Genomic DNA, 54,594 nt, shown 5'->3' with positions numbered 1-54,594 from the left:
CCGACAGCCCAGGCGAACAAGGTATGCCAACCGGACTCGGGGACCTCGAAGAACCTCCGTCCATCGCCCGTTCCGCCATCGGCCGGCGGTTCCGCGACGATCGGGACCGCCGACCATGAACGCTCGTGCATCAGAGCACTCTCCTCGACCTCGCAGCGGTCTGCCGTCTTCTGCCTGGGGGAACGGGCAGGAATCGCCCCCGCCATGATCGGAGGGCAGTGGAAAACGCGTTTCCAACGAACGTATGTCCGTGGAACCATAGGCCCCGGGCCATGCATATTCCTTCACGGTGCATCGTACTGGAGAGCGTCTTCCATGCGGTCGCCGATGATCTTCCGGTATCCCGGAACTGCGCATCATGGAAATGTTTCCTACCGAGGGCGGATGAAGTGGACAGCGAGCCGGACCGGATCGATCTCCTCCTGGGGTCTCAGTGATCGAGAAGACACCGAACATGAAGAGCCTCATGCTCTCGATCCGGGTGGCGTCCTGGAGCGGAGAACGCCAACTGGACTGGATCAGGCGCACGGGGTGCGCTGAGGACGAGATCGTGCTGCAGCTGGAAGACTTCTACATCGCTGTGAAAAGTCACGTCACGTATGACGAGGAGGAAGAGTTCCCCGACTTCCTTGATGAAGGGATCCGGGAGGTCCTCGACCTCTTCACGAGACTGATCGACGTCGATCCGGAACTGTGGAGCCCCGAGTCCATGGTTTCCGCCAGGCAGTGGGACGTGGTGAGAGAGAGGGCTCGGCGCCTCCTGGTGGAAATAAGGGGTTCTTCGTGGTCGTCTTTCCTGGATGAGTGATCTCGTCTCAGACCGGGGTCGGCGAGCTGGAAAGAAGTGATCGTCCTCGCGTCCGAGGGAGTGGTGATGGCCGAGCAGGCTGTTCGCTTGTCAGATGTGTGCGAGGTGTGCGGTCGCGCTCGTGAAGTCTGGGTGGTTCAACTGGTCAGAAGCGGCAGGCTCCGCTGGGAGGTCGAGCGAGAGTGTGCCGGCTGCCAGGTCTCCCATCAGTGGGTGTGGGGGCCGGCCCCTGCCCATGTGCGCGACCTGTTGATCGATCGGCATGGCGTGGAGCACGTGAAAACCGTGGGCGAGGTGCGGAAAAGGGGTGTGCTGCTCAAGGTCTTCAGGGAGGTCTTCGGCGCATCCATTGCCGAGGCCCGAGAATTCGGTCGCGAGGCGACGGGCACCGGATATGAGGGAACACGTGTGGAGGTGCATCTTCTGTCCCGGCTCCTGCGCGAGAGAGGTGTGGAAGTCGAGGTGCGCCCTGGTTCGTGTGGGTGATCCTCGAGCACGGGGAGATACGCGACGACATCCACCACGCGTTCGCCACCCTCGGGTGCGCCGTCATCTGCCGGCGACGACTGCGCACCGCACTTCGTCGGGAGTAAGGGCAGGCGATGCGACCCGGGGGACGGCCTGCTCGATGCGTCAGAACGCACTCACAGCGGTCGGGCCCGCGCAGCCTCACATCCGGGATCTCAGCACGTCGACCTCACAGCCCGGCGCGAAGGGGTCGAAGCCGTGCTCGACCAGCCAGCGAACCCCCAGCAGGCTTCGCAACGACCACCACGCGCGGATCACGTCGCGGTCGGCGTCGGGGCCGTAACCGGCGATGACGTCGTCGAGGTTCTCCTCGTGTCCGAGCGTCAAGGTGGCGAGGTCGAACAGGGCATTGCCCCGGCCCGCCTCGGACCAGTCGATGATGCCGGTGACCTCGTCGCCGTCGACGAAGACGTGGTCGATCTGCAGGTCGCCGTGCGCGAACACCGGAGTCCACGGCCGGAACGCGGCCTCGGCGACCTGGCGGTTGCGGGTGACCAGGTCAGCGGGCAGGACACCGTTCGTCACGAGCAGCTCGCACTCGCGGTCGAGTTCCGCCGCCCACTCGTCGGGACCCCGGCGGCGCCGGCCGGGCCAGGGCGGCAACGGCGCCTCGTGCAACTGCCGGATGACGGCGCCCGCCGCGGCCCACGCCGCCGCCGACGCGGTCGACGGCCCACCGAGGCGGCCGAGCGCCGTCCCCGGGACGGCGGCGATCGCGAGCACGGGCGGCTTGCGCCACAGGACCTGCGGAGTCGGGACCGGCGCGAGGGACATCGCCTCGACCTCGACGTCGATGCGCGCCTGGTCGGCGTCCACCTTCAAGAACACGTCGCCGGCGCGCAGGGTCGCGCGCTCGGAATGGGCGACGACGACTTCGATCTCATCCATGGGCGACCAGTATCCCGGGGATGACCGCCGGCGTCGCCGGGTTTGTCGCGTGCGACGACGCGGCTGGCCACGTCCCGCCACCCGGCGGCCTCGTGCACGGCACCGACCTCCGACCAGGTCAAGCCCACCGCTTCTGTGAGGAGTCCTCAGTGCTGCAACAATCTGTCGTTGCAGTACTGAGGGACTTGGTTCTGGGACTGCTGTCGGGCCTGCCACGCAAAAACTGTTGGAGCATCGCCGAATGGGCCGGGGAGGCCGCTCCGGACGGCATGCAGCACCTGCTCGGAGCCCCGATGAGCCACGACCGGCGACAAGCCGCACAGCCATGGAGATCACGACCTGCGGTGGACCGTCAGCGGTCCTCCAACTCGACGAACCGGCTCGCCCATGCCCTGAACCGATCGTCGGTCTTCTTCCGCCCGGTCCAGAGCGCGTGCGGGTCCTCCGGCGGCTCAAGGCCGAAGTTCTCGTTCAGCCAGGTGAGGAACTCATGGTGGCCGTCGCTGTGCTCCTCGACGTCCTCAGGGGCGAGAAACCCGAAGTCGGCGACGGGCTCGCTGTCGATCGCCAGAAGCTGGAACAGCTCCCTCAGGTCCCGCGCGATCACATAGAGGTGCCCTTCATCGCCGACCAGGACGACGGGCAGAGCGGCGAGGTCGGTCCGATCGTCGCACCGCCACAGCGCGTAGTCGGAGCCGGAGTGGTTGGCCTGCGCGAAGGGGATGAACCGGCTCAGGAACTCCGGGTGCTCCGACCAGGTGTGGAGGCCGGAGTCTGCGCCGTATTCGCGCAGCTCGAAACCCTCCGAGTAGTAGACCGGGCCGATCCGGTCCTCGAACTCCTTGAGCAGGTTCAGCTCCGGGATCGGCGAGTACGCCTCGCTCATGTGGCCTCCTTGCCCGGCCGGGACGCCTGGCGCGGTTGCGGACGTCTTGCACCGGCCAGGTGATGCTATCCACGCCGGGGACCATCGGGCGGGTGCCGGCGGGCGGCCTCGATCGGGGGCGGGCGAGGTCAGCCGGTCAGGGGCGACGGGCGGGGCGGGTCGCGCTCCTGAAAAGCAGCCGTCAGCGGCTCCGGGCCGTGACGCGCCCTCGCGCGCCGGTGGCGTCCGCAGTCGTTGCGGTGGTCGTCCTCACAGCATGGGGGAGCAGTCGGCATCGGGGTCCCGCGTGATGGCGATCACGTCGTCGAGCCGGTCGCGCACGTCGAGCAGGTCGGTGATCCGCTGGTCGATGCGGGCGCGTTCGGACTCCAGCTGGTCCAGGAGCGCCGGGTGCGCCTCGCCCGAGTCCACGCACGGCAGCACATCGCGGACCACCCTGCTGGGCAGGCCCGCGGCGTACAGCTGTTGGATCAGCCGGACCCGGCCGACGGCGGTGTCGGGGTAGTGCCGCTGGCCTCCGGGGCTGCGGTCGGCCGGGAGCAGATCCTGTTCCTCGTAGTAGCGCAGCGCCCGGACGCTCACCCCCGCCTTGTCGGCGACCTCACCGATACGCACCGGTCCTCCTCCGCCCGGGCGGCCTGCCCGATTTGCACCTGACGTCAACGTCAGGTTCTAGCGTAGTGGGTGTCGGCACTCGCCGAACATTCGCCTCACCGATCTCACGAACGGCCGGTTCCGGCCGCGTGGAAGGGCAGAACATCATGCGGGCAGTCCGTTTTCACGAGTACGGCGGTGTGGAGACCCTCGTGGTCGAGCAGGCGCCGGACCCGCACCCCGGACCCGGTGAGATCCGCATCCGCGTCGCGGCGGCCGGCGTCAACCCCGTCGACTGGAAGGTGCGCTCCGGTGCGGTACGCGAGGTGCTTCCCGTGGACCTGCCCGCGATTCCCGGGCGTGACGCCGTGGGCGTCGTCGACGGGATCGGTGACGGGGTACAGGGGGTGGACATCGGGGACCGCGTCTTCGGCCTGGGCGGCGTCACCGGCGCGACGGCGGAGCTGGCCGTGCTCTCGGCCTGGGCCCACGCGCCCACCACATGGACGGACGAGGAGGCCGCCGGCGCCGGTCTGGCCTCCGTCACCGCGATGGGCGGACTGAAGGCGCTCGGCCCCCTGAGGGGGCGCACCCTGCTCGTCGAGGGCGCCGCCGGAGGCGTGGGCAGTGCCGCGGTCGAGATCGCGGTGGCCCGGGGCGCCACCGTGATCGGGACGGCCAGTGAGCGCAACCACACGTTCCTCACCTCCCTCGGGGCCGTTCCCACCACCTACGGCACCGGCCTCGCGGAGCGCCTGGCCTCCCTGGCCCCGGGCGGGGTCGACCTCGCGCTCGACACCGCGGCCTCCGGCTCCCTGGACGACCTCGTCGCGATCGTGGGCGACCCCTCCCGCGTTTCGACGGTCGCCGACCACGCCAATGCGCAGCGACTGGGCACGCACCTGGCCAACGCGGAGAACGACTCCGCGCTCCTCGCCGAAGCGGGCGAACTCGGCCGACAGGGCCGCTACACACCGCGCATCGAGCGGACCTACCCCCTCGAACGGCTCGCGGAAGCGCACGCCCACGCCGAGCGCGGACACACACGGGGCAAGATCGTGGTCCGCGTCTGAGTCCGTCCGACCGTCCAGGGCTTCCCGCTGCTTCGGCCGCGGGGAGCCCGCGTCCCCGGAGGGGCCGTGCCGATGTCCTTGGGGCGGGAGCGGCGCTCCGGCGCGTCCCCCGCTGTCCCGACCCGCTCGGCGACCGGTTTGCCCCGGCCGATACCCGGGGTGCCCTAGATGAGTAATTCCAAGGGGTGCGTGGTCTGAGCACGAGGCGAGGGAGCCCATGGTCGAGTTGTGACGCAAGACCTGAACTCCCTCGCCCAAGCACTCTACGACACCACCCAACGGCTCCTGAAGCACCGCCCGGACCTGGCCCCCTGGTGCCCCGCCATCGGTTTCCGACCCCGCCTGCCCGACGCCGACCTGGTCACCCTCGCGCTCATGCAGGCCATGCCCGGACACACCGACGAAACCCGATGGCTGCGCTACGCCCGCACCCACCTGTCCGAACGCTTCCCCTACCTGCCCCAACAGAGCGGGTACAACAAACGCCTGCGCAAAGCAGCCCCACTGATCCGCACCCTCATCCGCTACCTGGCCACCGACACCAGCGTGTGGACCGACAACACCTGGGTCATCGATTCCACCCCCGTGGAATGCGCCCGCTCCCGCGAGACCGTCAAACGCTCCGACCTGGCAGGATGGGCCCAGTACGGGTACTGCGCCTCCCACTCCCGCTTCTTCTGGGGGCTGCGCCTGCACCTGGTGTGCACCCTGAGCGGGCTGCCCGTGGCCTTCGCCCTGACCGGGGCCAAGGCCGACGAGCGCACCACCTTGGCCGGCATGTTCGAAGACGATCCCGGCCTGCTCGCCCAGCGGCCCGGGCAGATACTGATCGCGGACAAGAACTACTACGGGCGCGACTTCGAACGCTCCCTGGACCAGGCGGGGGTGAGCCTGCTGCGTCCGGCCCGCAAGGGCGAGCCCCCGCGGGCCGGAGCGGCGTTCTTCCGGCCGTTGCGGCAGGTGATCGAGTCGATCAACCAGACGTTCAAGGGCCAACTGGATCTGGAACGGCACGGTGGTCGCACCCCGGGCGGGGTGATCGCCCGGGTGCTCCAGCGCATCTTGGCGCTGACCGCGGCGATCTGGCACAACGACCGCACCGGCCAGCCGGTCCTACGCTCGTTGACGGCCTACGACCACTGACCCCTTGGAATTACTCATCTAGCTGCGAACCGCCTATGACCGGACCGCACAAGGGTTCAGAGCGCGGGTGTCCGGTCGCAAGGGCGCCCTGCCCCGGCCCCGTCCGGGCGGGTCCGCCCGCTGGGGAAGCCGACCCCGAGCGCGAGGTCCACGAGCCTGTCGACGTCGCCGGAGTCGGCCTTCGCGGGGCCGCCGGTTGCACAGCCAGCGGGTGGGGTCAGCCCAGATCCGCCATGACGTAGGGCTCCAGCTCGGCGGCGAACGTCTCGCTTTTGACTCCTTGCGCCATGCCCGGGGTGCCGGAGTCGATCGGGATGCGCAACGCGCTCGGGCACGATGAGTACGCATCGAGGTCGCTGTCGATGACGAAGGTGGCTACTGCCTCACCGGTCCTGGCCTCGTACACCCTGAACGAGTGCGTCGCCGGGTACACCGGGCTCTCCCCGAAATCCCATTCGCCGGTGCCCATCGATGTGAACTCCCGCTGGTGAACACCGGTCAAGCACACGACCAACTGGCCCGGTAACGGTTCGTCCTCCTGCGTTTCCTCGTCGTAGGCCCGCCATTCGTGAGGCACCGTGTAGATGTCGAAAGATCCACTCCCCAGGTCAGAGCCGGATGAGGGCAACAATTCCACGCCGACCAGCACGAGGTGCGGTCCGGGACCCGCGTAGGGAGGCGCGGCCGGGTTCGGAACGCCCCCACCGCCGAGGCAGTAGTCGACGGAATTCGAGGGCTCCGGTGAAGTGGGAGCTGCCGTCGGCACGATCGGGGTGGGTGAGGGAGTCGGTTCCGGCTCACCCGACCCGCCGCATCCTGGGGCGCTCGCCAGCAGCACAGCGATCAGGGACAGCGCACTCCGGTATGGCATGCGTTTCATGGAACCGTAAAACCGTAAAGACGTGCCGAAGGGAACTCTGGTTGTTCCATTCTCCGTTCTGGGAAGACCTCGGTTTCTGGCCTGCTCGACCGGTTCCCCGAGTTGTGCGGGGCGGAGCGTCAGTGGCACACGGTGAAGAACATTCCGGTCGCGCTCGGCCTTTGAGAAGCCCTCATGGTCGCTGCCCGCATCAGGCTGCGGCTTCCTCGTGACGTGCCGGGCGGGGCACCCGGCGGGGGCTGATCAGGATCAACGTCGTCGCCACGGCGAGGCCGGACAGGAGGGCGGATACGGTCAGGACGGCTTGAACCCCGCCGGTGACAGCTTCGCGGTCGGCGCCGCCGTAGAGGGTGTAGACGGCGCCGAGCGCTGCGGTACCGATACCGGCTCCGACGGAGGCCAGGGTGGAGACGCTTCCGGCGACCATGCCGACGCGTTCGGGTGCGGTGACGTTGACCGCCACGGCCATCACCGGCGCTCCGGCGATGCCGCCTCCGGCGCCCCAGGCCAGCAGCGGGACCAGGAGCACCCACCACGGGGTGTCGGGGGCGACCAGCAGCGCCAGCGCGAGGAGCCCGGCGCCTTTGAGGGTGTAGCCCAAGCCGATGACCAGACCGGGCGCCCAGTGGCTGAGGAGCTTGGAGCCGACCATTCCGGTGATCATCTGCGCGAGGAAGATCGGCGTCATCAACAGGCCCGCGAGGGTCGGGCCCAGCAGAAGCGCGTCGGCGAAATACAGCACCAGGTAGACAGAACCCCCGATGCTCAGAACACGGGAGAGGAACACCGCGAGCATCGCCCCGGAGAACGCCGGCTGGGTGAACAGCCGCAACTCCAGTGTCGGCTGGGGCACGCGGAACTGGAGGACGGAGAACCCCGCCAACGACGTGAGCGCAACGATCAGCAGTGCCGTGTCCTGTATGCCCCAGGTTGCCTCTGGGCGGAGCATGAGCGTGGTGGCGGCGCCGAGACCGACCATCAGCAGCACGCTGCCCAGCCAGTCCGGACGGGCAGCGGGGCCGGGCTGCGCGGTGCGTGGCAGCACACGCGCTGCGACGATGTAGGCCGCGATGCCCAGGGGGATATTGATCCCGAAGACGGCCTGCCATCCGAAGGCCTCGATCAGCAGCCCGCCCAGGGTCGGGGCGAGCAGCCCGGCCGCGGTGGCGAACGATCCCCAGGCGCCGATCGCGAGGTTGCGTTCTTCACCCGAGTACCGGTCCGAGAGCAACGGGATGCCGTTGACCATGATCACCGCAGCCCCGGCGCCCTGGACGACCCGGGCGAGGTTCAAGAACCCCAGGCTCGGCGCCAGCATCGCCGCCAGCGAGGCCAGGGTGAACACCGCGATCCCGGTCAGGAACAACGGCCGCCGCCCCCACCGGTCGGAGAGGCTTCCCACCACCTGCGTGAGGGCGCCCATGGCGACCGTGTAGGTCACCACCACCGACTCCACGGAACCTCCATCGGCGACGTCGGCGCTGATCAGCGGTAACCCGAGCGCGACGATCGTGATGTCGACGACCACCAGCCCGGTGGAGGCCATCACCAGCACCAGCACCCCGCTCAACGGCGGCAGACGACGGGACTTCTCGGCGGCCATACGATCCTCGGCTTTCGACGCGTCAAGGGTTACCTGAGCCAGAGTGCGGCACCAACGACCTAAAAGTCAATGTGTGTGAAGTTTAAGTGTGCGGCCCTAGGATGGGGCCATGCCCAGCTCGCAACGCCGCCGACCGACGACCCGCAAGGGCCGCCCCGTGCTCACCCGCGAAATCATCGCGACCAAAGCCTTGGAGATGGCCGGCGCACAGGGGTTCCGCGCGATCACGATGCACGCCCTGGCCGCCGAACTCGGGGTGACCGTGCGGGCGTTGTACAACTACGTCGAGAACCGCCGCCAGGTCATCGACCTCACCGTCGACCTCATGCTCGACGCCTGGAACCCGCCCCCGCTCGACCCCGGGACCTGGGAGGACTCGGTAGCCGCCCACGCCCGATCACTGCGAGCGCTGTACCGGCGCTGGCCCCGCGCCCTGCTCGTCGCCGTCGACGAGGACACCCCGCCGACCTCGGTCCACCCCAACCGGCTGACCAACCTCGACCGGTTCCTGACACTGCTGCGCGACATCGGCCTCGACACCACCGCCGCGCTCGACGTCCACCGGCACCTGTCCCTGCTCGTGTTCTCCTTCGCCCTGATGGTCGACCACCCCGCCGACCGCGCCACCACCGCGAACCGACCACTCATCCCCGCCCCCTGGCTGGAGGAACACACCGACCTCGACATCCCCACCCTCCGCGAAGCCGCCGCCCTCCCCACGCCGAGCCCGGACGAACAGTTCCAGGCCCTGATCGCCTTGATCACCACACAGGTCAGAAGCCACCTCCACAGTCGGTAACCGGGTTGCTGCAAGGAACGCACCGCGTACGAGGGATGGCACGGTCTCGTCACAGGCCGGGGCGTTAGAGGGCCTGGACCGGTGGCTGGACGCCGGGAACGAATCCGGCGGGGGCCGCACCGTCTCCACGGCGGCCCCGGCCGCCGGCGAACGGCCCCGTGTACGGTCTGCGGCATGACAGCAGAGGAAGCGAAGGCCCCCAGGCCCCGGGTGCAGCTGGTCATCGGCATCGTCCGCCAGGGCCACGAGGTCCTGCTCGTGCGGGAGAGCCTCGGCAGCGGCGGCGAGATGCGCTGGTCACTGCCCGGCGGCGGGGTCGAGGACGGCGAGCTCATGCACGAAGCCCTGCGCCGCGAGCTGCGGGAGGAGACCGGGCTGTTGGTGGGCGACCCGGTGAGGACCGCGTTCCTCATGCACATCGACTCCGAGGAGCACCCCTCCGCAGTGGCCGCAGCCTTCGAGATCGACGAGTGGTCGGGGGACATCGCCCCGCAGGACGACGACATCGAACACGCCGCCTTCTTCCCCCTGCCCGACGCCCTGAAGCTGCTCGGCGAACTGGACAGCCCGACACAGCGGGAGCCCATCCTCGGCTACCTGACCGGGGCCGTCGCGTCGGGGGCCACCTGGCTGTACCGCAACCGGGGCACGCAGGAGAGGCTTGTCGCCCGCTGGTGACGCCAGACCGCATCCACTGTCGTCTTCGCGGCTGCCAACGGTCGCGCGGCCTCGCGCACGGCACCCCGTGAACCGGCGTCGCGTTCCGGGACCGCACCCGGTGCCACGACGGCGGCGGACCCGGCCGCTCCGCCGGTCACCGCGACCGCGCATGACATCTGTCATCCCGGGCCCGTGCGGAGCGCAGAGGTATCCCGTGACCGGTGGCACTCGGTTGCGGGCGCACCCCGAAATACGTTCGTGGCATGTACCGCAACGATGACTTCTCCGCCCCTCCTCCACCCTCGCGACCGGCCGCCGAGCCGTTCCTCACGGCGTGGGACGGCGGTGCGGGGCAGGCCCCGCCGCCCCCGCTGTCCGGGGAGCCGGCCCGTCCCGCGCCGGCCCCTGGGCGCCGCGGTCCGCGGGCGGTCCCGCCGGGCGTGGAGTACCACCGCGTGCTCGCCGGGGACAAGCGCCGCATCGGTCGGGGAGTCCTCGCGATCGTGCTCCTGGTGGCGGGGCTGTTCGTCTTCGGCCTTGCCTTCGTCCAGGCCGCTACCTTCCTGGACACGCGGATGGGCAACACCAACCCGGCGGCGGGCGGCACCGACTACACACCGCTCTACCACGCCGCGGGCATGCTCTCCCTCGCCCTGCTCATCCCATGGAGCATGCTCATCCAGCGGTGGCTCTACGGGGTGAGGGGCGCCTCGCTGCACTCGGTGGTCTCGGGTTTCCGGTTCGACGTGTTCGGCCGGGCCCTGCTGTTCATCGGCCCCGTCTGGCTGGTCGCCGTGTTCGTCATGAACGTCTCGATGCCCGTCGAGCAGACCTACTGGCCGGTCGCCGACCTGGTCGGCGTGCTGGTCGGCACCCTCCTGCTGACGCCCCTGCAGTCGGCCGGCGAGGAGTACGGCCTCCGCGGTCTCGTCCTCCGGGTCACCGGGAGCTGGAGCCGCGGGCCGCGCACCGGGCTGGTCCTCGGCGTCCTCGTCTCCAGCCTGCTGTTCACGACCGTCCACGGCGCGGACGACCCGTGGATCAACCTCTGGTACTTCACCCTCGCCGTCAGCCTGGCCGTCATCACCTGGCGCACCGGCGGCATCGAGATCGCCGTCGTCGTCCACGCCCTGCTCAACACGCTCACCTTCATCATCGTCACGGCCCTGCACTCCGACATCGGCAGTGCTGTCACGGACCGGTCGGTGGGCACAGGGTCGGCCGTCCTTCTCGTGCCGAGCGTCACCGTCGCCGCGATCGCGGCAGTGGTGTGGCTGCGCACGCGCAGGTCGGGACCGGCGCTCACCCCTTCCGACCCGCACCCCGTGCGGGTCTGACGGGGCGACGGCGGCCATGGGCGCACGGCCGCCGGCCGGCGTCGGCGGGGCCCGTCGACGTCTCCCTCTCCCGAACGCCGATGACCTTCTGTCCGGGGCCCGGTCTACAAAGACGGCTACAGACGGATCGACGGGAGCAACTCATGGGACAACTGGTCGTGGTCGAGTTCGTGTCGCTGGACGGCGTCATGCAGTCGGTCCTCTCCGCGGACGAGGACCGGGAGGGCGGGTTCGACGGGGGCGGCTGGGTGCTGCCCTACGTCGACGACGTCGTGGAGCGGGTCATGAGCGAGGCCACGGCCGGAGCCGGCGCTCTGCTCCTCGGCCGCAGGACGTACGAGATCTTCGCCGGAACCTGGCCGTACGCGGACATGGACGATCCCGCCGTTGCGGCGATGAACGCGATGCCCAAGTACGTCGCCTCACGCACCCTCGAGGAGCTCGGGTGGAACAACTCCGTCCTCCTCGGCGCAGACCTGGTGGCGGAGGTCGGCCGGATCAAAGCCGAGACGGAGGCGGAGACCGTGGTGCTGGGCAGCGGTGACCTGCTCCGGACGCTGGTCGGGCACGACCTCGTCGACGAGTACCGCCTGCTGGTCTTCCCGCTCGTCCTGGGCAGGGGCAAGCGGCTCTTCGCCGAGGGCACGGCCCCGCGCCGCCTGGCTCTGGCCGCCACACGGTCGACACCGTCCGGAGTCCTGATCAACACGTACCGCCGCGTAGGGGAGAGCGGCCCCACCGCCTAGGCCCGCCGGCTTCGGCTCGTGCGGAGAGGGGCTTCCACCCTGATGGGAGCCCCTCGCCGGACATGCGGGCGCGCGGCCGTCGTCGCGTCCCCTCACGGAACGGCACGGACGTGGTTGGATTGGCGGCGCACCTTCGCGCCGGAACGTCCTGGTTCGTCGGGCGCTCGCTGCGCTGCCGCCCCTCGATCGTCTGCCGACGGGCCGGCCGGAGCGCCCTGGAGAAAGGCCGTCCCGGCCCGCTGCCCGACGGCACACCCCCGTGAGGAACCACGCGATGAGCACCCCGCCCGCCTTCCCCCTGAAGCCCGTTCCGATCCACGTCGGCGACGAGGTCCTCGACGACCTGCGCGCCCGCCTCGCATCGACCCGCCCGCCGCTGGACGAGGGGAACGGGGACTGGTCCTACGGCGTCCCCGACAGCTATCTCCGTGACCTGGTCGCCTACTGGCGGGACGGCTACGACTGGCGAAAGGCCGAGGCCGCCATCAACGTCCACGAGCACTACCGGGTGGACGTCGCCGGTGTCCCGGTGCACTTCATGCGCAAGCCCGGCCGCGGCCCCCGGCCGATCCCGTTGATCCTCACGCACGGCTGGCCGTGGACGTTCTGGCACTGGTCGAAGGTGATCGGCCCGCTCGCCGACCCGGCCGCGTTCGGCGGTGACCCCGAGGACGCCTTCGAGGTCATCGTGCCGTCCCTGCCCGGCTTCGGCTTCCCCGGCCCGCTCACCGGCTTTCCGGACGTCAACTTCTGGAAGGTCTCCGACCTCTGGCACACCCTGATGACCCGGACCCTGGGGTACGGGAAGTACGCCGCCGGGGGCTGTGATATCGGCGGGATCGTCTCCAGCCAGCTCGGCCACAAGTACGCCGACGCGCTGTACGGCGTCCACATCGGCTCCGGGCTGCCGCTCGACTTCTTCAACGGCCCCCGGGCCTGGGACTTCGCCCGCAACCGGCCCCTCACCGACGACCAGCCGGCCGATGTCCGCGCCCGGATCGTCGAGATGGACCACCGCTCGGCGAGCCACCTCGCCGTGCACATGCTCGACGGCGCCACCCTCGCCCACGGTCTGAGCGACTCACCCGCCGGACTGCTCGCCTGGCTGTTGGAGCGGTGGAACGCCTGGAGTGACAACGGCGGCGACGTCGAATCCGTCTTCACCAGGGACGACCTGCTCACCCACGCCACGATCTACTGGGCGAACAACTCCATCGCCACGTCGATGCGCTACTACGCCAACGCCAATCGCTACCCCTGGACCCCCTCCCACGACCGCACCCCGGTCGTGCAGGCCCCGGTCGGCCTCACCCTTGTCACCTACGAGAACCCGCCCGGCGTCCACACCGCCGCCGAACGCGTCCGGGCGTTCAGGAACGGCCCGCAGGGCGACTGGTTCAACCACGTCAACGTCAACGCCCACGACCACGGCGGCCACTTCATCCCCTGGGAGAACCCCGGAGCCTGGGTGGACGACCTGCGCCGCACCTTTCACGACATCAGGCCCTGACCGGCCTGCGCGGGCTCCCGGACGGACGGCCGGGCGGACACCGCCCGGCGGGGGAGTGCGCGTAGTCCGACCGGCCCCTCCCGTTCGTCTCTCAGGCCCCCGGCTCCTGGCGGACGCGCTCCTGGTGGCGACGGGCCTTCAGGCGGTTGCCGCAGGTCTTCATCGAGCACCAGCGGGCGGTGTTGGCGCGGCTGCGGTCCAGGAGGAAGAGGCGGCACTCGTCGTTGCCGCAGGGGCGCAGCCGGCCGGGCCTGCGTGCCCGGACCTCGTACCAGGCGAGCACCAGCTCCACCGCGAGCCTCCGTTCGGGCGGCCCGTGCAGAGGCCACCGCAGCTCCTCCCGGCCGACCTCGGGGACCCGGTGGGCGCCGGCGAGGATCCGCCGCAGCTCCGTCTCGGGCAGGGGGCCGCGGGTGGCGGCCTGGACCGCGTCCCTGGCCGTCCGCAGCCAGTCGAGCGCCGGCGCCTCGTCCGGGCCGCCGTGCTCCTGCGCCCACCGCCGCAGCACGGCGTCATCGGCCCACAGGTCCCGCGGCCGGCCGTCCACCACCGGGGTGCTGTTCAGCGCCTCCAGCAGCGCCTGTTCGTCGATCACGACCGCCCACCTCCCCGCCTAACCCTCTTGGTTCACTTGACAGGTTACCTCGAATGGGGTCCACTGTGGGTGTCGATAACCACCAAAATGGATTGATAGGGTTAGTCATGGTCGAGGTCCGCCACCAGTACGCCACCGTTCGAGGGCACCGCGTCTTCTACCGGGAGGCCGGCCCCCGCGAGGCGCCGGCCCTGGTGCTCCTGCACGGTTTCCCCACCAGCTCGCGCATGTTCCGCCACCTGATCCCGCGGCTCGCCGACCGGTTCCGCGTCATCGCCCCGGACCACCTCGGGTTCGGCCACTCCGACACCCCGCCGGCCGACACGTTCAGCTACACCTTCGACGCGCTCACCGACATCACCGAGGCGCTCCTGGCCGAGATCGGCGTCGACCGCTACGCCGTCTACGTGCAGGACTACGGCGCCCCCATCGCCTGGCGGCTCGCGCTCCGCGCCCCGGAGGCGGTCACCGCGGTGGTCTCCCAGAGCGGCAACGCCTACGAGGAGGGCTTCGTCCCGCAGTTCTGGGCGCCCCTGTGGGCCTACGCCGAGGACCCGGGACCCGGCACGGAGCCGGCTGTCCGCGCCGCACTGGGGCCCGACGCCGTCCGCTGGCAGTACCTCCACGGCGTGGACCGCCCGGAACTGGTCGACCCCGACACCTGGACGGCCGACCACCGCGACATCAGCCGCCCCGGCAACGACCTCGCGCAGCTCGCCCTCTTCCGCGACTACGCCGCCAACCGGCCCCTGTACCCGCGGCTGCACACGTACTTCCGGGAGAGCCGCGTCCCGCTCCTGGCCGTATGGGGGGCCGGGGACCTCATCTTCGGCCCCGACGGTGCGCGCGCCTTCGCCCGGGACCTGCCGGACGCCGAGATCCACCTGGTGCCCGGAGGCGGCCACTTCCTGCTCGAGAGCCACCTGGACACCGTGGTCGGCCACATGCGGGACTTCCTGGGCCGCACGCTGCCGTGACCAGGGCGGGTCTGACGCCGCGGCCCCCGGCGCGGGCTGTGACGCTCCTCGGCCCCCGGGCGGCCACGGCGGCCGGCGCCGCCCGGACACCCGCCGTGCGTGCCGGCGCCCCTCGGCGCGCACGGCAGGGAACGCCCGTCCCAGGGCCCCGCCCAAGCCGGGACAGTGGCGCGCCCCCGCCGGTGAGGCGGGAATCGGAGTTCTCCTGCGCCCGCCGGCCTCCCCGGTGAGGATGGGGCCATGACCCTCCCGCGCCCCCTCCCGCGCCCCCTCCTCGCCCCGGCCGCACTCCTCGCCCTCGCCCTCACCGCGTGCGGCGGACAGGACACGGCCCCCGACCCTGAACCCTCTCCCACCGCCGACGCCTCGACCTCCCCCTCTCCCGAGGGCCTGTCGCAGGAAGCCCTGGAGCAACAGGAGATCGACACCATCTCGGCGTGCACGCACGCGCGCATGGCCGCGGAGTCGTGGGACGTGGCCGCCGGTGTGGAGCCGGCGGAACCCGGTGTGGACGTCGACAGCACCATCACGTCCTTGACCGAGCTGGGCGACCTCTACGCCGGGACGGCTGCCGATTTCCTGACAACGGCGACCCCGGAGGCCCGGGAGGCGGTGGCCGACCAGGCTTCACCTCAAGGAATGGTGGCGGTCCTACGCGAGTGGTGCCTGGACACCGGGGTCATCGACGAGGAGGGGGAGCCGATCGACCCTCCGCCCGGGTACGAGCCCCCTTCCGAGGCGGAGTGACCCGGCCCCTCGCCCAGGAGGGACGTGGCCCGTCGTCCCAGGACGACGACCCGCTCAGGGGAAAGCCCGCCCTTCACACCTGTGGAGGGCGTGGCTTCTTCGCGTCCAACCGCACACCTGTCGTGCACGGCCGCGTCAGGTCTGGAAGGGCGGGGGGTTGGTCCCGCGCATGCGGTAGTCGGGGCGGGGCCGTTCCAACCGGATCGACTCCAGCACGGTGTAGGCGTGGTACTTGGTCTGGGTGGTGGCGCCCGCCAGGCGCTCCCACCACAGCTGCCCGTTACTGGTCCGCTTCTCCAGGACGTGCCGGGTGGTGTAGTTCGCCATGGAACTGATCCAGTTCTCCGTGCCGACGAAGACCCTGTCCTGGCCGGCGCCGGCCAGGATGCCGACCAGCACGTCGGAGCCGCTGAACCGCTCGACCGCCGCGGTGGCCCCTTCGAGCACGTCGGCGAAGTACTCCACGCACAGCTCCACCTGCTCACGGGTGCCGTAGTGCATGTGGTGCCCGCCGACGAAGAAGTCGAAGTCGTACTCGAGGATCTGGGAGTGCGCCTCGTACCAGCCGGAGATGTTCTGCGAGGCGTCGCAGTGCATGAACGTCACGGAGCCCGGGCTCAGGATGTCCACAGCGGTGAGCACCTTCTGCCGGGGGGCGTAGACGAAGATGTTCCCCGGGCAGTGGTTCTCGCCCTTGTAGGACAGGTGCAGCTCCACGCCGCCCACGTCGAGGACGTAGTCGTTCTCGAACGTGCGCGTCGGCACCGGGCGCTTGGGGTCGGGGAACCGCTCCAGGAGTTCCTTGGTGATGCGGTGGGCGACGATCTCGACGTCGGGACCGAACACGGAGGCCGCGCCGATGTGGTCGGCGTGCCAGTGGCTGTAGACCACGTGGGTCACCGGTTGGTCGGTGACCTCCTCGATCGCCGCCAGCATGTTCTCGCCCAGCGTCGGCGGTGCGTCGATGGCGACCACGCCCTCGCCGGTCACCACGAACGCGGCGTCGTAACCGGCGCTGGTGACCCAGTAGAAGCCGTCGCGCAGTTCCTCCACGTGGTAGCCGTACTTCTGGAAGCGCTCACTCCGCAGATACGGGGGGTAGTAACCCTTGGGGTCGGAGGGGTCGTCCTCCCCGACCCGGGGGAAACCGTAGTGGTCGATGCCGTAGAAGTCCGGGGCGCTGTCGGCGGTGATGGTTTTCTGGCCGCTGGGGCACATGGATGAAATACCTTTCCTTGCTCTTCGCTCTTGTGGAACATGCGGTCCTCGGCGCGGTGCACGACCGGCCGCGCTGTTCCGGTCACGTGAACCGCAGGACCGCCTTGGTGATCCGACCCGAGCCCGCGTCGTCGAACGCGGTGTTGATGTCGGTGAAGTCGTAGAAGGACAGCAGCCGGTCGATCGGGAACCGGCCCGCCCGGTAGAGTTCGGCGAGTTCGTCGACCAGCAGCGGCGAGACCGCGTCGCCCTGGATGATGCCTTGCAGCGACTGGCCCATCGTGAGCCGGCCCGCGTCGACCACCGCGCCCCCGCCCTCGTGGAAGGCCACGAAGCCGAACCGCCCCATGGGCGCCAGCGCGCCGACACCCGCGTCGAGGTTCTCCGCCCGGCCGCTCGTGTCCAGGACGTACTCCATGCCGCGCTCCTGGACCGCGCGGAGCTCGGCTGCCAGGTCCCCGACCAGCCCGGGGTCGACGGTGTGGGTCGCTCCCAGTTCGCGCGCGAGTGCGAGCCGGTCGGCGTCGACGTCGACCGCCACGATGACGGCCGCACCCGCGACGCGCGCCGCCATGACCGCAGCCAGGCCCACGGCGCCCACGCCGAACACGGCGAGGGACGCGCCCACCGGAACGGCGAGGGCCTTGAGCACGGCCCCGGCGCCCGTCTGCAGACCGCAGCCCAGCGGGGCCATGACCTCGAGGGGCAGGTCGGCGGGCACCTTGATGGTGTTGCGCTGGTGGGTGAGGGCGTAGGTGGAGAAGGAGGACTGCCCGAAGAAGTGTCCGCGGGGTTCGGGGCCGGTGTCGGGCCCACCGGCGGTGTGCAGCCCGTTCGACCCGTCCAGGCGGGCCCCCGCGAAGTTCGCCGCCCAGACGTCGTCGCAGTAGGCCGCGTGCCCGGAGACGCACGGCTTGCACCGACCGCACGAGTGGTAGGAGAGCACGACGTGGTCACCGGGTGCGACGGAGGTGACGGCGCTGCCCGTGCGTTCGACGATCCCCGCGCCCTCGTGCCCCAGCACCACGGGCAGCGGTGTCGCCATCCGCTGGGCCCGCACGTGGGCGTCGGTCGCGCATATCCCGGTCGCGACCATCCGGACCAGGACCTCGTCGGGCCGGGGTTCCTCGACCTCGACGTCGCGGAACTCGAACGGCCCGTCCTGCTTCTCGATCACGGCGGCCAGCGCGGGTGTGGTCGTACGGCGTTGCCCGCTCACAGGGCCCCGCCGACGCCGAAGCGACCGGGGACAGCATTCATCGACGACTCCTGGAATCGGTGTGGTGCGGGCCGAAAGACCCTCGAGCGGGACTGAACCTACGGCAGCCGTTCGGGTCCGCGAATCGGTCGCCGTATCGGTCACGGCCGCAGGTGCTGCCGGAGGCCGGTTCGCGCGGCCTGTTCCACCCGGGCGATCAGTCGGCTGTTGTGGACGGCGTGCGCGAATCCCGGGGTGTCGTACGTCCTGTTCCTGATGTCGCGGGCCAGAGCGGCATACACCTCTCCCACGTTGACGGAGGCGCCCGTCCAGACCTCCGCGGCGGTCGGGCCGGCGCCGGAGGCGACGGGGGCGTCGGGCGCCGTGAACTCCGCACTCGAGGTCAGCACGAGGTCGCCGACCTGAACACCCGCGGGATGGTCGCCGGTCAGCGCCAGCCGGCCGTCCGTTCCGCGGACCTCCAGGCTGAAGCGGGCGTCCGCCGCGGGTACGCCCGCCAGGACCTGCACTCCCACCGGCGCACCCGAGGCGGTCTTGACGACGGCGTCGAGGTGGTCCGGTGTCTCCCGGACCGACATCTCGCCGGTGTCGGTCAGCCGTACCCGTGGCCACAGGAGTTCGGTGCGCGCGTCGATCTCGGTGACGCGCCCGAGGACCGCCTCGACCACGTCGAGCACGTGGCCCACCGCGATGGTCAGGAAACCGGCTCCCGCCGCCGCCTTGTCGAAGTACGCGTAGGCGCTCACCGACTCCGGGCCGTTGCCGAACGTCGTCGCGGCGACCCGTGCCGAGAGCAGTCGCCCCAGCCGGCCCTCCGCCACGATCTGCCCGGCGCGGCGCACCGAGGGGTTGTGCCGCCCCTGCAGGCCGATCGCCGTGTGCAGTCGGCCCGCCGCCGCGGCCATCTCCTCGGTTTGCGCGACGGTCGCGCCCAGCGGGGACTCCGAGTACACGGCCTTGCCCGCCGCGAGTGCCGCCAGCACGAGTTCGCGGTGGGCCGGAACCTTGACGGCCACGGTGACGAGATCGACGGAGGGGTCGCCGATCAGTTCGAAGGGATCGGCGAACCAGGACTCGGCGCCGAACACCTCGGCCGCGCGGCGCGCACTCTCCTCGCGCCGGGTCGCCACGGCCGCCAACCTGAACTCCGGCTGCGCCGCCAGGGCGGGGACGTGCGACGCCCCCGCCCAACTCGCCTCGGTGTCGGCGCCGATGACGCCGACACGGATCGGGCTGTTCGACATGATGTGCGGTTCCGTTCTTGATGAGCGGCCGGCGTACGGCTGGTCCGTAGGTCCGGTCCGCTGTCGGGGCGCGGAAGTGGTGGGGCCGTCCCGGAGGCGTCGCGCCACCGCCCGGGAGCCGACCGGTTCGGTCGGCGGGCGCGCGGGGCGGTACGCGCCCCGCCGCCTTCTCAGCGGTCGACGGCGGCCATGTCGGCGGCGGCGTGGCGCTCGCCGGAGGCCGGCGCCAGTTCGTTCAACCGGGTGATCTGGGCGCCGGTGAGCCGCAGGCCGTCGGCGGCGGTGTTCTCCTCGAGACGGTCGGCGCGCCTGGTGCCCGGAATGGGAGCGATGCCTTCGCCCTGCGCGAGCAGCCACGCGAGGGCGACCTGCGCCGGCGTGGCTCCGACCTCCGCGGCGACCCCGCTCACCCCATCGACGATGCGCAGGTTGCGCGCGAGGTTGCCGCCGGTGAACCGGGGGTTGGTACGCCGCCAGTCGTTGGCGTCCAGGCCGTCCAGCGAGCGGATGCCGCCGGTGAGGAAGCCGTGCCCGAGAGGCGCATAGGGGACCAGGCCGATCCCCAGTTCCCGCAGAGCGGGCAGCACGTCGGCCTCGACGTCACGGGTCCACAGCGAGTACTCCGTCTGGACGGCGGCCACGGGGTGGACCGCGTGGGCCCGGCGGATCGTTGCCGAGGCCGCCTCCGACAGGCCGATGTGGCGCACCTTGCCCGCGGCCACCAGTTCGCCCAGCGCGCCCACCGTGTCCTCGACGGGGGTGCCGGGGTCGACGCGGTGCTGGTAGTACAGGTCGATGCGGTCGGTTCCGAGACGCCGCAGGGAGCCCTCCACCGCCGCGCGGATGTTGGCGGGGGTGCTGTCGGGGCCCGGTCGGCCGGTGTGGGAGACGAGGCCGAACTTGGTGGCGACGACGACCTGGTCGCGGCGGCCGCTGATCGCGCGGCCCAGGAGTTCCTCGTTGACGTAGGGCCCGTAGGCCTCGGCGGTGTCCAGATGGGTGGCGCCGAGGTCCACGGCCCTCTGGACGGTGCGGATCGACGCGGCGTCGTCACGGCCTGCTCCGGTGTAGAACGCGGACATTCCCATGACGCCGAGGCCGATGCGCGAGACCTGGAGGCCGCCGAGCGATGTGGTCCGCATGCGGTGGTCCTTCCTGGACGGGTCGCCGGTCCGCGGTGGCGCACCTGTGCCGGTGTGCCCCGGGCCGTGCGAACTTGACGCATCAAGTTCTACGTGACTCAACTTGATCCGTCAACAACGGCGGTTAGGATGGGGTCATGGCGAGAATCACGGCGGGGGAGCACGGGTCGGACCGGGACGCGTCCCAGGGGCCGACGACCGAGAGGGCGGAGCCCGGCGAGGATCTCCACGCGGGACGGCCCGCCCCTTCGGCTGCGCCGGCGCGGTGGCTGGAGCCCGACGAGTTGGCGGCGTGGCTGGCCAACTCCGCGCTCATGATCAGCCTGCCGGCCGCGCTGGACGCGCGGATGCAGCGCGAGTCCCGGATGACCTTCTTCGAGTACATGGTGCTCTCGGTGCTCTCCGAGCAGCCGGCGCACACCCTGCGCATGAGCGAGCTGGCCGCGCGCACGTCGGCGTCGCTGTCGCGGTTGTCGCACGTGGCGGGGCGGCTGGAGAAGCGCGGACTGCTCACACGGGCCCGGGTTCCGGGGGCCGGTCGGCGCACCGACGCGATACTGACCGAGGCCGGTCACGAGGCGGTGGTGGCGGCGGCGCCGGGGCACGTCGCGGCGGTCCGCGAGTATCTGATCGACGGCCTGGGGCCGCAGGAGCTCGCGGCGCTGCGCCGTATCGGCACCGCGGTCGAGGCCGCCATCAAGCACGGGCGATCCGAGAGCGGCTCAGCGGCACCGGCTCCCGAGGAGGGAGCGACATCCCGGGCGGACGGTCCCACACCGCCGCACGGGTAACCCCGCCGCCCGGTCCCGGACGGCCGGGGGTGGGGGCTCACCGGTCGTCGGTGACGGTCCCTCACTCCCGGTCGTTCTCGATGCTCCACTCGACGAGCGGGTGCAGGACGCGCATCAGCCCGGCCCCGCGTTCGGTGGGCCGGTACAGGATCTGCACCGGGGTGGTCGGCACGACCGTCCGGTCGATCAGCCCGTGGGCCTGCAGTTCCCGCAGGCGCTGGGACAGCAGCTGGTTCGAGATGCCGGGAACGTACGAGCGGTACTCGACGAACCTGCGGGCGCCCCGCACGGACGCCAGCAGCACCGAGGCGGTCCACTTTTTGCCCACGATCTCGACCGAGCGCTGGAAGCTGCGGCACACCTCGTCGTCGATGTACTCGAATTCGTCGGCTGCACCACCGTGTGCGGAGGGAGCCGCGGACGTGTCGGTCGGTCGGGATCTGGCCATGCGGGCAGGGTACCGGAGAGGGTCATCTTTGCTGACCGAGTCATGTCTGTTTTGTTGCTGAAGGGAGCTGTTGGGCAGTCTTGGACCATGAACACGCATCCCATCTGTCGGGAATCGCCATGAACCGGGGACACTCGCCGGGACACGGACCTCACCCGCCCGCCGGTGCCGCTCGCGAGCCCCTCACCGCCGATCGAGCGCCATGAAACCGCCGCTTTCCGACACGCACACCGCCGAAGCCGGGGTTCTCCCGGCAACGGCGGAGCCGATCGGCCGCCAGGAGGAGACCGCGGCCCTCGACGGGCTTCTCTCGGGGGCACGCGGCGGTAGGGGCGGCGCCCTCGCGCTGTGGGGCGAACCGGGCATCGGCAAGTCCACCCTGCTGCGCTACGCCCACGACCGGGCCGCGGACTTCGTCCGGCTCGGCCACCGGGCCACCCGGTCGGAGTCGGACCTGCCCTTCGCCGGGCTGCACGGGCTGCTGCGACCGGTGGCCGCGCGGACGGGGTCGCTGCCGACGGACAGGGGCGCGGTGTTGCGTACCGCACTCGAAGCGGGTACGGCGTCGGCGAACCCTCTCCCGGTGGGGGCGGCCGTGCTGTCGCTGCTCTGCGCGATCGCCGAAGAGCGGCCCGTCCTCGTCTTGCTGGACGACGCGCAGTGGCTCGACGCAGCCAGCGCGCGGTGCCTGGGAATCCTCGTCCGGCGTGTGGCGGCACATCCCGTGGTGGTGCTGGTGGCCGACCACGGAGACCCGGCCGCCCGGCCGTGGGAGGGCATCCCCGACGTGCGGGTCGAGGGCCTGGCCGAGGAGAGCGCCCGGCACCTTCACGCGACCGTGGCCCCGCGCGCCGACGAGGCCGTGGTGCGGGCGGCGGTCGAGGAAGCGGGGGGCAACCCCCTGGCGCTGCTGGAGTCGGTCGGGTCCGACTGGGTTCCCGACGAGGTCGAACCCCTCCCCGGCCGGCTGCGGCCGCCCGTCGGACCGCGGCTGTGTCGCGCCTTCCGTGCCGCGATCGAGGCCCTGAGCCCCCCGGCGCGGTTACTCACCGTACTCGTGGCGGCCGAGGACCACGGTGACCTGCTCGTGGTGCGGCGGGCCGGCCGCGCCTTCGGCATCGACGACACCGCCTGGGACGAGGCGGCGGACGCGGGCCTGCTGCGCGTGAGGGGCGACCGAGTGGGGTTTCGCCACCCCGTCGTGCGCAGAGCCGTCTACGAGTGCTGCGGTGCCGCGGCGAGGCGGCGGGCGCACCAGGCCCTGGCCGCCGCGCTGCCGGACGAGGCGGACGAGCACGCCTGGCACCTCGCCTCCGCCGCACACGACCACGACGAGGACGTCGCCGGGCTGCTCGAACGGACCGCTGCCCGCTCCCGGCTCCGCGGTGCCATGGCGGCGGAGGCACGGGCGCTGCGGCGGGCCGCCGAACTCTCCCCGGCGCCGATCGACGCCTCCCGGAGGCTCGCCGGAGCCGCACGGGCCGCCTGGGACGCCGGGTGGGCGACCACCGCGGAGCGCCTGCTCGACGACGCGGAGCGGTTGGCCCCGGGGACCCACATCGCCCGCTGCAGCCTGGGACTGCGGGGTGTCATCGAGTCGTCCCGCGGCGCCCCCGAACTGGCCCACCACTACCTGACCACCGACATGGAGCTGGTCGAGGACCCGGGTACGGCGCTGGAGCTGGGCACCACGGCCATGCGCGCCGGCTGGGCGGCCGGACGCAGCGATCTGGCGGCCGGGGCTCTGGAGGCGCTGCTGGAACTCGACGTCGAGGAGCGGGCCGGGCTGCCCGTCCTCCTGGCCTGGTGGAGCGACGACCCGGCCGCCGACACCGCGCCGGCCGACGCGACCGGTTTCGCCGACGCCCTCTCCCGGGCGCGGAGGACGCCGCTGCGGTTGCTTCCGCCTGCTCCTCTCGCTGTGGTCTGGGGCATCGACACGGCGACGGGGGACGCGCTGCGCCGCCGAGCGCCGCACCTGCGGCGGCGTTTCGAACCGGCCCGGCTCGCCGACGTCCTGGCCCATACCGCGACGCTGGACGGCTTCGCCGGCCGCTGGGCGGAGTCGGAGTCCGCGGCCGAGGAAGGGTTGCGGCTTGCGGAGGACGTGGGCGCCGACCAGATCGCCGCCCACTGCCGCAACTGCCTGGGCTGGCTCGCCGCCGTGCGCGGTGACGAGCACCGGGCCGCCGAGGCCGCCGACCGCGTGCTACGGACCGCGCTCCCCCGGGGAAGCCGTGCGGTGAGCGCGGCGTCCTACTGGATCAAGGGCATGACGAGTCTGTTCCAGGAGCGCCCCGGGGAAGCGCTGGACACCCTGCTGCGCCTGGCCGACCCCGGACACGGCGCGATGCACCCGACCTTCGCGCTGCTGGCCGCGCTCGACACCGCCGAGGCCGCTGTGCACGTGGGACGGCTCGACGTCGCCGAGGAACGGGTGCGGCGGCTGCACGCCTGGGCGCGGCGCACCGGAGCGCCGTGGGCGTGCTCCTCCGCGCACGCCGCCGAGGCGCTGTTGGGCGGACCCCGCGCCGAGGACGCCTTCCGAACCGCGCTCGACGTGCACGGCACACGATCGCAACCTCTCCTGCGCGCCCGCGTCCAGCTGTTCTACGGCGAGTGGTTGCGTCGGGGGCGCCGGCGGACCGATGCGCGTGTCCACCTCGGGAGCGCCTTGGAGGTGTTCGACCGGCTGGGGGCCGAGCCGCTGGGCCGGCGCGCGCGGCGTGAACGGGACCTCACCGGCCCCCCGGGCGGCCGGGGGAGCTCCGACGCCGGAGAGGACGTCCGACTCACCGCCCAGGAGCACAGGATCGCCCGGCTGGCCGCTCAGCGGATGACGAACCGCGAGATCGCCGCGAAGCTGCGGATCAGTCACCGCACCGTGGGCCACCACCTCGGCAACGTGTTCGCCAAGCTGGGCATCACCGCGCGGTCCGAGCTGGGGCGCACCCACGGCGGCCCGGAGCCGGGTTGAGCCGTGCCGGTGTGTGGGGCTGCCGAAGCCGTTCGCGGGCCGGACGACGCCGGGACGGTGGTCGCCGGGGGTTCGGGCCGCCTCCGGTAGCTCGGGGGGACCTACCGGAGGCGGCGCAGGGGGCACCTTCTCGAACGGGGCGCGAAGGTCTCCACTCCTCGCTCCCCGGTGTCCAGTCGAGTCGCCCTCCCAGGTTTCAGAATTCCGATAACCTGGTTTGCGCGTGACCGGAACTGAGAAACTTGTTCTGATCCGCGCATGGCGTTTTGTACCCGGCGTGCCGCGTTTAAAAGCCTACGAACGAGTAGATCTCACCTGTGAACGTTCCTGAACGTTTCTGAACGCCTGGGAACGCGATTCCGACGTGTGTGCGCATCAGGCTCATTGGTTCATATTAGGCACTCAATCGGGCATACCCTGTTCTCCCCCATGCCGCTTCCTCCTCGACTTGAGGTACTTTTCCCCACATCGACACCTCACGGGCATCCACCTCTCGATCGCGACGTCTCCGGGGTATCTGTCGCGATTTCTTTCCGCTATGAGCGGGTGTGTTCCGGTCCAGTCGAAGAGGAAAATCCTTCACGAAAGGGTTGTTGAGCCCATGATTCGCTTCATCTTTCACAGGGGCACCACATCCACAGGCACGTTGTGCGCCTGCGGCCGGACCGGGGGCACCGCCCCCGTCGCGCACGGGGCGGAGGCCGGCCGATGAACCAGCGGCGCCAGCCCGAGAGCGGCCCCCAGCAGTCCCTGTTCCGCTACCGCCCCGAATACGGCTACGAAGTCGTTCCCGACGCCCTGCCGCGCCGGGTCCGCGTGGACGCCGAGGGAATGCTGTGGGGCGAGGTCCCCGTGGTCCCGGTGGTCTCCGTGACGCCCCCGGAGGAGCCCCGCACCCGGACCGGCCGCAGCGTGGAGGTGCTCGTCGTCGGCGAGCGCTCCTCCCACGGTTCCGCGGCCGGGGCGCGCCGCCGGCCGCAGGCCGTGCCGGACCTTCCGGGCCACGACCTCAAGCCCGACCCGCTCCTGGCCGCGACCCCCGCCGAGTTCATCGAGACCATGCGCCGCTACCGGCGGTGGGCGGGGGAGCCCTCGTTCCGGGAGATGAACCGCCGGGTGGAGTTCTGCTCGGCGGCGGCCTTCTGTGCGACGCTGCGCGGTGACCAGCTCCCCAAGTACTCCGTGCTCAACGCGTTCGTGGTCGCGTGCGGAGGGTCCGAGGAGGACTTCCAGCGGTGGGTGACGGCATGGCGGCGCCTGGACCAGAACGGCGAGGAGCGCCCCACCATGATCCTGCTCCCGCCGAAGGACTGACGGTGCGGGGGGACGGGGCCCGTCGGCCCCAGCGGAGAAGGCCCAGGTCTCGCGCGCGAGGAGAGGCAGAGGGACAGGTGTCCGACAACCGGGACGGGGCGCGGGGCCGACGCGCCCGGAAGAGGGCGGAGTGCTGCTCCGCCGAGAACGGTCCGGCCGCCGAGGAGGCCCGGCGGAACACGAGGATGCTCCTGCTCACGGCCTTGGGAGTGGTGATCGCGGCCGCGGCGCTGGCGGTCGGCGTGGGCCAGTGGTACACGTCCGCCCGGCCGACGCCCGGGAGCGACTCCGACCGCTCGACCCTGCAGGTGAACGTCACCGTGCAGGAGTGACCGGACACCGTTCCGGGCCGAGCGGCCGGAGCGCCCGCGACCGGCGTGGTGCCCCCTGTGTCCTGCCAGGAAACCCGGGGCACCCCGCCGGGACCCCGCCGGCTCGTGGATATCCACGAGCCGGCGGGTGGTGATCGGCAAGGCGTGATCCTATCGGGGATCCGCCGATCGGGTCGGTCGGAAGCGGGAACGCCTGGTCACGCGTTCGCGCAACGGTGCCCGTGCCATCGCTAACCGAGCTGTTCGGCCAACCCGACGATGATCCCCGCGGGGCCGCGGACGTAGCAGAGCCGGTAGCTGTCCCCGTACCGGGCCAGCTCACCGACGAGTTCGGCGCCGTGAGTGCGCAGACGGGCAACGACGTCCTCGATGTCGTCGACGGCGAACATGACGCGATGCATGCCCAGCGTGTTGTGCGGCGGGTTGTGCGGACCGGCGCCGATCGGCGCGGGGGAGTGGTATTTTGCCAGCTCAAGACGTCCGTGCCCGTCTGGGGTGCGCATCATCGCGATGTCGCAGCGGACGCCGTCGAGTCCGACGGTGCGGTCCGCCCAGGGGCCCTCGATCTGCGCTCTGCCCTCTAATTCCATGCCGAGTTCGGTGAAGAAGGCGATGGCGGCCTCCAGGTCGTCGACGACGATGCCGACGTTGTCCATCCGCTGAATCGTCATGGTGGTTCTCCTTCGTCGCGTGGCCCGGCGTGCCCAGGTGTACCCGGGACGGAGCCGGCGCCGCGTTCTCGACACCCGGAAACGGGCTGAGTTCCCAGAGGCCTGCCTTGAGACCCTCACCGCTCCCGGGGTGCCTGCCTAGGAGGCGAGGTAATCCAGGGCGAACCCGAGCAGGAACAGCGGGACCGCGATGACGCGTACCGCTCGCTCGAAGCGGGGCCGCTCCAACAGGGCCCCGAAGCCGGCCACCGCGGACGGCCCGTGGAGCAGCAACAGCCAGACGGTGGGGTAGACCGCGAGCACGGCCAGGGCGATGAGGAGGGGCGCCCCCCATCGTCCCGCCACAGCGCTCGGGTACGAGTGCGACCGCCACGATGAGCAGCAACAACCCGAGCAGCACCACACCGAGCAGTCCGACGATGAAGTACGGGCCTTCGCGCTCGGTACGAAGGGCGCGCCCCCAGGTCATCAGCCGGGCCGGGCCGATGACGTCCAGGAGGATGGTGGTACCGGCGAGGAACGCGAGCAGTTTCCCGAGTCTGCCCAACCACAGCACGGGCACGCCGTACAGGGTGTGGCCGGTGAGTTGCTGCCCGGACCACCACAGGTTCCAGGCGTCGAGGAGGGAGAGATCCATGCCTCTATGAGACCCCGTTCTGAGCACGACACGGGGTCTCCCACCAGATCCTGCAGTGGTCCTCCTGGACCTCGGGGAGTCGGGGCGGGGTGGTCAGGGTCGTCTTGGCGGCCGGGCGGGCTGAGGTGACCTGCGCCAGAACCCGCCGCGCGGCAGGTTCATCGCGTAAGAGCCTGGGGACACTGCAGCCGCGCACGAGAAAGCCCCGCCTTCCACGCGAGGGTGGAGGGCGGGGCTGGTGTCAGGGGTGGAGCTGGGCGGCCAGGTCGAGCAGGCGCCGCACCTGGGGGGCCACAGCGGACCTCAGCGCGTCGGCTGCCCGTAGCTTCGGGGGAATCAGGCCTTCTAGCATTCCTGGAGGCCGTCGAACCTGCTGGGCCACGGCCACTGGTAGCTCATCTGACCGTTCGCGGCAATCGTTGTGCAGGAGAAATCGGGGCCGTAGGCCAGCAGGACTTTGATACGAAGGTTGTCGTCGCAATCGTTGTACACCGTCAGATAGTCCGTAGCTCCGCTGTCGTTGAGGCTGGTGGTAACGCAGTTGGGGACCGCCGCAGCGGCCTGCGGAGCTGTCGCTGCGGCGGCGGGAGTGGACCAAGCCAGAAGCCCGGCCGCCGCCAGCGCGCTGGCGGCGATTGCTGAAGTCGTCTTCCCAAGCATGACGAGAACTCCTTGCGTCAAAGGTAAATAGGGCAAGCACAGCATGCGCGCCATGGTTGGCACAGCCAAGGTCTCTTGGGCGTCCGGGTGTGGCCATGGCCGGACGCGGCCACCCTGCGCGGAAGAGGGCTGGAGGGGCTACTCGTCGTCGGTCAGCTCTGCCTGCTTGTGTAGAGCGCGAGACCGTCGTGTGGAGGGCTCTGTGGGCTCAGTCGTCCTTGGCCGTGGACTGCTCGGCGCGCTCGGGCTCCGACGGTGCGCACCCTCACCGCCCTGTGACGGCCCGGGCTGCGAGAAGGTTGACGGCCGTGTCGTCCGCGACGTTGCTCCGGCACGGGTGGGTCACAGGGAGGCGCGGGCGATGGTGCCCGCGGTGAGGGTGGCCAGCATCTCCTGCAGAGCAGTCACGAAGTCCAGCTTGAACGCGGTGAGTGACGGGTCGGCCTGGTAGGCGGCCAGCATCGCCTCGGAGGGGCGGGAGTGCGTCCACACGGCACCGATGGCCATGATCATGGCCGCGATCAGCTGGGGTGCGCTGTTGCCCAGCTCGGGAAGGTGCCGGTGGGCCAACGCCGCGATGTCGGCGACGTTGGCCACGGCCGCGCGCTTGTAGCGGGCGGCCACCTCGGCGGAGACGTTGTGCTCCAGCACCCCCGCCTGCGCGCTCAGCAGGTCGCACAGGACCCGGCGCTCTGCGAGGGAGCGGGCCACGACGGTGGCGAACTGCTCCGTACGCCGGTCCACGGACGCCGCCTGGTCGATGCCGGCGTCGAGGAGGACGGGCAGGTCGGCGATCCACTGCTGCCAGGCACGGTCGAGCAGCTCCAGCAGGATCGCCTCGCGGGATTCGAAGTAGCGCAGCACGTTGGACTTCGCCAGCCCGACACGGCGGCTCAGTTCGTTGAGGCTGACGGCACTGGCGGGCATCTCCTCGAGCATGGTCGCGGTGGTGTCGAGGATGGCCTGGCGCCGTATCTCGCGCTGCTCCTCACTGCGCGCACGCTGGAAGTTCGTCATACCCCAAGGATACAGACTGCCGGTCTTTTGACATCAGACCACCGGTCCCTTAACTTGGGGTCGCGCCACAGAAGACCTCCTGGCCGGGCAGCCGGTCGCCATCCGGACTGCTCCGTGCACCACTGTGAGTAGCTTTCCGCTTACGCAAGGGGTTGCCGTGGCACCCCCTGAAAGCGAGAACACCATGAGCCCCGCCGCAAGCACCGAAGCGAACATCGCGGTCGTCAGACGCTTCGTCGACGAAGTCGTCAACGGAGGCGACCTCGACACGATCGACGAGCTCTGGGCCGACGACATGATCTGGCGCGGCGGCAGCCTAGGGGAGCACCACGGCATCGACGCCTACAAGAACTTCATGGCGGCCAACGCCGTCGGCGCCTTCACCGGCATGCGCCTGGACGTCATCCAGGTCGTCGCGCAGGGCGACACCGTCGTGCTGCTGTTCACCAACAGCGGCACCCACACCGGCGCATTCATGGGCACCGCTCCCACCGGCAGGCACGCCCGATGGCTGGGCACCGCCGTGTACCGCATCAAGGACCACAAGATCGCCGAAGCCACCTTCGCCGAGGACATCCTCGGCATGCTCTTCCAGCTCGGCATCACGACCCTTCCGAGCGCCGCATGACCCGCGCGCAGCACACAACGAACCGGCGGAGAACCACAGAGATGAACCACTGGACGCCTGACAGCATCCCCGACCAGAGCGGCCGCACGGCGCTGATCACCGGCGGGAGCAGCGGGATCGGGCTCGAGACCGCGCGCGTCCTGGCCCGGCACGGGGCCCGCGTCATCCTGGCCGGACGCAGCCAGGCCAAGCTGGACCAGGCTGCGGAGGCCGTGCGCGCCTCCACTCCCGGGGCCCGGGCCGACACACTGCTGCTCGACCTGTCCGACCTCTCCTCCGTCCGCGACGCCGCCACGCGCATCGCCGAGACCGAGACGGTCGACCTGCTCTTCAACAACGCCGGCGTGATGAACCTGCCCGAGCGCCGGCTGACACGCGACGGTTTCGAGATGACGGTCGGCACCAACCACCTGGGCCACTTCGCCTTCGACGCCCAGGTCTGGCCCGCCGTGCGCCGCTCGTCCGCGCCGCGCGTGGTCACCGTCAGCGCCATCGCGGCGCGGTGGCCGACGGGCAGGCTCGACGACCTGATGAGCGAGAAGGGCTACCGCGCCATGGGCGCCTACGCCAAGTCCAAGCGCGCCAACATCGTCTACACCCTCGAACTCGCGCGCCGCACGGCAGCCAGCCCCGTCGAGGCGCTCGTCGTCCACCCGGGGTCGGCGATGACCGGACTGCAGCAGCACGGCAGCGACGCTCTGAGCCGCCTGGTCACCCCGATCGCCGCACGCCTGCTCATGGGCTCGGCCGAGGGCGCGGCCTGGCCCTCCCTGTACGCGGCGACCAGTACGCGCGTCGGCTCCGGAGAATTCATCGGCCCCGCCGGACGCGACCAGACCTCCGGCACCCCCAAGCCCGCCAAGCTCCCCACGGGCGCCGACGACCCCGCGGAGGGCAGGCGGCTGTGGGCGGCGAGTGAGCAGCTCACCGGAGTCCCCTTCCACCCCGGGACCGAAACAGCCCCCTAGGGCCTGTTTGGTAAGTCAGAGCCATTCGTTGATGGCAGCGATCCGGACGGTGGCCTCGTAGCGAAGGGCGAGCTTGTCGTAGCGCGTGGCCACCGCCCGGTTGCGTTTGAGCCGGTTGATCCCGCACTCCACCGCGTGCCGGGCCCGGTAGTCGACCTTGTCAAAGCCCGGCGGGCGCCCACCGGCCCGCCCCTTGCGCTCCCGGTTGCGCACCCGGTCCAAGGGTTCGGGAATCGTCGCTTTGACCTTGCGTCTGCGCAGGTAGGAGCGGATTCTCTTCGAGCTGTAGGCCTTATCGGCGCGCACCCGCACCGGGCGGGTGCGCGCCGGCCCCGACCGGCCCCGTCCCGCCACGCGCACGCGCTCCATGACCGGCTCGAACTGCGGGGCGTCTCCCCGCTGCCCCGCCGTGAGCACCACCGACATCGGCTTGTGGCCCTGCTCGCAGGCCAGGTGGATCTTGGTGGTCCACCCGCCGCGCGAGCGCCCCAGGGCGTGGTCGTCGGGCTCCACCGTTTCGTGATCTGAACCTTCCCCTTTTTCTGGGCCCCGGCGGCGTGCTGGTGGGCGCGCACGATGGTGGAGTCCACGTTGAGCTGCCAGGTGATCAGTCCCGCCGCATCGGCCACCGACTGCAGCGAGTCCAGGAGCCGGGCCCAGGTGCCGTCCAGGGACCAGCGGCGGAACAGGTCGTAGACGCTCTGCCAGGGCCCGTACCGTTCGGGCACGTCCCGCCAGGGCGCCCCGGCCCGCACACGCCAGCGGATGCCGTTGATCAGTTGGCGTTTGGACCGCGAGGGCGGGCGGCCCGTGGTCGGGGCGGGCAGCAGGGGGCACAGCAGCGCCCACTGGGCGTCGGTGAGGTCACCGCGCCCCGGTTTGGGTAGAGTCACAGCGAAGCCTTCGGTGGGCTCGGTCTTCTTGGTCGTTGACTCGTCTACCGAAGGCTTCGCTGCTGTGCGGGGTGACACGCCTGGCGTGACCGGATCGGTGCTTTGATCCCTGATCACACCAGTTACCAAACAGGCCCTAGACCCCCAAGGGTCGGCACGTGGGAAGCACACCCTCGACCGGCACCCCACCCACGCAAGGAGTTGGACATGAACACCGGACTGATCCTCGGCGGAGGCGGCTTGGTCGGCATCGCCTGGGAGACCGGTGTGCTCGCCGCCCTGTGCGAGCACGCGGGGTTCACACCCTCGGCCTGCTCGGTCGCCGTCGGCACATCGGCCGGAGCCTACGTCGCGACGATGGCCATGGGCGGAGTCGACCTGGTCGAGCGCGCCCGCGCCGAGCAAAGCGGCGCCCTGCTCACGTCACCGGCACCGCCCCCCGAACCAACCCCCGGCGCCACCACCGACACCGGTGGCGGCACCAGCGCGGTTCCACCGGACATCATGCGCCTGATGCTCTCCCCCGAAGGACCGGGTATCGAGCGCGCCCGCGCCATCGGCCATCTCGCCATGGCCGCCACACGCGACCTGGACCAAGACGCGGCCGTCCACCTGTTCCGGTCCCTGCTGCCGCTTTCCCTCTGGCCGGAGGGCGACCTGCGCATCACCAGCGTGCGCTGTGAAACCGGCGAGACCGTGTCGTGGACACGAAGCGACGGCATTGATCTGGCCACAGCCGTCGCTTCCTCCTGCGCCGTACCCGGCTTCTTCCCACCGGTCCGATTCGACGGCGCCCATTACTGCGACGCCCCCCGCCTTCCCAGCGCCGCCGCACTGGCCGAGGAGAAGAACCTCGACGCCATCATCTTCATCGGTCCCCGAGCGGGACCACTCGCCAACGTGGCCGAAGACGCAGAACTCGACGAGCTCGAACGGCAGGGGCTACGCATCGTGAGGATCACCGACGGCCCGGACTTCACCGAAGTCGCCGGAGAAGTCCTCGACCAACGACTGCGCCCCCGCGCCGCCCGGATCGGCCTGGAGGACGGCCGCAGAGCTGCCCCACAGGTCGCGGCGCTGCTGTGAGGGACACCCCACTCGGCTGTCGAAGCAGGGGGTCGTCGTCGTAGAGCGCGGCGCGATCGGATGACAACCGCAGGCCCCGGCACTGCAAGCCGCAGACGGCGCCGCCTGTTCTGCCTCTCGGTGCAGTCGGTGCTGCTGCGGCCGGGCGCGCCCCAGGAGTACGACCGGCGTGAGCGGGCCGAGGGGATACTTCACCCCCAAGCGGTGCTGTGCCCGGCCAGGCGGCGGATCAACGTGTTGTGGCGATGCCGCGGGACGGGCGTCCCGCAGCCTCAACGGCTTGACAAGGCCATGGAGAGGCCTGCGGGCAGAGCGGTGTCAGCCGTGGTGCCTGTCAGCCCCGGCCGGGGGCTCGGCGCCGGGGGCGAAGCCGTGCCGGGCCAGTACCGAGCCCCGGTCGAGGCGGAACACGAACAGGGACAGCCACAGCCCGCCCACCGCCAGCAGGCTCTCCGCCGCCTTGGGCATCGGCCCCACCGTGTACTCGCCGCCCCCGGGGCCTACCCCCGCGTAGAGGGCTCCGCCCACCGCCAGGGGAGCACACGCCGCCATCACGGCCATGAGCGCGACCAGGCCCCAGGCGAAGCGGCGCACCGCGAACCAGCGCCCGGTCGCGTCGTCGCGGGCCCACATCCGGTACCGGTAGGGGAGCCGGGAGCCGAAGAGGCGGTAACCGGCCCACGCCCACAGCGGCGGCCTCTCGCGCAGGCGTGTGCGCACCCCCGCCAGGGCCAGCCCCCGCAGTTCGGCGCGGTCCACCGTGGTCGCGCCGGGGGCGCGCAGCTCCAGTGCGGTGGCCACGATCTCCTCGCCGCGGCTCTCGCGGTAGTGGCGCGGGTACCAGCGCAGTGCCCGGCGCAGCTGCTGTTCGTAGGCGTCCATCGGTCAGGCTCCTCCTGGCTGGGGGCGGGGGCCGGGGTTGAGCAGGCGGTGGGCGAGATCGGCGAGGCGGGCCATGCGCTCGGTCTCGGCGGCCAGGACCGCGTGTCCCTGGCCGGTGAGCCGGTAGTAGCGGCGGTTGCGCCCGTTGACGACCTCCTCGCCCGCGGCCTCGACCAGACCCTGGTCGCCCAAGCGGTCCAGGGCCCCGTACAGGGTGCCGGCGCCGAGCTTGACCTTGTCCTCGGACAGCCGGCGCACGGAGGTGATGATCCCGTAGCCGTGGGTGGGCCCCTCGGTCAGGGCCAGGAGGACGAGGTAGCTCTGCTCACTCAACTTCATACAGAGAATATATATCAGGAGACGACATATTAAGTCCAGGGGTACGTGTTGGCAAGCGGTCGTGGTGCCCCTGGGATGTCTGTTGCTCATTGTGACGATTCCCGTCCGTAATAGGACACAGGGTTACGAAATCGGCCCTGGGTCCTCTACGTTGAGTGCGGCGCGTCACCGAGAGACCTCGGTCCGCACGCGCTCGCCTCCTCTGAACCGGAGCTCCCCTTGCGCATGAAGACCCTCCCCGCCCCCGTCCTGGTCGGCCTCACGGCTACCGGACTGTTCGCGACCGTCGCTCCCGCCGACGCCTTTCCTCTGCCGCGGTACTGATTCCCCGACCCGTTCACCTCCCCGAGTTCCGCCCGCTCCGCCGCGCCTCATGCGCGGCGCACAGAGGCCTCGTCACATCAGGTGGGAATGGCAACGATGGTAAGAATCCACTTCACCAGCACCGACTTCGCGCGAACCGTGGTGGCGGCGGAGCCCGACCCCATGTGGGAGACGCTGCTCAGCCTTCACATGCTCCAGAGCCGGGACGGGCGCAGGGTGTTCGGACCCTGGCGCCGCACTCTTGGCGGGGTCCCTTCCGAGTCGCTGCGCGACGTGCTGCCCCTGGTGCCCCCGCGCGGTTACTCTCCCGACTTCCTCACCCCCGCGGGGGTCATCGGACACGTGGAGGAGGGGATCGACGTCCTCGCGGGCACACCGCGCTCTCGACTGCGCGGCGACCTGGAGGTCCTCGGACGCGACCGGAGGCTGCCCGGATGGAGCTCGGACCTGGCGAGGGGGAGCACGGGCGCCCTTCGCAGGCTCACGGGCGCCTTGCGCGACCACCACGACCGCGCCCTGGCGCCCCACTGGGACTCCATCCGCCGGCATGTCCACGCCGACCGGGCCCTGCGCGCCCGCACGCTGCTCCAGGGAGGCGTCGACTCCCTGCTCTCCGGCCTGAGCCCGGCCCTGGACTGGCAGTCCCCCGTGCTGGAGATGCGGAGTCTGCTCACCGACCGGGACCTGCACCTGGACGGGCGAGGACTGCGCCTGATCCCGTCCTTCTTCTGTTGGCGCGCTCCCATTCTGCTCCGGGATCCCTCCCTGCCGCCCGTCCTGGTCTACCCCGTCGACCACGACGCGGTGGAGGCCGACTGGATCTCAGGCGTGCGGGGGCGCCGTGGCGACGAGGCGCTGGGAAACCTCCTCGGCCGGACCCGGGCCGAGGTCCTGTGCACAGTGGCCCGTCACGGACACTCCACCACCCAGGTGGCCCGCCACGTCGGCGTCTCCATGGCGACCGCGAGTCAGCACCTGAGCGTGCTGCGGGAGAACGGCCTGGTCGCCACCCACCGGCTCGGCTCCTCCGCGCACCACACCGCCACACCCCTGGGGCGTGGTCTGTGCGGTGGTTGAGCGGTGGTCTGGCTCCGCGCTGTGTCGGTGCCGCCGTAGACCTCCGCTTCCCGGACGCCTTGATCCCGACCGGTGGGGTGGAGGGCCCCGCTGCGGGGAGGACTCGTCTCCGGGAATCCCTCCTAACTGCGGATTTCGGGCACGGTCGAAGGTTGTTGCCGGTCTACAGTCGTCGAGCGGAGGATATTGACAACAGCCGGAGCCCGCTCCGAGAGCGGCAGACGGACCCATGCCTCCTGTGAAAGTGGAGCCCCCATGCGAATGAAGACCCTACTCACCCCTGCCTTGGTCGGCCTCAGGGCCATCGGCCCGTTCGCTGCTTCCGCCGCTCATGCTCAGTCCATTCCATTGGTCTCCACGGCATGTGGCTTCACCGAGGCCGGAGGGATTTTCTGAATCGAGAACTGCGGCAGCGTCGACTTCTGGTTCCATGTTGACTACGCCCCGCCCAAGTCCGACCGGGTCCGCACTTCAGCGGACACCGCTCCCGCGAAGCGGCGGCCGACCGTGACGCCCGCCCGGCTCCGGTTCGCGACCACCGCGCAATGCGTTTTGTCCGACCCCGCGGCGGCGCGGGATAGTCTGCTCGGGTGTTCGAGACAACGGCGTGGAAGGAGCGCGTGCTCCGCCCCGTGCGAAGAGTGAGAGCGGCCGACGCCCTGCTCCCAGCGGCCTTCGTGGCCCTGTCCTTCGTCCCCGGGGTCGCCCACCAGGGGGTCGATCTGGTGGAACTGCCGGACGACCGGTCCCTGGACACCCTGGGTCTGGCCCTCATCGCCGCCCAGGCCGCGCCCCTCGCCCTCCGGCGCCGGTTCCCCCTCACCTGCCTGGTCGTGGTCGCCGCCGCGTTCACCGCCTTCCAACTGCTGCGCTACCCCAACGCCTTCGCCTCCCTCGCGCTGATCGTGGCCCTGTACACCGCCGGCACGCGCCCGCCGCGCCGCCCCGTGCCGGTGATCGCGGGGGCGGTCGCCGCCTACGCGCTCGTCTGCTCCTTCCTGCACCTCGCGGGCTCGCGCGCCACCGTGGCCGACTACTTCGCCTTCGGCCTCGTCCTGGCCGCGTGCTGCGCTCTCGGCGGGTGGGTCCGCGCCCGGGCCCTGGACGCGGAGGAGCGCCGCCGCCGCGCGGAGGCGGACGCCGCCGCCGCCGAACGGGCCCGTATCGCCCGCGACCTGCACGACGTCGTCACCCACCACGTCACCTCGATGGTGGTCCAGGCCGACACGGCGGGCTACCTGCTGGGGCGGTCCGACCGGGTGGGAACCACTCTGACCAGCATCGGGGAGACGGGGCGGCGCGCCCTGGACGATCTCCGGCACCTGCTCGGAGTCCTGGACGCGCGCGAGGAACCGACCGCTCCCTCCCTCGGCGAACTCGCCGGCCTCGTCGAGCGCTCCCGCAGGGCCGGGCAGAACGTGGACCTGGTCGAGGACGGCGAGCCCCGGCCGATGCGCCCCCAGGAGGAGGAAGCCCTGTACCGCGTCGTCCAGGAGTCCGTCACGAACGCGCTCAAGCACGCGCCCGACAGGCACGTCGTCGTCCGCATCGACCACGGGGACGACGCGGTGGGCGCGCGGATCACCACCGGGGGCGGCGCCCCTCCGGCCGAGGGGACCGGACCGCCTCGGCCCCATCCTGGCGGCGGTCGCGGCCTGACGGGCCTGCGGGAGAGGGTCGGCGCCGTCGGCGGGGAGCTGCGCGCGGGTCCCTCCGACGACGGGGGCTTCACGGTGCACGCCAACATCCCCAGGGGGGAGAAGTGAACGGTGGTTCGCCCATCCGTGTCGTGGTCTGCGAGGACGACGAGCTGGTGCGCGCCGGGTACGCCGCGGTGCTCGACGCCCAGCCGGACATGGTCGTGGTGGGGCAGGCCGGCGACGGCGCCGAGGCGGTGAGCGTCATCCGGGACCTGCGGCCCGACGTCGCGGTGATGGACATCCACATGCCTGGTCTGAGCGGTATCGAGGTGACCGCACGCCTGGCGGAGCCGCCGGACCCCCACCCGGTGCGGGTCCTGGTGGTGACCACCTTCAACCTGGACGAATACGTCTACGAGGCACTGCGGGCGGGAGCGAGCGGGTTCCTGCTGAAGGACGCCCCGCTGCACGAGGTGATCGCGGGCGTGCGCACGGTCGCCCGGGGGGAGGCCCTGCTGGCGCCGGCGGTGACCCGGCGGCTCATCGGCGAGTACGCCCTGCGGATCCGACCCGCCGACCCCGCCCCTCCACCGGTGCACACCGAGCCGCTGACCGGGCGCGAGCACGAGGTGCTGCTCCTCATGGCGGAGGGACTGTCCAACGGGGAGATCGCCGAGCGGATGACGATCGCGCACGAGACCGTCAAGACCCACGTGTCGCGGATCCTCACCAAACTCCGGTTGCGCGACCGGGTCCAGGCCGTCGTGTTCGCCTACCGCTCGGGGCTGGTGCGGCAGGGCTGAGAGCCGGGTCCCCCTTCCGAGCTACCGAATCGCGCTCGCGCGGGCGATGTGGCCGAGGGGGCTCCTTTTCTAGCCTGGGAACCGGTCGGAGCGCCCCCCGCGCTCCGCGTTCCAGGAAGTGGTCCCGACATGTCCCACGACGCCGCACCCGCGTCCACCCCCCGCAGGCTCCGGCAAGTGGCTCCGCGCTTGTTGCTCCTCCTGCTCCTGTTCGGCGTCCTGGCCGCGCTCATCCCCGGTGTGACGAGCGCGGTGGGCACAACGGTGTGGGCCCTGCCCGTCGGCGTCGCGGCGGCGGCCCTGGGCCTGTGGGCCTACCGGCTCGCGATCCGCCGGATCGAGGGGAGGGAGCCGCTGGAGCTCTCCCGCGAGGGGGCGGCCCGCGGACTCGGATGGGGGACGGCGGCCGGCCTCGGCGTGTTCACCGCGACCATCGCGGTCATCGCCGTCTTCGGGGGCTACCGGATCACCGGCTGGGGATCGTTCGAGGCGTTCCTCGCCGTGTGCGGACTGATGTGCGCGGTCGCGGTCGCGGAGGAGCTGCTGTTCCGCGGGGTGCTCTTCCGCGTCGTGGAGGAGGTCTCCGGCACCTGGGGAGCGCTCGCCGTCAGCTCCGTGCTCTTCGGCGGACTGCACCTGGTGAACCCGAACGCGACCCTGTGGGGCGCGCTGGCCATCGCCCTGGAGGCCGGTCTCATGCTCGGCGCCGCCTATGTGGCCACGCGCTCCCTGTGGCTGCCGATCGGTCTGCACCTCGGCTGGAACACGGCGCAGGCCGGGGTCTTCGGCACCGCCGTCTCCGGCAGCGAGGACGCGTTCGCCGGGCTGTTCGCCGGGGAGACGAGCGGGCCCACCGCGCTCAGCGGGGGCGCCTTCGGCCCCGAGGGCAGTGTCTTCGCGGTGCTGCTCTGCGGCGCGGTCACGGCGTACCTGCTGCGCGTGGCCCACCGCAGGGGCCACATCGTGCCCCGGCCCGCGCGCCGGGCCTGAGCTCCCGGTCGTCGGCTGCGTCGCCGAACGGCGAGGGGTCCCCGGTCGGCCCGGGGGTGGTCGCGATCCCGCGTCGGACGGGGACGTGGCCCCAGGGGGGCGGTCCGCGAACTGCTGAAGGGCCTGCGTGCTGCCGTCCGGGAGGGGCGCTGTGCCACGGGCCGGACGGACTCGCGCCGCCCCTTCCGCATGGGTCCGCGCGGGTAGCAGCAGCCCCAGGCACGGGATTCCGTGAGGGAGACGGAGGTGAGGACCTCGGCGCACAGCGCGTCGAGGTCCTCGCGGAGTTCTTCCACAGGGGCCGGGTCCACGCGCCCGTCACGACAACGCCCGTCGCCGCCCGGCCGCGGAGGCGGAGGCCGCCCCTCCTGGGGGCGGCCTCCGTGTGTCAGCCCTCGTCGTCCATGGGCTCCTCGTCCATTCCCTCGTCCATGGGATCCTCTGACATGTCGTCGCCCATGGGGTCCTCCGACATGTCGTCCTCCCCGGACTCCTCCGTCATCTCCTCGGACATGTCATCGGTCATCTCCTCCGACATGTCCTCGTCCGCGGGACCGTCGGTCATCTCCTCGGAGTCCACCGAGTCCCCCTCTCCCCCTGCCGTGTTCTCGCAGGCGGCCAGACCGAGGACGGCGGTGACGGCGATCGCGCCGGCGGCCAGCAGTGTGCGGCTCCGGTGAAAAGTCGTGGGCATGGTGTCTTCTCCTTCTCGTCATGTGCGTTTCCCGCCCGGCTCGCGGTCCGAGCCGGGTGTTCCTCACGGGCGGCTCAGACCACCGTCACGGTGATGCGGTGGTGTCCGGTGGCGCCGGCGGGCGCCGGGGCCGCCCGGTCGGGGGTCTGTACTCGCCCGGCCCGGTCGGTGGCGCGGACGGTGATCGTGTGCTCTCCGGGTTCGGCTTCCCACTCCAGGACCCATTGGCGCCAGGTGTCGGTGCTCCCCTCCGGGGCGAGTTCGGCCTCGGTCCAGGACCCGTCGTCGACGCTGACCTCGACCCGGTCGACGCCGGTGCCCTGTGCCCAGGCCACTCCCGCGACCGCGATCCGGCCCCGCTCCGGGCTCGCCCCGTCGCGCGGGGTGTCCACGCGCGACTGGGTCCTGATCGGGCCGCGCTCGGCCCACCCCCGCGGGACCCAGTAGGCGTCGAAGGACGCGAAGGTGGTGAGTTCGACGTCGACGATCCACTTGCAGGCCGAAACGTAGCCGTAGAGGCCGGGGACGACCATGCGGACGGGAAAGCCGTGCTCGTGTGACAGGGGGCGTCCGTTCATGCCCACGGCCAGGAGGGCGTCGCGCCCGTCCGTGACGTCGGCGACCGGGGTGCCGATGGTCATGCCGTCCTCGGACCTGGACACCAGTTGGTCGGCGGGCCCGCCCTCGTCGGGCGAGCGCACCCCGGCCTCGGCGAGCAGGGAGGCGAGCGGGACGCCGAGCCAGCGCGCGTTGCCCAGATAGCCGCCGCCCACCGGGTTGGACACGCAGGTGAGCGTGATGTCCCTTTCGCACAGGTCGGCGTGGCGGAGGAGGTCGTCGTAGGCGAGGACGAGCTCCCAGCGCACGCCGAGGCCGTGGATCCGCAGGGACCAGGTGGAGGCGTCGATGCGGGGGACCGAGAGCGCGGTGTCGATGCGGTAGAAGTCGCTGCCGGGGGTGAAGTACGGGGCGAGGCCGTCGATTTCCAGGTCCACCCCCTCGGGCAGGGGCGCGGCCCTGTCGGCGGGCGCCGGCAGACGGACGGTGGCCGGGGTGAGGCCGCCGCCGGAGATCCCGGCGGACAGCAGGCGGGCGCCGGCGCCGACTCCGGCCGCGGCGGCCGTGGCCGCTCCGGCGAGGAGGACGAAGCGACGCCGGTCGGGACCGCCCGCGGCGCCCGGAGCGGTTCGGCCGCCCCGTAGTGTGCGGATCGACCAGGTGAGGACGCCCGCGAAGACGACCGTTCCCGCGGCGGTGGGCAGGGCGTCGAGCGGAACGGCGTCGGGACGGCTGAGTGCGGCGGTCAGACCGGCGCCGGCGAACAGTGCGGCGCCCGCCGCCCCGAGGACGGGGCGCCGGGACGCCGCCGCGCCGATCAGGGCCGCCGCGCAGGCGAGGAGGACCCCGATGCCGGTGAGCAGCGCCACCTTGTCCGCAGTGCCGAAGAGGTCGACGGCGAACTGCTTGAGGGGGAGGGGGACCAGGTCGATGACACCGGCGCCGACGGCCTGGACCGGCGTGGCGGTCGGGCGTGACAGAACCGCTCCGACGACTTCGGCCGCGGCCAGGGCGACCGCTGCGGACACGAGTCCGGCCAGGGAGGCCGAGCCCGTGGGGATGCGTCGTGGTGTGTCGGTCATGCCCTTGGTTCGGTGCCGGACCGGCGAGGGCGACTCCGCATTCGGTAACGAAGAGGTGACGAATGCGGAGCGGCGGTCTCCTCGGGCCGCCCGGGACCGAATCCCGGAGTGACGAGGTGGGAAGGTCGGTGGCGAGGTGAGGCGGGCGAGGATGCGCGTTCCCGGATCGGGGGCCCACACGGTGTCGGACGGAGGGCGCGACGACGAGGAGTGCTCCGGCGGGAGGCACGCCCTGTCTGCTCTGCTGCACGAGGTCGCACTCGGCGACCTGTCGGCGTTCGAGTCGCTCTACCGGGAACTCTCGGGGGCGGTGTTCGGCGTGGCCAGACGTGTGCTGGTGGATACGGCCCAGGCGGAGGAGGTGTGCCAGGAGGTGTTCCTGGAGGTCTGGCGGACCAGTGCCCGCCACGACCCGTCCCTGGGCAGCGTGGGCGCATGGGTGCTGACCATCGCCCACCGCCGGGCGGTGGACCGGGTCCGCTCCGAGCAGGCGGCGTCGGACCGGTTGACCGCGGTCGGCCGACTGGAACCGCCGGCCACGCCGCACGACACGGTGCCCGAGCAGGTGGAGCACCGGCTGGAGCGGGAGAAGGTGCGCCGCTGTCTGCGGAAGCTGACCGAGCCGCAGCGCGAGGCCGTGCGCCTCACCTACTACACGGGGTACACGCAGCGGCAGGTGGCCGACCTCCTGCGGGTACCGCTGACCACGGTCAAGGGACGGCTGCGCGACGGGTTGATCAAACTGAGGGACTGCCTGGGGGTGACGGTGTGAGACGGCGGGGGGAACACGGTCTGACGGCGGGCTACGCCGTCGATGCCCTGGAGCCCGCGGAGGTCCGGGCGGCGGAGCGGCACCTCGCCGAGTGCGAGGACTGCCGGCGCGATCTCGCGGAATTCCGTGAGACAGCGGTGCGCCTGGCGCGCGCGGAGACGGTGCAGCCGAGGGAGGAGGTGTGGGAGTCGATCCTGGCCGAGGCCCGGGTGACACGTCAGAAGCCGCCGACGCGGTCCCGTCCGGCGGAACGGACCCTCCGTTCCCGGAGCGTAGGGCGGTGGCTGCCGTGGGGGCTGGCCGCGTCCCTCGCGCTGTTCTCCATGGTGCTGGCGGGGACCCTGGCGTCCGTCAGCGAGCGGCTCGCCGAGCAGGAGGCCCGGACCTCGGAGGTGGAGACGCTGCTGGCAGCGGCCGACACCAACATGGTCGCGGCGTCGCTGGGCGAGGCCCGGGCCACGGTCTTCGCCTCCTACGACCGCGACGCCGCGGTCCTGGTGGTCGAAGGGCTCTCCGCCGCGCCGGAGGGTATGGCCTACCGCATGTGGTGGGTGGACGGTGACGGTGTCCGCCCCGCGGGGGTCATGGAGTCCTCGGGCGAGGGCCGGTACGCGGGTGTGGCCGGTGACATGGGGTTCCCCGACCAGTTGTGGATCTCCCTGGAGCCCGAGGGCGACATGGCGGAGCCGAGCGGTGAGGAGCTCTCCATCGACCTGTGAGGGTACGGCCGTCCGGCCGGGTCCATGACCCCGGAGGCCGGATCCGCCGTCCTATGACGTCTGCGACTGGTCGGCCCACCCGGCGGAGGCCTCCGACGAGGTGGACCCCGCAGTGGTCGCGGGCGGGGACGCAGGCGTAGCGTGCGCGAGCCCGTGGGAGGCGAGCGGATCCCGGACGGCCGGGTCGGCCGGATTGGTGAAGAGCCCGGTGCAGGTGTCCGTCTCCCCGGTCACAAGACCGTGCACCACGGCCCTGCCGGAATCCTTGGTTGAGGACAACGGTCCTCCGCCGTCCATACCGGCGACCATCAGGGACAGGGCTCGCGGGCCCCTACCCGCGACGACGGAGCTCCGTCTCCCCGGGCTGAGAACGCCGTCGTCGCGGCCGAACCCTCGCCCTCCCGGGACGTCGCGGACGGTCAGCCGACGAAGAGCCGGTCCAGGTGGGCTTCGAGGACCGCCAGTGCCCTCTCCCTGGCCACATGGCCGAGAAGCGTCTGCGCCCTCAACCCCTCCACCAGAGCGAAGGCCTCAAGTGCCGCCGTCTCGGGATCGGTGCCGGCCGCGACCGCTCCCGCGTCGACCCCCTCGCTCAGCGCCTGCTCCAGGAGGGCCTGGATCCCCGCGTAGCCCTGGAGCAGGAACGCGGCCAGCTGCGGCTCGACCAGCGCCCGCGCCAGGAAGGCGACCCCGACCCGCTGCGCCTCCACCTGGCGGGGGTCTCCGTCGAGCAGGCCGCACAGAACCGTGCGGACGACATCCCGCGGAGACGGCGACGTCGCCGGCGCCAAACGCTCGCGGGTTCCGGCGACGTCGCGGGCGCCCACGTATTCCAGCGCGAACAGCAGCATCTCGTCCTTCGTGCGGAAGTAGTGCTGCACGCGGCCCATCGAGATCCCTGCCTCGGCCGCCACGTCGCGCAGGCTGACGCCCTCCAAGCCCCGTGCGGAGACGAGCGCGCAGACCGCTTCCGCGATCTGGGCGCGCCTCTGCCGGTGGTCCACCTGTCTGGGCATCGCTTCCTCCGTCTCCCGTCCAACGCACCGCATTGGACCACGCCTCACGCGTCAAGGTTACAATGCAGGTGCATTGCAATGCGACTGCATTGTCAAGAGAGGAGCTCGGCATGTCAGCAGCACTCCGCCTCATGTTCGGAGAGGCCCGGATCTACGGACTCACCCTGGTCGCCGGCATCCTGCTGATCGTCCAGGGGTACGGGACGGGAGTCACCGAACTCCTCTGGGGAGTCGGTTGGGGACCCCTCGCGTGGGTCGGCGAGCGCGTCGCACTCCCGGACGGCTCACCGTTCCTGCTCGGCTCGCTGGGGTTCGTGTTCGTGCTCGCCACGTGCTTCGCCGTCCAACACGATTGACCACCGTTCACCGGCGCAGGCCGGGGCGGCTGCGCCGGCGGCGACCGTTCACAGGCTGCAGCGGGCGTCGGCGGGCGGGGATTCGAGGTCGAGGAGATACGCGTCGACCACGTCGTCGACGCACTCGCTGCCGCCGAGGAGGTAGGCGCCGTGCTGCTTGCCGTCCACCGTGAGCAGGCTTCCGCCGAGGGCCTGCGCCATCGCGATGCCGCCCTCGTGCGGCGTGACCGGATCGCCGGTGACCGACACGACGAGCGTCTCCGGGAGTCCTTCGACACCGGCGAGCCAGGGCTCGTCACGCGTGGGTGGCGCGGGCCACGCCTCGCACTCGCTGTGGTAGCTCCCCGCCGTGAACACGTCGAGGTCGAACATCGGCGCGACCTCTCCGATCTCGCGTGCGAGCGCAGTCTGTTCCTCCGGCGTCAGACGGGGTGAGTCCATGCAGCGCACGGCGATGTTCGTGTCGAAGTCCGTGCCGTAGGCGCCGTCCGCCGTGCGGGCGTAGAACGCGTCGCGCAGGGCGAGCATCCCGTCGGCGTTCCCCGCCTCGAGCGCGGTCAGGGCGGAGATGACCTCGGGCCACTTCGCTTCGGAGTACAGTCCACCGCTGATCCCGAGGTAGGCGTCCCAGACGCTCACCTCCCGGCTGTCGGCGGTCGCCGCCGGTGTCTCGACAAGCGGCTGGACGATCTCGTGCAGACGATCGTTCGCAGTCGCGGGGTCGGGACCCAGGACGCAGTCGGGCGATTCGGCGCAGAGTGCGGCGAGGTCGTCGAACCGTGCCTGCAGGCCGGCGAACGAGGAGACCCGGAACCCGCTCGCCGTCAGGTCGGGCGCGACGGCGCCGTCGAGCACGATCGCGCGGACCTTCTCCGGGTAGGTCGCGGCGTACATGGCGCCGAGCTCGGAGCCGTAGCTGTAGCCGAGGTAGGTGAGCTTCTCGTCGCCGAGCACCTCCCGCATGACGTCCATGTCGCGGACGACGTTGGTCGACCCGGCGTTGACGAGGTTCGCGACGCCGCCGGAGCCGTCGGTGCAGCGCTCTGCGAGCTCGACCGACTGTTCGGCGCTCGTGATGTCGTACACCGCGCCGAACCGCGGCACGTCGCCCGCGTCGTACTCCTCGTCGGTGTAGCAGTCGAGAGCGGGGGTCGACGATCCGATCCCGCGCGGGTCGAAGCCGACGATGTCGAAGCGCTCGGCGACGGGGCCCGCCTGCCACAGGGGCAGGGTCGATGCCACGAAGTTGGTGCCGGAGCCTCCGGGGCCGCCCGGGTCGATCAGCAGCGAGCCCTCGGTCTCGCCCGTGGCGGGGAGGCGCATGAGCGCGATGTGCGCCCTCTCGCCCTCCGGCTCGTCGTAGTCGAGCGGCACCTCGACCGAGGCGCACTCGAGCGCCGGGTTCGCGAACAGCTCGGCGTCCGCCGCGCTTGTCGCGGTGTCCTCGCACCCGGCCCAGTCGGGCTCTTGCCCGAGGTAGGCGCCGAGATCGGCATCCGTGCCGGAACCCGGTGGAGGAGGAGCGGGCGTGCATCCGGCGAGCAGGAGGAGCACAGCCGTGGCGGCCGCGGCGAGTGCGGTCTCGAGGTGTCGTGATCGATGGGGGAGCCGAGGATGTGATCGCATGCGTTTCTCCTGTGCCGAGCCGCGACCGTGTACGAGGGCGCGGCGACGGTGGACGGATCGTTCTTGGGTCAGGGGTGCTGAGATGCCCGACAGGGCGGCGACGTGACCGGACAGAGCGGGGAGGTCAGCCCCCGAGCCCCTCGGCCTCGGCGTCCAGGAGCCGGTGATGGCGGAAGGTGAGTGCTCGTTCGGTCCCCGCGAGGCCGGTGGTGACGGTGAGAATCGTGTTCGCCCATGCCGGCAGGTCGATGGGCGAGACGAACGGGGTGAAGCGATCGGCCCAGATCGGCAGGTGGGTGGCTGCCCCGAGCAGCTGCGGGGCGAGAAGGATCAGATTGACCGTCAGCACGAGGACGGCGCAGGCAGCGAGGGCGCGCCCGACCTCGGGATGACGGCGGGAGAGTCGGGCGCGCCAGTGCTCGGGTGTCCCCGGTGCGGGATCGAGACGTCGCCGGCTGCCGTCCGCGCTGATCAGGTGGATCCGCTGCATGCCGTACCTGCTCGCGGCGACCTCGATGCCGTCCGATCCGAGCGGGAACCGGACCGGCATGTCGGAGGTCTGCACGTGCCGGCCGTCCCGGTAGAGCGAGGCCCGGCCCGCCATGTGATCGACATCGACCGCCGCCGTCGACGCATCGGGAAGGTCGATCGCGAATCGTGTGCGCTGCAGCGAGGGGGAGGGGCGGAACGGCGGCAACGGCGAGCCAGGCTCGGGAGCGGGCGTCGACCACGCTTCCGCATCGCCGTCGAGGCCTTCGAGCCCCTCGAAGCCGTGAGGATCCTTCCGCGCCGCACCGGTCCAGGGCTGGTGCCAGTCGTTCATGCCTCGTCCTGCCCGGGGGCGTCACAGGACGGGGCACCGCCACGAAATCTATTTAGCATGTCCATGCCAAATAAAGTAGCACAAGCATGCCAAAAAATGGCTAGGATGGCGTCATGCCCAAGAGAGTCGACCCGGATGCCCGCCGGGAGCAGGTCGCCGAGGCCGTGATCGACGAGATCGTCGCGCATGGGATCCGCTCGGTGACCCTCGCTCGGATCGCCGCACGCACCGGCCTGGCCATCGGGAGCATCCGGCACTACTTCGGCGACACCGTTCGCGAGGTCATGCGCTTCACGCTGGGCGTCCTCATACAGCGCGTCGCGCGCCGAGACGCGACGCTGTCCGACGACCCGGTGGCACGGATCGGGGATGTGATCACCTTCGCCGCGCCGACCAGCGAGCAGGAGCGCCGGGAGAACATCGCCCTCGTCGAATACCGTGTCATGGCGCGCACGGACCCGGAGTTCGCGGCCGACATCGCCGCGACGTCCCTCGCGGGTGCGGAGGTGGTCCGCTCGCTGCTGCGCGAGGCGCTGGTCGACCGTGATGTCGAGGAGGAGGCGCTGCACCGTGAGGCGCTCCTGCTGTTCGCCCTGATCGAGGGCTTCTCGTTCAGTTCGGCGCTGTTCTCCGCCCCGTTGTGCGAGACGGACGTCCGTGCCGCCGTGACGGCGACCGTGCAGCGTCTGCGCGACGCCTATCCGCCTTCCGGGGGAGCCGTCGAGGGAACGTCCAGAGCTCCTGAGGCCGCCGAGGGGTCACGGAGCCACATCTAGTGCTGTGACCGGAAGGTTCACCGGGTCGAGGTGCAGGCCGTGAGGTCGACCGGCCGTCCTCCCCAGCGGATGCCTTTCTCGCTGCGCACCCGGGCGCGTTCTCGGCGTTGGGCCGCGAGCACGTGCGGGTGGCGGGCGTTGGCGTTGCGCCACCGCAGGTAGGCGTGCAGTACCCGGGTTGGGACCGTGTGGCCGGGGTGGTGGGAGTTGGCGATGGTGAACTGGCGCAATGGTCCGCAGTGGGCCTCGATCGGGTTGGCCCACCAGGCGTAGGTCGGGGTGAAGCACAGCTCGCCCTTGTTCCTGGCCGCCCAGGCGCGGATCTTGGGGCTCTTCGCGGACAGGTTGTCCATGATCGCGTAGACGGGGGCGCCGTCCGGGCGGGCGGTGTGGATCGTTTTCAGGGCCGTGAGTGTGTTCGCTCCGTCCCTGCGCCGGTGGTTGGTGCCCCGCACAGTGTCGGAGCCCACCGAGTAGCAGCCGTGGAAGTAGGTGATGCCGTGGGTGCGCCATGGGGCGGGTGCCGAGCGGTCCGAACTCGTCGAAGGCGAAGACCCGGTCGGGGAAGTGGGTGGTGACGTGCTCGATGCGGTCGAGTTTTGCGTCCAGTTCGGGGTCGGGTGGGTCCTTCCAGGTACGGGTGCGCTGGAAGGTGACGCCGTGCCGGGCCGGCAGGGTGCGCAGGGCCTCGCGGCCGATGCGGACGGGGTGTGCGCCTCGCGTTCAGGTGGGCGGCGAGTTTGCGGATCGACCAGCGGGTGAAGGGTTGGCCGGGCGGGTGGTGGCCGTCTGGACGGCGAGTTCTTCGTCCTCGTGGGCTTGGACCAGGCGGGCGATCACGGGGACGGTGTTGCCGCTGGAAGGGGCCAGGATCTTCATCGCCCGCCGGTAGCGGACGCTGTTGGTGCTGCCCCGGCGGACGATGCGCTGGAGTTTTTGTCCCTCGGGCGGGGTGAGTCTGCGGGCTCGGACGGGTTCGGCCACCGGGTGCCTGCCAAGGGGTGGGGGCCCAGTGTTGGGTTCAACCCTGTCAGGTGTCACCAACCCGGTGAGCCTTCCCGGTCACAGCACCAGGCGGCGGGCGATGAGGGCCCGGGTGCTGTACGCGCAGGACCGCCGCACCTGCGAGGCCGCCCCGAATCCGCTCCGGACACACGCGGACCGCCCCGGGCGCCGGGTTCGGCGTCGGTGCAGCCTGTCGACCGGTCGGCCCGAGGGTCACGGGGTCGACGAGGTGCGACCTCCCCCCTCGAACGCCGCCAACGAGGTGATGAAGCGCTCGGCCGCGGCGTCGACCTCGGCGGTCGGGGTCAGTAGTTTCTGCAGCAGGAGTCCTCGCAGGGATGCGGTCGCGATGATGCTCTGCTGCCTGGCGTCGGCTGCCGTGGCGCCGTCGCGAAGAGCTGCCGTTTCGAGAAGCTGCGCCAGGCCGTCGATGTCGACGACGAGCTCCTGGAACGCGTCGCGTTCATAGACCGCCAGCCCGACCAGGTGGAAGAAGGCATGGACGCGGTCTTCGTGCGCGGGGTCCGAGTAGAAGCTCCAGACGGCTCTGCACAGGGCCGCGAACCCGAGTTCGTTGCCGGTCTCGGCGATGACGAGGTTGTCGCGGCGGCGCGCCTCCAACAGCACGGCACGCAGCAGACCCGGCCGCGACCCGAAGTGATACGTCAGCAGCGTGTGGTGCACACCGAGCCGCTCCGCCACTTGGCGCATCGACAGGTTCGGGCTGGGGCCGTTCTCGCCGAACTCGTCGAACAGCGCCTCCAGGAGACGCTTCTTCCCTTCCCCGACCGGCGATCTCACGTTGCCTCCGTTGACAGTTTCACCACTGTTGAGTACGTTACCGCACAGTGAATTCACCACTGTTGAGTACAGTGGGCCGCAACCCGGGGGAGGAGGTTCCATGACCGGTACATGGCTGGTCGGCGGTACCGTCGCGGACGGATCGGGCGCCGACCCGACCGCGGTCGACGTGTGCGTGGAGGACGGCATGATCACCGCGATCGGGAGGGCGCCGTCGGGCGCGGCGGTCGTCGACCTCGGCGGCATGGTCCTGACCCCGGGACTGATCGACGCACACGTCCACCTGGGTCTCTCGAGCCCGGTCGGAGCGCAGTTCGGGTTCCAGCTCTCGGCGGCCGAGCTCGCCGCCGACATCTTCGCCGCCGCGGGCCACGACCTGGACGCGGGCTTCACCACGGTGCGCGACACCGGCGGCATCGACGGCGGGGTCGTCGGGGTCATCGCGAAGGGAAAGGTGCGGGGTCCGCGGGTCCTCTCGTGCGGTCCTGTGCAGTGCCAGACCGGGGGACACGGCTACTACGGGGCCGCATGGGAGCCGACCGGGCTGTGGGAGGCCCACCACATCCCCGGGCTCTGCGCCCTGTCGCTGATGTCGGGCAATGCCGACGAGCTGCGGCGCAATGTGCGCGAGTCGTTCCGTCGCGGCGCGAGTTTCCTGAAGCTGTGCGTCACGGGCGGCGTCGTCGGGGGACACGACCGCCTCGACGACACACAGTTCACGCACGAAGAGATCGCCGTGGCGGTGCAAGAGGCACAAGCGCGCGGTACCTACGTCACGGTGCACGCGCACAACAACGCGGGCATTCGCAACGCAGTGCGGGCCGGCGTGCGCTGTGTGGAGCACGGCACCGACATCGACGAACCGACGGCCCGGTTGATGCGGGAGCACGACGTGGCCCTGGTCCCCACCTTCGCCGTGGTCGAGCAGCTCATGGACGCCGAGAGCATGGGCCTGGACCCCGCGACGCGGGACCGCGTCGCCGGAGTCCGCCAACGCATGGCGACAGCGCTGGAGACCTCTCGCGCGGCGGGCCTGAGGATCGGCCTGGGCTCGGACCTCATCGGGCCGAACCAGCAGCGCCGGGGCCAGGAGCTGCGCCTGCGAGCCGAGCTGGAATCACCCATGCGGGCGCTGGTGTCGGCCACCAGCGTCAACGCCGACATCCTCGGGCTGGGCGGGACCGTCGGAATGGTCCGCGTCGGGATGCGGGCCGACATGGTCGCCTGGCGACAAGACCCGCTCCACGACCCGAACGTGTTCGCCGATCCGGACATGGCCGCCCTCGTCTTCAAGGGCGGTCACATCATGAAGGGACAAACCCGATGAGCGAGATACTGCACGGCTGCCTGCCGGACACGGAGTACCTGGAGATCACCGCGCGGTCGGGGCACCGCTACGGCGTCTGGGTGACCACGCCCCCCGGTTATACGGACTCCACGGAGCCCCTGCCGCTGATCTACGTGTTGGACGGCAACTGGACGGTCGGGCTCACCGCGCCCCTCATCGTCACCCAGGCGGACCCGTATCTGACGATCGCCCCCTACATCCAGGTCAGCATCGGGTACACCGGTGAGGAGGCGGCGGCCTGGGCGCAGATTCGCAACCGCGACCTCGTACCGCCGGGGGAACCCATCGGTGACGACATGCTGGCCACCCTCACGAAAGCTCGCGACACGGGTGCGATGACCCAGGAGCAGGTCGACGCCTACCTCGCGGAGCTGAAGGAGGCCCACGCCGACGTCTTCCTCGACTTCCTGACCGGCGAACTCCACCCCCACCTCCGGTCGAGGCTGCGTGTCAGCGAGTCCGGGCACGGCCTCTTCGGCTACTCCTACGGAGGTCTTTTCGCCCTCTACGCATGGCTGCGCGAGACAGGTCTCTTCGCGAGCATCGGTGCGGGCAGCCCCGGTGTGGCCAGTACGGACAGCCAGATCTTCACCCTCGTCGAAGCCCTGCCGGAACTCGGCGAGGACGCAGCCGCTCCACAGCTGCACATCACGCTGAACGAAGCCGAACTGCTGGGAGACATTCCGTTCTATCGCGGAATGGCCCGTAACGTCCTTGCGACGGTGGAACAGCTGCACACCCAGGGGCGGTCGGAGCAGGTTTCGCACGCGTTGTTGCGGGAGACGCACGTCACCGGGCTGCAGGCATCCTTCCTCAGCTACCTGAAGGCATGCCACAGGCGCTGACCGGCCGCGGCCGTGAGCGCCCCGACAGCCCATCCGCCGGGCCGGTGCCGAACGTGCGGCGCGGGCGGGCCTAACGCCCCACCGCCGTCGGCCGGGTGCGGTGGAGCCAGTCGGCGACGCCGGTGACCACGGCCGGGTCGACGTGGTGCGGCAGTGCGTAGTCGGCCGGGGTGGACGGGCCGGCGCCGGGGAAGAACAGGTGGTCGTCCGCCTCGAAGACGCGGAAGTCCACCCCGGGCCGGCCGGCCAGGCCCGTCCGCCACCGGGCGAGGTCGTCGGCGACGGTGACCTGGTAGTCGCGGCCTCCTTGGAGGATGAGCATCGGCTTGCCGAGTGCGGCGGCGGTCGCCACCGGGTCGTAGTCGCGCAGTTCGAGCCAGTACGACGCGGGCAGACCGAACGGCAGTTCCGAGGCCGGGGTCGCGGAGGTCAGTCCGGGGCCGTCGACGAGGGCGGCCTGTCCGGCGAACGTCTCGACCAACGAGGCCGGCACCTGGTCCGGGAGCACCGAGGAGAGGTGGGAGGCGACGCGGACGGCGGCATGGTGCATCGGCTGTGCGTCGCCGGCCATGACCACCAGACCGGCCACGGAGGGCTCGGCGGTCGCGACCAGCGGGGCGACCTTGCCGCCCATGCTGTGTCCGAGGACGAAGACGCGCCCGGCGTCCACCTCCGGGCGGCGCCCGAGCAGGCCGACCGCGTCGACGGCGTAGGGCACGTACTCCCGCGACATGGTCAGGTCGGGCGAGGCCGCGAACCCGCTGTGGGCGAAGGTCGCCTTGTCGAAGCGCAGCACCGCGATCCCGAGCCCCGCCAGCCCCCACGCCAGGTCCTTGAGCGGCTTGTTCGGCCCGCTGGTCTCGTCGCGGTCGAAGTGCCCGCCGCCGCTGAGCAGCACCACACCGGGACCGGGGCCCCGGTCCTTCGGGACGCTCACGGTGCCCGGCACGGCGAGGGGGCCGGTGCCGACCGTGACGTCGTGCTCGGTGAACAGGTGCGGGTCGGCGTAGGGCGGCGGGGCCCAGGCGGACACGGTTCCGGTCGGGGGTTCGTCAGACATCGTCATCACCTTTCTCATCTTCTGCGAACGTTAGCATGGTGTGAGATCATTTCTGCATGGACGGTTTCGAACTACTCGCACACCCGGTACGGCTACGGGTGATCCACGCGATGCGCGGCGGACGGGAGCTCACGACCGCCGACCTCTGCCTGCGCATCCCGGACGTCTCGAAGGCCACGGTCTACCGGCACGTCGACCTGCTCGCGGCCGGGGGAGTCCTGGAGGTCGCCGGGGAGCGGCGGGTGCGCGGCGCGGTCGAGCGCCGCTACCGGCTGCACCGGGAACGCGCGGCGATCGACGCCGACACCGCCGCATCACTCTCGCGCGAGGACCACCGGCGCGCTTTCGCCACCTCTCTCGCCGTCCTCGCAGCCGAGTACGACGCCTACCTCCGCCGTGACGAGGCCGACCCGGTGGACGACCAGGTCGGCTACCGCCAGCACGCCGTCTGGCTCAGCCCCGAGGAGCTGCGCGAGACGATCGAGGGGATGCGCGGGGCGATCGCGCCCCACCTGGCCAACGAACCGGCGGACGGCCGCACGCAGTACCTGCTCAGCCCGATCCTCTTCCCGATCGCGCCCCCACCGGCCGGGACCGATCCCGACACCGTCGACCCGCCGGCGCCCGGCGGCTGAACGAGCCGCCCCTCACCGCGGGGGCCGCTCTACCGTCGTTCCCCGAGGCCGGTCCCGGTGTGTGCGCCCCGGTGACACGGGCGGCGCCTCCCGTGCCGCGCTCTCCGCGCCCGGCATCCCGGCCGTCCTGCCGCAGCGCGAAGACCGGTGCGGGTACGAGAACCGTGTCGTCCGCGTTCTCCGCTGGTGCGGTTGACCGGGAGGGTGGACAGGACTGGTCAGAAAAGGGGAGAAAAGCCGTAGTACAAAGGCCGTGGCCACATCGAACCGGAAACCGGGATCACGTTTTTCGGGTTTCCGATAAAGCATCTCTGGTTTCTTGGGGTGAGAGTTGCTACGGGGGCGGGTGAGGCTGGTTTCCGCCTATTTTTCACCCCATGATCGACGGTCTCGCTCTATCGTTCACCCCCGAAGGGGCCGGGTCGTTTCGTCGCGATGGCCGACACCGGGGCTCGGACAGGGCGGAGCGGCCGTTTCCGTATCGGACCCGGCCATCACGGGGTTGTGGTCCTCGCCGGACGTGGGCGGACGGGGCACGGACTGGTGCCCGGCAACGTATGGAACAAGGGCCCCTCGAAAAACAGACGGTTTTCGCCATGAGATCGCTATGGGGCCGGGGTCGATGTTGACGACATCCGCATCAGCATCCGGATGTGGAGCCGAGGAGGACGACCGGGCTCTTTTTCTTATCCCGAAACCACTCGACTGACGAAAGCATCACATAGGCTAGCTGCTTCTCACCCTTCGGACATCGATGTGAATTTTTCCATCGCGAGCAGTCTTTCCTGGAGTGATGCATGGCCCGACCACCCCTCCCCGACGGCGCCGAGGGAACGACGTCCTCCCTACCGCCCGTGGACACCGCCTCCTACACCCGCAGCGAGGCCACCCGCCTCCTGAGCGCGGGGGCCTATCTCGACCCCTCGTTCCGCAGAACCGCTATCACCGAACTCGTCGAGCATCCCGAACGCATCGCCCCCCCGTCCCTGGGCTACGACGCGGTGACCGTGCTCCGGCACTGCCTGCGGGCCAGGAGCATGGATGTGAAGGCCTCGGTCCTGGTCCTGGCGGTCCTGGTGTCCGGGGCCGTGATTGCCGTGGGCCTGATGGTCGGGGGGATGCCGGACACGGAACTGATGAGTCGGATCGATTACGCCCTGCCCGGGGAGGCAGCTCAGGAGGCCCCCTCCGGTGAACAGACAGACCAGGAGGCCCGCGCCGCCGCCGAGGAGGCCCGCGCCGCCGTCGAGGCGGCAGCCAGGGTGGCCCCCTCCGCCGGGGAGATGGGGCTGGCCGCCCTCGTCTCCCTGGTCCTGCTCGTCCTCGTCGGTCTGCTGTCCCGAGCGCGACAGAAGTTTCTGGGTCGGAGCGAATCGCTCCTGACGGTGGTCATCGGGGGCGCCA

56 protein-coding genes and 1 pseudogene (2 of these 57 running past the window's edge) are annotated in these 54,594 nt (G+C 71.0%); 30 read left to right on the top strand and 27 right to left on the bottom strand.

Annotated elements, in window-relative coordinates; all coding sequences use genetic code 11:
• Positions 1-131 carry the 5' end (the start) of a DUF5956 family protein gene (locus OUQ99_RS17665; protein ID WP_267944865.1) on the bottom strand. The gene continues 382 nt to the left of window position 1, outside the view, so the window shows 131 of its 513 coding nt (coding positions 1-131); the start codon lies at positions 129-131; its stop codon lies beyond the left edge, outside the window.
• Between the two features lie 302 nt (positions 132-433).
• On the opposite strand from OUQ99_RS17665, the gene OUQ99_RS17660 reads away from it, so the two are divergent.
• Both OUQ99_RS17660 and OUQ99_RS17655 read left to right on the top strand, forming a co-directional pair.
• Positions 434-808 carry a hypothetical protein gene (locus OUQ99_RS17660; protein WP_267944864.1) on the top strand — a complete coding sequence of 125 codons (375 nt, stop codon included), beginning with the start codon at positions 434-436 and terminating at the stop codon, positions 806-808.
• A gap of 66 nt (positions 809-874) precedes the next feature.
• On the top strand, positions 875-1,294 hold the full coding sequence (locus tag OUQ99_RS17655) for a hypothetical protein (protein ID WP_267944863.1): 420 nt from the start codon (positions 875-877) through the stop codon (positions 1,292-1,294).
• Positions 1,295-1,477: 183 nt separating this feature from the next.
• Here the strand turns inward: OUQ99_RS17655 and OUQ99_RS17650 are convergent, their stop codons facing one another.
• From OUQ99_RS17650 to OUQ99_RS17640, 3 genes are all read right to left on the bottom strand, one after another.
• On the bottom strand, positions 1,478-2,224 hold the full coding sequence (locus OUQ99_RS17650; protein ID WP_267944862.1) for a phosphotransferase family protein: 747 nt from the start codon (positions 2,222-2,224) through the stop codon (positions 1,478-1,480).
• Between the two features lie 352 nt (positions 2,225-2,576).
• Positions 2,577-3,110 (bottom strand): hypothetical protein, encoded by a 534-nt coding sequence (locus OUQ99_RS17645; protein ID WP_267950587.1) that lies wholly within the window; start codon positions 3,108-3,110, stop codon positions 2,577-2,579.
• A 249-nt stretch (positions 3,111-3,359) separates the two neighbouring features.
• Positions 3,360-3,725: a MerR family transcriptional regulator gene (locus OUQ99_RS17640; RefSeq protein WP_267944861.1), complete on the bottom strand. Its 366-nt coding sequence runs from the start codon at positions 3,723-3,725 to the stop codon at positions 3,360-3,362.
• 146 nt (positions 3,726-3,871) lie between these two features.
• On the opposite strand from OUQ99_RS17640, the gene OUQ99_RS17635 reads away from it, so the two are divergent.
• Complete coding sequence (locus OUQ99_RS17635; RefSeq protein ID WP_267944860.1) at positions 3,872-4,777, top strand: NADP-dependent oxidoreductase; 906 nt, start codon at positions 3,872-3,874, stop codon at positions 4,775-4,777.
• A 228-nt stretch (positions 4,778-5,005) separates the two neighbouring features.
• Positions 5,006-5,920, top strand: a complete 915-nt coding sequence (locus tag OUQ99_RS17630; RefSeq protein WP_267944859.1) for an IS982 family transposase — start codon at positions 5,006-5,008, stop codon at positions 5,918-5,920.
• A gap of 217 nt (positions 5,921-6,137) precedes the next feature.
• On the opposite strand, the gene OUQ99_RS17625 is transcribed toward OUQ99_RS17630, so the two are convergent.
• The gene (locus OUQ99_RS17625) at positions 6,138-6,800 is read right to left on the bottom strand and encodes a hypothetical protein (protein ID WP_267944858.1); all 663 of its coding nucleotides are present in this window, start codon (positions 6,798-6,800) and stop codon (positions 6,138-6,140) included.
• Between the two features lie 190 nt (positions 6,801-6,990).
• On the bottom strand, positions 6,991-8,403 hold the full coding sequence (locus tag OUQ99_RS17620) for an MFS transporter (protein ID WP_267944857.1): 1,413 nt from the start codon (positions 8,401-8,403) through the stop codon (positions 6,991-6,993).
• 109 nt (positions 8,404-8,512) lie between these two features.
• Here OUQ99_RS17620 and OUQ99_RS17615 point away from each other — a divergent pair, with 109 nt between their 5' ends.
• From OUQ99_RS17615 to OUQ99_RS17595, 5 genes are all read left to right on the top strand, one after another.
• On the top strand, positions 8,513-9,202 hold the full coding sequence (locus OUQ99_RS17615; RefSeq protein WP_267944856.1) for a TetR/AcrR family transcriptional regulator: 690 nt from the start codon (positions 8,513-8,515) through the stop codon (positions 9,200-9,202).
• Positions 9,203-9,376: 174 nt separating this feature from the next.
• The gene (locus OUQ99_RS17610; RefSeq protein ID WP_267944855.1) at positions 9,377-9,880 is read left to right on the top strand and encodes an NUDIX hydrolase; all 504 of its coding nucleotides are present in this window, start codon (positions 9,377-9,379) and stop codon (positions 9,878-9,880) included.
• 245 nt (positions 9,881-10,125) lie between these two features.
• A complete protein-coding gene (locus tag OUQ99_RS17605; RefSeq protein ID WP_267944854.1) occupies positions 10,126-11,199 on the top strand; it encodes a CPBP family intramembrane glutamic endopeptidase in 1,074 nt (357 codons plus the stop codon).
• A 143-nt stretch (positions 11,200-11,342) separates the two neighbouring features.
• Positions 11,343-11,945: a dihydrofolate reductase family protein gene (locus OUQ99_RS17600; RefSeq protein WP_267944853.1), complete on the top strand. Its 603-nt coding sequence runs from the start codon at positions 11,343-11,345 to the stop codon at positions 11,943-11,945.
• A 274-nt stretch (positions 11,946-12,219) separates the two neighbouring features.
• The gene (locus tag OUQ99_RS17595) at positions 12,220-13,455 is read left to right on the top strand and encodes an epoxide hydrolase family protein (protein WP_267944852.1); all 1,236 of its coding nucleotides are present in this window, start codon (positions 12,220-12,222) and stop codon (positions 13,453-13,455) included.
• A gap of 91 nt (positions 13,456-13,546) precedes the next feature.
• On the opposite strand, the gene OUQ99_RS17590 is transcribed toward OUQ99_RS17595, so the two are convergent.
• Complete coding sequence (locus tag OUQ99_RS17590) at positions 13,547-14,050, bottom strand: CGNR zinc finger domain-containing protein (RefSeq protein WP_267944851.1); 504 nt, start codon at positions 14,048-14,050, stop codon at positions 13,547-13,549.
• A gap of 107 nt (positions 14,051-14,157) precedes the next feature.
• Between OUQ99_RS17590 and OUQ99_RS17585 the strand changes: the two genes are divergently transcribed.
• Together OUQ99_RS17585 and OUQ99_RS17580 are read left to right on the top strand one after the other, a co-directional pair.
• Positions 14,158-15,027: an alpha/beta fold hydrolase gene (locus tag OUQ99_RS17585; protein WP_267944850.1), complete on the top strand. Its 870-nt coding sequence runs from the start codon at positions 14,158-14,160 to the stop codon at positions 15,025-15,027.
• Positions 15,028-15,267: 240 nt separating this feature from the next.
• On the top strand, positions 15,268-15,774 hold the full coding sequence (locus OUQ99_RS17580) for a hypothetical protein (RefSeq protein ID WP_267944849.1): 507 nt from the start codon (positions 15,268-15,270) through the stop codon (positions 15,772-15,774).
• Positions 15,775-15,909: 135 nt separating this feature from the next.
• On the opposite strand, the gene OUQ99_RS17575 is transcribed toward OUQ99_RS17580, so the two are convergent.
• The 4 genes from OUQ99_RS17575 to OUQ99_RS17560 form a co-directional block, all read right to left on the bottom strand.
• On the bottom strand, positions 15,910-16,992 hold the full coding sequence (locus tag OUQ99_RS17575) for an MBL fold metallo-hydrolase (RefSeq protein WP_267944848.1): 1,083 nt from the start codon (positions 16,990-16,992) through the stop codon (positions 15,910-15,912).
• A gap of 82 nt (positions 16,993-17,074) precedes the next feature.
• Positions 17,075-18,211: an NAD(P)-dependent alcohol dehydrogenase gene (locus OUQ99_RS17570; protein WP_267944847.1), complete on the bottom strand. Its 1,137-nt coding sequence runs from the start codon at positions 18,209-18,211 to the stop codon at positions 17,075-17,077.
• Between the two features lie 140 nt (positions 18,212-18,351).
• Positions 18,352-19,455, bottom strand: a complete 1,104-nt coding sequence (locus OUQ99_RS17565; RefSeq protein WP_267944846.1) for a Gfo/Idh/MocA family protein — start codon at positions 19,453-19,455, stop codon at positions 18,352-18,354.
• Between the two features lie 170 nt (positions 19,456-19,625).
• Complete coding sequence (locus OUQ99_RS17560; RefSeq protein ID WP_267944845.1) at positions 19,626-20,597, bottom strand: aldo/keto reductase; 972 nt, start codon at positions 20,595-20,597, stop codon at positions 19,626-19,628.
• A 137-nt stretch (positions 20,598-20,734) separates the two neighbouring features.
• On the opposite strand from OUQ99_RS17560, the gene OUQ99_RS17555 reads away from it, so the two are divergent.
• Positions 20,735-21,388: a MarR family winged helix-turn-helix transcriptional regulator gene (locus OUQ99_RS17555; protein ID WP_267944844.1), complete on the top strand. Its 654-nt coding sequence runs from the start codon at positions 20,735-20,737 to the stop codon at positions 21,386-21,388.
• 61 nt (positions 21,389-21,449) lie between these two features.
• On the opposite strand, the gene OUQ99_RS17550 is transcribed toward OUQ99_RS17555, so the two are convergent.
• Positions 21,450-21,836, bottom strand: coding sequence for a winged helix-turn-helix transcriptional regulator (locus tag OUQ99_RS17550; protein ID WP_267944843.1), 387 nt, complete (start codon positions 21,834-21,836; stop codon positions 21,450-21,452).
• Positions 21,837-22,038: 202 nt separating this feature from the next.
• On the opposite strand from OUQ99_RS17550, the gene OUQ99_RS17545 reads away from it, so the two are divergent.
• The 3 genes from OUQ99_RS17545 (at position 22,039) to OUQ99_RS17535 (ending at position 26,459) form a co-directional block, all read left to right on the top strand.
• Complete coding sequence (locus OUQ99_RS17545) at positions 22,039-24,813, top strand: AAA family ATPase (RefSeq protein ID WP_267944842.1); 2,775 nt, start codon at positions 22,039-22,041, stop codon at positions 24,811-24,813.
• A 708-nt stretch (positions 24,814-25,521) separates the two neighbouring features.
• The gene (locus OUQ99_RS17540) at positions 25,522-26,127 is read left to right on the top strand and encodes a hypothetical protein (protein WP_267944841.1); all 606 of its coding nucleotides are present in this window, start codon (positions 25,522-25,524) and stop codon (positions 26,125-26,127) included.
• 77 nt (positions 26,128-26,204) lie between these two features.
• Entirely contained in the window at positions 26,205-26,459 is a 255-nt protein-coding gene (locus OUQ99_RS17535) for a hypothetical protein (RefSeq protein WP_267944840.1), read from the top strand.
• Positions 26,460-26,689: 230 nt separating this feature from the next.
• Here OUQ99_RS17535 and OUQ99_RS17530 read toward each other — a convergent pair whose 3' ends face one another.
• The 4 genes from OUQ99_RS17530 to OUQ99_RS17515 all read right to left on the bottom strand — a co-directional run bounded on the left by OUQ99_RS17530 (position 26,690) and on the right by OUQ99_RS17515 (position 29,444).
• Complete coding sequence (locus OUQ99_RS17530; RefSeq protein ID WP_267950413.1) at positions 26,690-27,115, bottom strand: VOC family protein; 426 nt, start codon at positions 27,113-27,115, stop codon at positions 26,690-26,692.
• Between the two features lie 153 nt (positions 27,116-27,268).
• On the bottom strand, positions 27,269-27,475 hold the full coding sequence (locus OUQ99_RS17525; RefSeq protein WP_267944839.1) for a hypothetical protein: 207 nt from the start codon (positions 27,473-27,475) through the stop codon (positions 27,269-27,271).
• Between the two features lie 637 nt (positions 27,476-28,112).
• Positions 28,113-28,427 (bottom strand): hypothetical protein, encoded by a 315-nt coding sequence (locus OUQ99_RS17520; protein WP_267944838.1) that lies wholly within the window; start codon positions 28,425-28,427, stop codon positions 28,113-28,115.
• 342 nt (positions 28,428-28,769) lie between these two features.
• Complete coding sequence (locus OUQ99_RS17515) at positions 28,770-29,444, bottom strand: TetR/AcrR family transcriptional regulator (protein WP_267944837.1); 675 nt, start codon at positions 29,442-29,444, stop codon at positions 28,770-28,772.
• Positions 29,445-29,601: 157 nt separating this feature from the next.
• On the opposite strand from OUQ99_RS17515, the gene OUQ99_RS17510 reads away from it, so the two are divergent.
• Both OUQ99_RS17510 and OUQ99_RS17505 read left to right on the top strand, forming a co-directional pair.
• Positions 29,602-30,072: an ester cyclase gene (locus tag OUQ99_RS17510; protein WP_267944836.1), complete on the top strand. Its 471-nt coding sequence runs from the start codon at positions 29,602-29,604 to the stop codon at positions 30,070-30,072.
• A 41-nt stretch (positions 30,073-30,113) separates the two neighbouring features.
• Complete coding sequence (locus tag OUQ99_RS17505) at positions 30,114-31,040, top strand: oxidoreductase (RefSeq protein ID WP_267944835.1); 927 nt, start codon at positions 30,114-30,116, stop codon at positions 31,038-31,040.
• A gap of 15 nt (positions 31,041-31,055) precedes the next feature.
• Here OUQ99_RS17505 and OUQ99_RS17500 read toward each other — a convergent pair.
• A protein-coding gene (locus tag OUQ99_RS17500; protein ID WP_431061426.1) for an IS5 family transposase occupies positions 31,056-31,933 on the bottom strand; the annotation gives its coding sequence in 2 pieces (ribosomal slippage) (positions 31,056-31,552 and positions 31,552-31,933; 879 coding nt in all).
• Positions 31,934-32,140: 207 nt separating this feature from the next.
• Here OUQ99_RS17500 and OUQ99_RS17495 point away from each other — a divergent pair.
• Positions 32,141-33,019 carry a patatin-like phospholipase family protein gene (locus OUQ99_RS17495; protein WP_267944834.1) on the top strand — a complete coding sequence of 293 codons (879 nt, stop codon included), beginning with the start codon at positions 32,141-32,143 and terminating at the stop codon, positions 33,017-33,019.
• A gap of 318 nt (positions 33,020-33,337) precedes the next feature.
• On the opposite strand, the gene OUQ99_RS17490 is transcribed toward OUQ99_RS17495, so the two are convergent.
• Entirely contained in the window at positions 33,338-33,901 is a 564-nt protein-coding gene (locus OUQ99_RS17490) for a DUF5313 family protein (protein ID WP_267944833.1), read from the bottom strand.
• Between the two features lie 3 nt (positions 33,902-33,904).
• Complete coding sequence (locus tag OUQ99_RS17485) at positions 33,905-34,240, bottom strand: PadR family transcriptional regulator (RefSeq protein ID WP_267944832.1); 336 nt, start codon at positions 34,238-34,240, stop codon at positions 33,905-33,907.
• Positions 34,241-34,660: 420 nt separating this feature from the next.
• Here OUQ99_RS17485 and OUQ99_RS17480 point away from each other — a divergent pair, with 420 nt between their 5' ends.
• The 4 genes from OUQ99_RS17480 (at position 34,661) to OUQ99_RS17465 (ending at position 39,074) form a co-directional block, all read left to right on the top strand.
• Positions 34,661-35,641 carry an ArsR/SmtB family transcription factor gene (locus tag OUQ99_RS17480; RefSeq protein ID WP_267944831.1) on the top strand — a complete coding sequence of 327 codons (981 nt, stop codon included), beginning with the start codon at positions 34,661-34,663 and terminating at the stop codon, positions 35,639-35,641.
• A 590-nt stretch (positions 35,642-36,231) separates the two neighbouring features.
• Complete coding sequence (locus OUQ99_RS17475) at positions 36,232-37,407, top strand: sensor histidine kinase (protein WP_267944830.1); 1,176 nt, start codon at positions 36,232-36,234, stop codon at positions 37,405-37,407.
• Positions 37,404-38,084 (top strand): response regulator, encoded by a 681-nt coding sequence (locus tag OUQ99_RS17470; protein WP_267944829.1) that lies wholly within the window; start codon positions 37,404-37,406, stop codon positions 38,082-38,084. The genes OUQ99_RS17475 and OUQ99_RS17470 overlap by 4 nt, the downstream gene beginning before the upstream one ends.
• A 177-nt stretch (positions 38,085-38,261) precedes the next feature.
• Positions 38,262-39,074, top strand: coding sequence for a CPBP family intramembrane glutamic endopeptidase (locus tag OUQ99_RS17465; RefSeq protein WP_267944828.1), 813 nt, complete (start codon positions 38,262-38,264; stop codon positions 39,072-39,074).
• A 388-nt stretch (positions 39,075-39,462) separates the two neighbouring features.
• On the opposite strand, the gene OUQ99_RS17460 is transcribed toward OUQ99_RS17465, so the two are convergent.
• On the bottom strand, positions 39,463-39,768 hold the full coding sequence (locus OUQ99_RS17460) for a hypothetical protein (protein WP_267944827.1): 306 nt from the start codon (positions 39,766-39,768) through the stop codon (positions 39,463-39,465).
• A 74-nt stretch (positions 39,769-39,842) separates the two neighbouring features.
• Positions 39,843-41,408, bottom strand: coding sequence for a molybdopterin-dependent oxidoreductase (locus OUQ99_RS17455; RefSeq protein WP_267944826.1), 1,566 nt, complete (start codon positions 41,406-41,408; stop codon positions 39,843-39,845).
• Between the two features lie 151 nt (positions 41,409-41,559).
• Between OUQ99_RS17455 and sigK the strand changes: the two genes are divergently transcribed.
• Both sigK and OUQ99_RS17445 read left to right on the top strand, forming a co-directional pair.
• Positions 41,560-42,180, top strand: a complete 621-nt coding sequence (gene sigK / locus OUQ99_RS17450) for an ECF RNA polymerase sigma factor SigK (protein WP_267944825.1) — start codon at positions 41,560-41,562, stop codon at positions 42,178-42,180.
• Positions 42,177-42,899, top strand: a complete 723-nt coding sequence (locus OUQ99_RS17445; RefSeq protein ID WP_267944824.1) for an anti-sigma factor — start codon at positions 42,177-42,179, stop codon at positions 42,897-42,899. Before sigK ends, OUQ99_RS17445 begins: the two co-directional genes overlap by 4 nt.
• A gap of 419 nt (positions 42,900-43,318) precedes the next feature.
• Here the strand turns inward: OUQ99_RS17445 and OUQ99_RS17440 are convergent, their stop codons facing one another.
• Positions 43,319-43,915 (bottom strand): TetR/AcrR family transcriptional regulator, encoded by a 597-nt coding sequence (locus tag OUQ99_RS17440; protein WP_267944823.1) that lies wholly within the window; start codon positions 43,913-43,915, stop codon positions 43,319-43,321.
• A gap of 110 nt (positions 43,916-44,025) precedes the next feature.
• On the opposite strand from OUQ99_RS17440, the gene OUQ99_RS17435 reads away from it, so the two are divergent.
• On the top strand, positions 44,026-44,271 hold the full coding sequence (locus OUQ99_RS17435) for a hypothetical protein (RefSeq protein WP_267944822.1): 246 nt from the start codon (positions 44,026-44,028) through the stop codon (positions 44,269-44,271).
• 48 nt (positions 44,272-44,319) lie between these two features.
• Here OUQ99_RS17435 and OUQ99_RS17430 read toward each other — a convergent pair whose 3' ends face one another.
• Both OUQ99_RS17430 and OUQ99_RS17425 read right to left on the bottom strand, forming a co-directional pair.
• Positions 44,320-45,897: an alpha/beta hydrolase gene (locus OUQ99_RS17430; RefSeq protein WP_267944821.1), complete on the bottom strand. Its 1,578-nt coding sequence runs from the start codon at positions 45,895-45,897 to the stop codon at positions 44,320-44,322.
• A gap of 124 nt (positions 45,898-46,021) precedes the next feature.
• On the bottom strand, positions 46,022-46,720 hold the full coding sequence (locus OUQ99_RS17425; protein ID WP_267944820.1) for a hypothetical protein: 699 nt from the start codon (positions 46,718-46,720) through the stop codon (positions 46,022-46,024).
• Between the two features lie 113 nt (positions 46,721-46,833).
• Between OUQ99_RS17425 and OUQ99_RS17420 the strand changes: the two genes are divergently transcribed.
• Positions 46,834-47,496, top strand: coding sequence for a TetR/AcrR family transcriptional regulator (locus OUQ99_RS17420; protein WP_267944819.1), 663 nt, complete (start codon positions 46,834-46,836; stop codon positions 47,494-47,496).
• Between the two features lie 17 nt (positions 47,497-47,513).
• On the opposite strand, the pseudogene OUQ99_RS31605 reads toward OUQ99_RS17420, so the two are convergent.
• Positions 47,514-48,480: pseudogene (locus OUQ99_RS31605) on the bottom strand (IS630 family transposase).
• A 234-nt stretch (positions 48,481-48,714) separates the two neighbouring features.
• A complete protein-coding gene (locus OUQ99_RS17405; protein WP_267944816.1) occupies positions 48,715-49,302 on the bottom strand; it encodes a TetR/AcrR family transcriptional regulator in 588 nt (195 codons plus the stop codon).
• A 100-nt stretch (positions 49,303-49,402) separates the two neighbouring features.
• On the opposite strand from OUQ99_RS17405, the gene OUQ99_RS17400 reads away from it, so the two are divergent.
• Both OUQ99_RS17400 and OUQ99_RS17395 read left to right on the top strand, forming a co-directional pair.
• Positions 49,403-50,629: a metal-dependent hydrolase family protein gene (locus OUQ99_RS17400; protein ID WP_267944815.1), complete on the top strand. Its 1,227-nt coding sequence runs from the start codon at positions 49,403-49,405 to the stop codon at positions 50,627-50,629.
• Positions 50,626-51,495 (top strand): alpha/beta hydrolase, encoded by an 870-nt coding sequence (locus tag OUQ99_RS17395; protein ID WP_267944814.1) that lies wholly within the window; start codon positions 50,626-50,628, stop codon positions 51,493-51,495. Before OUQ99_RS17400 ends, OUQ99_RS17395 begins: the two co-directional genes overlap by 4 nt.
• Positions 51,496-51,565: 70 nt before the next feature.
• On the opposite strand, the gene OUQ99_RS17390 is transcribed toward OUQ99_RS17395, so the two are convergent.
• Positions 51,566-52,555, bottom strand: a complete 990-nt coding sequence (locus tag OUQ99_RS17390; RefSeq protein WP_267944813.1) for an alpha/beta hydrolase family protein — start codon at positions 52,553-52,555, stop codon at positions 51,566-51,568.
• 56 nt (positions 52,556-52,611) lie between these two features.
• Here OUQ99_RS17390 and OUQ99_RS17385 point away from each other — a divergent pair, with 56 nt between their 5' ends.
• Positions 52,612-53,190, top strand: coding sequence for a helix-turn-helix domain-containing protein (locus OUQ99_RS17385; protein ID WP_267944812.1), 579 nt, complete (start codon positions 52,612-52,614; stop codon positions 53,188-53,190).
• Positions 53,191-53,987: 797 nt separating this feature from the next.
• A protein-coding gene (locus OUQ99_RS17380) for a hypothetical protein (RefSeq protein ID WP_267944811.1) crosses the window boundary here: on the top strand, positions 53,988-54,594 show its beginning. It continues 1,247 nt past the right edge of the window; 607 of the gene's 1,854 nt are visible here — the first part of the coding sequence; the start codon lies at positions 53,988-53,990; its stop codon lies beyond the right edge, outside the window.

Origin of the sequence: Streptomonospora nanhaiensis, assembly GCF_026642255.1 — a bacterium.
GTDB classification, from domain to species: domain Bacteria; phylum Actinomycetota; class Actinomycetes; order Streptosporangiales; family Streptosporangiaceae; genus Nocardiopsis; species Nocardiopsis tropica.
This window is presented reverse-complemented; position numbering and strand designations above follow the sequence as displayed.

Excerpts from the sequence above, each read along its gene's own strand:
- OUQ99_RS17455 (WP_267944826.1), bottom strand. The coding sequence starts at position 41,408 with ATGACCGACACACCACGACGCATCCCCACGGGCTCGGCCTCCCTGGCC.
- OUQ99_RS17520 (WP_267944838.1), bottom strand. The coding sequence starts at position 28,427 with ATGCTTGGGAAGACGACTTCAGCAATCGCCGCCAGCGCGCTGGCGGCG.
- OUQ99_RS17490 (WP_267944833.1), bottom strand. The coding sequence starts at position 33,901 with ATGGACGCCTACGAACAGCAGCTGCGCCGGGCACTGCGCTGGTACCCG.
- OUQ99_RS17600 (WP_267944853.1), top strand. The coding sequence starts at position 11,343 with ATGGGACAACTGGTCGTGGTCGAGTTCGTGTCGCTGGACGGCGTCATG.
- OUQ99_RS17645 (WP_267950587.1), bottom strand. The coding sequence starts at position 3,110 with ATGAGCGAGGCGTACTCGCCGATCCCGGAGCTGAACCTGCTCAAGGAG.
- OUQ99_RS17495 (WP_267944834.1), top strand. The coding sequence starts at position 32,141 with ATGAACACCGGACTGATCCTCGGCGGAGGCGGCTTGGTCGGCATCGCC.
- OUQ99_RS17575 (WP_267944848.1), bottom strand. The coding sequence starts at position 16,992 with ATGTGCCCCAGCGGCCAGAAAACCATCACCGCCGACAGCGCCCCGGAC.
- OUQ99_RS17430 (WP_267944821.1), bottom strand. The coding sequence starts at position 45,897 with ATGCGATCACATCCTCGGCTCCCCCATCGATCACGACACCTCGAGACC.
- OUQ99_RS17545 (WP_267944842.1), top strand. The coding sequence starts at position 22,039 with ATGAAACCGCCGCTTTCCGACACGCACACCGCCGAAGCCGGGGTTCTC.
- OUQ99_RS17460 (WP_267944827.1), bottom strand. The coding sequence starts at position 39,768 with ATGCCCACGACTTTTCACCGGAGCCGCACACTGCTGGCCGCCGGCGCG.
- OUQ99_RS17655 (WP_267944863.1), top strand. The coding sequence starts at position 875 with ATGGCCGAGCAGGCTGTTCGCTTGTCAGATGTGTGCGAGGTGTGCGGT.
- OUQ99_RS17605 (WP_267944854.1), top strand. The coding sequence starts at position 10,126 with ATGTACCGCAACGATGACTTCTCCGCCCCTCCTCCACCCTCGCGACCG.
- OUQ99_RS17625 (WP_267944858.1), bottom strand. The coding sequence starts at position 6,800 with ATGAAACGCATGCCATACCGGAGTGCGCTGTCCCTGATCGCTGTGCTG.
- OUQ99_RS17620 (WP_267944857.1), bottom strand. The coding sequence starts at position 8,403 with ATGGCCGCCGAGAAGTCCCGTCGTCTGCCGCCGTTGAGCGGGGTGCTG.
- OUQ99_RS17505 (WP_267944835.1), top strand. The coding sequence starts at position 30,114 with ATGAACCACTGGACGCCTGACAGCATCCCCGACCAGAGCGGCCGCACG.
- OUQ99_RS17385 (WP_267944812.1), top strand. The coding sequence starts at position 52,612 with ATGGACGGTTTCGAACTACTCGCACACCCGGTACGGCTACGGGTGATC.
- OUQ99_RS17420 (WP_267944819.1), top strand. The coding sequence starts at position 46,834 with ATGCCCAAGAGAGTCGACCCGGATGCCCGCCGGGAGCAGGTCGCCGAG.
- OUQ99_RS17390 (WP_267944813.1), bottom strand. The coding sequence starts at position 52,555 with ATGTCTGACGAACCCCCGACCGGAACCGTGTCCGCCTGGGCCCCGCCG.
- OUQ99_RS17555 (WP_267944844.1), top strand. The coding sequence starts at position 20,735 with ATGGCGAGAATCACGGCGGGGGAGCACGGGTCGGACCGGGACGCGTCC.
- OUQ99_RS17560 (WP_267944845.1), bottom strand. The coding sequence starts at position 20,597 with ATGCGGACCACATCGCTCGGCGGCCTCCAGGTCTCGCGCATCGGCCTC.
- OUQ99_RS17550 (WP_267944843.1), bottom strand. The coding sequence starts at position 21,836 with ATGGCCAGATCCCGACCGACCGACACGTCCGCGGCTCCCTCCGCACAC.
- OUQ99_RS17610 (WP_267944855.1), top strand. The coding sequence starts at position 9,377 with ATGACAGCAGAGGAAGCGAAGGCCCCCAGGCCCCGGGTGCAGCTGGTC.
- OUQ99_RS17540 (WP_267944841.1), top strand. The coding sequence starts at position 25,522 with ATGAACCAGCGGCGCCAGCCCGAGAGCGGCCCCCAGCAGTCCCTGTTC.
- OUQ99_RS17635 (WP_267944860.1), top strand. The coding sequence starts at position 3,872 with ATGCGGGCAGTCCGTTTTCACGAGTACGGCGGTGTGGAGACCCTCGTG.
- OUQ99_RS17585 (WP_267944850.1), top strand. The coding sequence starts at position 14,158 with ATGGTCGAGGTCCGCCACCAGTACGCCACCGTTCGAGGGCACCGCGTC.
- OUQ99_RS17480 (WP_267944831.1), top strand. The coding sequence starts at position 34,661 with ATGGTAAGAATCCACTTCACCAGCACCGACTTCGCGCGAACCGTGGTG.
- OUQ99_RS17515 (WP_267944837.1), bottom strand. The coding sequence starts at position 29,444 with ATGACGAACTTCCAGCGTGCGCGCAGTGAGGAGCAGCGCGAGATACGG.
- OUQ99_RS17395 (WP_267944814.1), top strand. The coding sequence starts at position 50,626 with ATGAGCGAGATACTGCACGGCTGCCTGCCGGACACGGAGTACCTGGAG.
- OUQ99_RS17650 (WP_267944862.1), bottom strand. The coding sequence starts at position 2,224 with ATGGATGAGATCGAAGTCGTCGTCGCCCATTCCGAGCGCGCGACCCTG.
- OUQ99_RS17530 (WP_267950413.1), bottom strand. The coding sequence starts at position 27,115 with ATGGACAACGTCGGCATCGTCGTCGACGACCTGGAGGCCGCCATCGCC.
- OUQ99_RS17485 (WP_267944832.1), bottom strand. The coding sequence starts at position 34,240 with ATGAAGTTGAGTGAGCAGAGCTACCTCGTCCTCCTGGCCCTGACCGAG.
- OUQ99_RS17435 (WP_267944822.1), top strand. The coding sequence starts at position 44,026 with ATGTCAGCAGCACTCCGCCTCATGTTCGGAGAGGCCCGGATCTACGGA.
- OUQ99_RS17440 (WP_267944823.1), bottom strand. The coding sequence starts at position 43,915 with ATGCCCAGACAGGTGGACCACCGGCAGAGGCGCGCCCAGATCGCGGAA.
- OUQ99_RS17565 (WP_267944846.1), bottom strand. The coding sequence starts at position 19,455 with ATGTCGAACAGCCCGATCCGTGTCGGCGTCATCGGCGCCGACACCGAG.
- OUQ99_RS17580 (WP_267944849.1), top strand. The coding sequence starts at position 15,268 with ATGACCCTCCCGCGCCCCCTCCCGCGCCCCCTCCTCGCCCCGGCCGCA.
- OUQ99_RS17615 (WP_267944856.1), top strand. The coding sequence starts at position 8,513 with ATGCCCAGCTCGCAACGCCGCCGACCGACGACCCGCAAGGGCCGCCCC.
- sigK (WP_267944825.1), top strand. The coding sequence starts at position 41,560 with ATGCGCGTTCCCGGATCGGGGGCCCACACGGTGTCGGACGGAGGGCGC.
- OUQ99_RS17425 (WP_267944820.1), bottom strand. The coding sequence starts at position 46,720 with ATGAACGACTGGCACCAGCCCTGGACCGGTGCGGCGCGGAAGGATCCT.
- OUQ99_RS17400 (WP_267944815.1), top strand. The coding sequence starts at position 49,403 with ATGACCGGTACATGGCTGGTCGGCGGTACCGTCGCGGACGGATCGGGC.
- OUQ99_RS17595 (WP_267944852.1), top strand. The coding sequence starts at position 12,220 with ATGAGCACCCCGCCCGCCTTCCCCCTGAAGCCCGTTCCGATCCACGTC.